General features: G+C 70.8%; 63 protein-coding genes, 1 other RNA gene and 1 pseudogene (2 of these 65 cut by a window edge). 31 read left to right on the top strand and 34 right to left on the bottom strand.

Annotation, left to right across the window (positions count from 1 at the left end):
* The 4 genes in view from ACFYPC_RS09750 to ACFYPC_RS09735 are tightly spaced (each overlapping or abutting the next) and all read left to right on the top strand, a layout consistent with a single transcriptional unit that may run on beyond the window.
* Positions 1-899 carry the 3' portion of an amino acid ABC transporter substrate-binding protein gene (locus ACFYPC_RS09750; RefSeq protein ID WP_388673153.1) on the top strand. Its footprint begins 295 nt before the window's first position, so 899 of the gene's 1,194 nt are visible here — the last part of the coding sequence; its start codon lies off the left edge, out of view; the stop codon is at positions 897-899.
* On the top strand, positions 896-1,780 hold the full coding sequence (locus ACFYPC_RS09745; protein WP_388673151.1) for a branched-chain amino acid ABC transporter permease: 885 nt from the start codon (positions 896-898) through the stop codon (positions 1,778-1,780). The genes ACFYPC_RS09750 and ACFYPC_RS09745 overlap by 4 nt, the downstream gene beginning before the upstream one ends.
* On the top strand, positions 1,777-3,621 hold the full coding sequence (locus ACFYPC_RS09740; RefSeq protein WP_388673149.1) for an ATP-binding cassette domain-containing protein: 1,845 nt from the start codon (positions 1,777-1,779) through the stop codon (positions 3,619-3,621). Before ACFYPC_RS09745 ends, ACFYPC_RS09740 begins: the two co-directional genes overlap by 4 nt.
* Positions 3,621-4,382 carry an ABC transporter ATP-binding protein gene (locus tag ACFYPC_RS09735; protein ID WP_388673147.1) on the top strand — a complete coding sequence of 254 codons (762 nt, stop codon included), beginning with the start codon at positions 3,621-3,623 and terminating at the stop codon, positions 4,380-4,382. The genes ACFYPC_RS09740 and ACFYPC_RS09735 overlap by 1 nt, the downstream gene beginning before the upstream one ends.
* A gap of 354 nt (positions 4,383-4,736) precedes the next feature.
* On the opposite strand, the gene ACFYPC_RS09730 is transcribed toward ACFYPC_RS09735, so the two are convergent.
* Together ACFYPC_RS09730 and ACFYPC_RS09725 are read right to left on the bottom strand one after the other, a co-directional pair.
* Complete coding sequence (locus ACFYPC_RS09730) at positions 4,737-6,866, bottom strand: tetratricopeptide repeat protein (RefSeq protein WP_388673145.1); 2,130 nt, start codon at positions 6,864-6,866, stop codon at positions 4,737-4,739.
* Entirely contained in the window at positions 6,863-7,273 is a 411-nt protein-coding gene (locus tag ACFYPC_RS09725) for a hypothetical protein (RefSeq protein WP_388673143.1), read from the bottom strand. Before ACFYPC_RS09725 ends, ACFYPC_RS09730 begins: the two co-directional genes overlap by 4 nt.
* A gap of 227 nt (positions 7,274-7,500) precedes the next feature.
* Between ACFYPC_RS09725 and ACFYPC_RS09720 the strand changes: the two genes are divergently transcribed.
* Together ACFYPC_RS09720 and ACFYPC_RS09715 are read left to right on the top strand one after the other, a co-directional pair.
* Complete coding sequence (locus ACFYPC_RS09720; RefSeq protein WP_388673141.1) at positions 7,501-7,770, top strand: hypothetical protein; 270 nt, start codon at positions 7,501-7,503, stop codon at positions 7,768-7,770.
* Positions 7,763-8,401 (top strand): DUF6879 family protein, encoded by a 639-nt coding sequence (locus ACFYPC_RS09715; protein WP_388673139.1) that lies wholly within the window; start codon positions 7,763-7,765, stop codon positions 8,399-8,401. Before ACFYPC_RS09720 ends, ACFYPC_RS09715 begins: the two co-directional genes overlap by 8 nt.
* A gap of 172 nt (positions 8,402-8,573) precedes the next feature.
* Here the strand turns inward: ACFYPC_RS09715 and ACFYPC_RS09710 are convergent, their stop codons facing one another.
* A complete protein-coding gene (locus ACFYPC_RS09710; RefSeq protein WP_388673137.1) occupies positions 8,574-9,449 on the bottom strand; it encodes a hypothetical protein in 876 nt (291 codons plus the stop codon).
* Positions 9,450-9,748: 299 nt separating this feature from the next.
* Between ACFYPC_RS09710 and ACFYPC_RS09705 the strand changes: the two are divergent.
* Positions 9,749-9,912 (top strand): annotated as a pseudogene (locus tag ACFYPC_RS09705) (ATP-binding protein); the annotation flags it as partial.
* A gap of 266 nt (positions 9,913-10,178) precedes the next feature.
* Positions 10,179-10,307, top strand: a complete 129-nt coding sequence (locus ACFYPC_RS09700) for a DUF6408 family protein (RefSeq protein WP_388673135.1) — start codon at positions 10,179-10,181, stop codon at positions 10,305-10,307.
* A 52-nt stretch (positions 10,308-10,359) separates the two neighbouring features.
* On the opposite strand, the gene ACFYPC_RS09695 is transcribed toward ACFYPC_RS09700, so the two are convergent.
* From ACFYPC_RS09695 to ACFYPC_RS09680, 4 genes are all read right to left on the bottom strand, one after another.
* Positions 10,360-12,477 carry a DNA/RNA helicase domain-containing protein gene (locus ACFYPC_RS09695; RefSeq protein ID WP_388673412.1) on the bottom strand — a complete coding sequence of 706 codons (2,118 nt, stop codon included), beginning with the start codon at positions 12,475-12,477 and terminating at the stop codon, positions 10,360-10,362.
* A 177-nt stretch (positions 12,478-12,654) separates the two neighbouring features.
* Positions 12,655-14,565 (bottom strand): DNA/RNA helicase domain-containing protein, encoded by a 1,911-nt coding sequence (locus ACFYPC_RS09690; RefSeq protein WP_388673133.1) that lies wholly within the window; start codon positions 14,563-14,565, stop codon positions 12,655-12,657.
* A gap of 548 nt (positions 14,566-15,113) precedes the next feature.
* Positions 15,114-16,481, bottom strand: coding sequence for a hypothetical protein (locus tag ACFYPC_RS09685; protein WP_388673131.1), 1,368 nt, complete (start codon positions 16,479-16,481; stop codon positions 15,114-15,116).
* A gap of 36 nt (positions 16,482-16,517) precedes the next feature.
* Entirely contained in the window at positions 16,518-16,769 is a 252-nt protein-coding gene (locus ACFYPC_RS09680; protein WP_388673129.1) for a helix-turn-helix transcriptional regulator, read from the bottom strand.
* A gap of 484 nt (positions 16,770-17,253) precedes the next feature.
* Here ACFYPC_RS09680 and ACFYPC_RS09675 point away from each other — a divergent pair, with 484 nt between their 5' ends.
* From ACFYPC_RS09675 to ACFYPC_RS09640, 8 genes are all read left to right on the top strand, one after another.
* On the top strand, positions 17,254-17,493 hold the full coding sequence (locus ACFYPC_RS09675) for a hypothetical protein (protein WP_388673127.1): 240 nt from the start codon (positions 17,254-17,256) through the stop codon (positions 17,491-17,493).
* Positions 17,494-17,858: 365 nt separating this feature from the next.
* Positions 17,859-18,227 carry a hypothetical protein gene (locus tag ACFYPC_RS09670; protein WP_388673125.1) on the top strand — a complete coding sequence of 123 codons (369 nt, stop codon included), beginning with the start codon at positions 17,859-17,861 and terminating at the stop codon, positions 18,225-18,227.
* Positions 18,227-18,424, top strand: a complete 198-nt coding sequence (locus ACFYPC_RS09665) for a hypothetical protein (RefSeq protein ID WP_388673123.1) — start codon at positions 18,227-18,229, stop codon at positions 18,422-18,424. The genes ACFYPC_RS09670 and ACFYPC_RS09665 overlap by 1 nt, the downstream gene beginning before the upstream one ends.
* A 54-nt stretch (positions 18,425-18,478) precedes the next feature.
* Positions 18,479-18,832, top strand: coding sequence for a hypothetical protein (locus ACFYPC_RS09660; protein WP_388673121.1), 354 nt, complete (start codon positions 18,479-18,481; stop codon positions 18,830-18,832).
* A 290-nt stretch (positions 18,833-19,122) separates the two neighbouring features.
* Positions 19,123-20,085, top strand: coding sequence for a hypothetical protein (locus tag ACFYPC_RS09655; RefSeq protein ID WP_388673119.1), 963 nt, complete (start codon positions 19,123-19,125; stop codon positions 20,083-20,085).
* 37 nt (positions 20,086-20,122) lie between these two features.
* The gene (locus tag ACFYPC_RS09650; protein WP_388673117.1) at positions 20,123-20,788 is read left to right on the top strand and encodes a hypothetical protein; all 666 of its coding nucleotides are present in this window, start codon (positions 20,123-20,125) and stop codon (positions 20,786-20,788) included.
* Positions 20,785-21,051: a hypothetical protein gene (locus ACFYPC_RS09645; protein ID WP_388673115.1), complete on the top strand. Its 267-nt coding sequence runs from the start codon at positions 20,785-20,787 to the stop codon at positions 21,049-21,051. The genes ACFYPC_RS09650 and ACFYPC_RS09645 overlap by 4 nt, the downstream gene beginning before the upstream one ends.
* A gap of 131 nt (positions 21,052-21,182) precedes the next feature.
* The gene (locus tag ACFYPC_RS09640; RefSeq protein WP_388673113.1) at positions 21,183-21,839 is read left to right on the top strand and encodes a hypothetical protein; all 657 of its coding nucleotides are present in this window, start codon (positions 21,183-21,185) and stop codon (positions 21,837-21,839) included.
* Positions 21,840-21,870: 31 nt separating this feature from the next.
* On the opposite strand, the gene ACFYPC_RS09635 is transcribed toward ACFYPC_RS09640, so the two are convergent.
* The 4 genes from ACFYPC_RS09635 to ACFYPC_RS09620 form a co-directional block, all read right to left on the bottom strand.
* Complete coding sequence (locus tag ACFYPC_RS09635; protein WP_388673111.1) at positions 21,871-22,269, bottom strand: hypothetical protein; 399 nt, start codon at positions 22,267-22,269, stop codon at positions 21,871-21,873.
* A 53-nt stretch (positions 22,270-22,322) separates the two neighbouring features.
* Complete coding sequence (locus tag ACFYPC_RS09630) at positions 22,323-22,598, bottom strand: hypothetical protein (protein WP_388673109.1); 276 nt, start codon at positions 22,596-22,598, stop codon at positions 22,323-22,325.
* 141 nt (positions 22,599-22,739) lie between these two features.
* Positions 22,740-23,366 (bottom strand): hypothetical protein, encoded by a 627-nt coding sequence (locus tag ACFYPC_RS09625; protein WP_388673107.1) that lies wholly within the window; start codon positions 23,364-23,366, stop codon positions 22,740-22,742.
* Positions 23,367-23,370: 4 nt separating this feature from the next.
* The gene (locus ACFYPC_RS09620) at positions 23,371-23,925 is read right to left on the bottom strand and encodes a GNAT family N-acetyltransferase (RefSeq protein WP_388673105.1); all 555 of its coding nucleotides are present in this window, start codon (positions 23,923-23,925) and stop codon (positions 23,371-23,373) included.
* A gap of 172 nt (positions 23,926-24,097) precedes the next feature.
* Here ACFYPC_RS09620 and ACFYPC_RS09615 point away from each other — a divergent pair, with 172 nt between their 5' ends.
* The gene (locus tag ACFYPC_RS09615) at positions 24,098-24,505 is read left to right on the top strand and encodes a hypothetical protein (RefSeq protein ID WP_388673103.1); all 408 of its coding nucleotides are present in this window, start codon (positions 24,098-24,100) and stop codon (positions 24,503-24,505) included.
* Between the two features lie 83 nt (positions 24,506-24,588).
* On the opposite strand, the gene ACFYPC_RS09610 is transcribed toward ACFYPC_RS09615, so the two are convergent.
* Positions 24,589-25,503 carry a recombinase family protein gene (locus tag ACFYPC_RS09610; protein WP_388673101.1) on the bottom strand — a complete coding sequence of 305 codons (915 nt, stop codon included), beginning with the start codon at positions 25,501-25,503 and terminating at the stop codon, positions 24,589-24,591.
* Between the two features lie 211 nt (positions 25,504-25,714).
* On the opposite strand from ACFYPC_RS09610, the gene ACFYPC_RS09605 reads away from it, so the two are divergent.
* Complete coding sequence (locus ACFYPC_RS09605; protein ID WP_388673099.1) at positions 25,715-26,626, top strand: DUF5677 domain-containing protein; 912 nt, start codon at positions 25,715-25,717, stop codon at positions 26,624-26,626.
* 65 nt (positions 26,627-26,691) lie between these two features.
* Complete coding sequence (locus ACFYPC_RS09600; RefSeq protein WP_388673097.1) at positions 26,692-26,925, top strand: hypothetical protein; 234 nt, start codon at positions 26,692-26,694, stop codon at positions 26,923-26,925.
* Positions 26,926-26,986: 61 nt separating this feature from the next.
* Here the strand turns inward: ACFYPC_RS09600 and ACFYPC_RS09595 are convergent, their stop codons facing one another.
* Positions 26,987-27,538, bottom strand: coding sequence for a GNAT family N-acetyltransferase (locus tag ACFYPC_RS09595; RefSeq protein ID WP_355397937.1), 552 nt, complete (start codon positions 27,536-27,538; stop codon positions 26,987-26,989).
* A complete protein-coding gene (locus tag ACFYPC_RS09590) occupies positions 27,535-28,848 on the bottom strand; it encodes a Tat pathway signal protein (protein WP_388673094.1) in 1,314 nt (437 codons plus the stop codon). The genes ACFYPC_RS09595 and ACFYPC_RS09590 overlap by 4 nt, the downstream gene beginning before the upstream one ends.
* A gap of 161 nt (positions 28,849-29,009) precedes the next feature.
* Between ACFYPC_RS09590 and ACFYPC_RS09585 the strand changes: the two genes are divergently transcribed.
* The 4 genes from ACFYPC_RS09585 (at position 29,010) to ACFYPC_RS09570 (ending at position 33,062) form a co-directional block, all read left to right on the top strand.
* Positions 29,010-29,423 (top strand): ATP-binding protein, encoded by a 414-nt coding sequence (locus ACFYPC_RS09585; protein ID WP_388673092.1) that lies wholly within the window; start codon positions 29,010-29,012, stop codon positions 29,421-29,423.
* A 320-nt stretch (positions 29,424-29,743) separates the two neighbouring features.
* Positions 29,744-31,006: a hypothetical protein gene (locus ACFYPC_RS09580; RefSeq protein WP_388673090.1), complete on the top strand. Its 1,263-nt coding sequence runs from the start codon at positions 29,744-29,746 to the stop codon at positions 31,004-31,006.
* On the top strand, positions 31,003-31,938 hold the full coding sequence (locus tag ACFYPC_RS09575; RefSeq protein WP_388673088.1) for an NAD(P)-binding domain-containing protein: 936 nt from the start codon (positions 31,003-31,005) through the stop codon (positions 31,936-31,938). The genes ACFYPC_RS09580 and ACFYPC_RS09575 overlap by 4 nt, the downstream gene beginning before the upstream one ends.
* On the top strand, positions 31,935-33,062 hold the full coding sequence (locus ACFYPC_RS09570) for a hypothetical protein (protein WP_388673086.1): 1,128 nt from the start codon (positions 31,935-31,937) through the stop codon (positions 33,060-33,062). Before ACFYPC_RS09575 ends, ACFYPC_RS09570 begins: the two co-directional genes overlap by 4 nt.
* A gap of 102 nt (positions 33,063-33,164) precedes the next feature.
* Here ACFYPC_RS09570 and ACFYPC_RS09565 read toward each other — a convergent pair whose 3' ends face one another.
* Positions 33,165-33,779 carry a hypothetical protein gene (locus ACFYPC_RS09565; protein ID WP_388673084.1) on the bottom strand — a complete coding sequence of 205 codons (615 nt, stop codon included), beginning with the start codon at positions 33,777-33,779 and terminating at the stop codon, positions 33,165-33,167.
* 243 nt (positions 33,780-34,022) lie between these two features.
* Here ACFYPC_RS09565 and ACFYPC_RS09560 point away from each other — a divergent pair, with 243 nt between their 5' ends.
* From ACFYPC_RS09560 to ACFYPC_RS09550, 3 genes are all read left to right on the top strand, one after another.
* Positions 34,023-34,406, top strand: coding sequence for a hypothetical protein (locus ACFYPC_RS09560; RefSeq protein WP_388673082.1), 384 nt, complete (start codon positions 34,023-34,025; stop codon positions 34,404-34,406).
* A gap of 112 nt (positions 34,407-34,518) precedes the next feature.
* Positions 34,519-35,697 carry a hypothetical protein gene (locus tag ACFYPC_RS09555; RefSeq protein ID WP_388673080.1) on the top strand — a complete coding sequence of 393 codons (1,179 nt, stop codon included), beginning with the start codon at positions 34,519-34,521 and terminating at the stop codon, positions 35,695-35,697.
* Positions 35,694-36,245: a hypothetical protein gene (locus ACFYPC_RS09550; protein ID WP_388673078.1), complete on the top strand. Its 552-nt coding sequence runs from the start codon at positions 35,694-35,696 to the stop codon at positions 36,243-36,245. Before ACFYPC_RS09555 ends, ACFYPC_RS09550 begins: the two co-directional genes overlap by 4 nt.
* Positions 36,246-36,449: 204 nt before the next feature.
* Here ACFYPC_RS09550 and ACFYPC_RS09545 read toward each other — a convergent pair whose 3' ends face one another.
* The 13 genes from ACFYPC_RS09545 to ACFYPC_RS09485 all read right to left on the bottom strand — a co-directional run bounded on the left by ACFYPC_RS09545 (position 36,450) and on the right by ACFYPC_RS09485 (position 43,465).
* The gene (locus tag ACFYPC_RS09545; RefSeq protein ID WP_388673076.1) at positions 36,450-36,698 is read right to left on the bottom strand and encodes a hypothetical protein; all 249 of its coding nucleotides are present in this window, start codon (positions 36,696-36,698) and stop codon (positions 36,450-36,452) included.
* Complete coding sequence (locus ACFYPC_RS09540; protein WP_388673074.1) at positions 36,695-37,300, bottom strand: hypothetical protein; 606 nt, start codon at positions 37,298-37,300, stop codon at positions 36,695-36,697. The genes ACFYPC_RS09545 and ACFYPC_RS09540 overlap by 4 nt, the downstream gene beginning before the upstream one ends.
* Positions 37,297-37,884: a hypothetical protein gene (locus tag ACFYPC_RS09535; RefSeq protein ID WP_388673072.1), complete on the bottom strand. Its 588-nt coding sequence runs from the start codon at positions 37,882-37,884 to the stop codon at positions 37,297-37,299. Before ACFYPC_RS09535 ends, ACFYPC_RS09540 begins: the two co-directional genes overlap by 4 nt.
* 14 nt (positions 37,885-37,898) lie before the next feature.
* Complete coding sequence (locus ACFYPC_RS09530; protein WP_388673070.1) at positions 37,899-38,138, bottom strand: hypothetical protein; 240 nt, start codon at positions 38,136-38,138, stop codon at positions 37,899-37,901.
* 186 nt (positions 38,139-38,324) lie between these two features.
* The gene (locus ACFYPC_RS09525) at positions 38,325-39,206 is read right to left on the bottom strand and encodes a hypothetical protein (protein WP_388673068.1); all 882 of its coding nucleotides are present in this window, start codon (positions 39,204-39,206) and stop codon (positions 38,325-38,327) included.
* Between the two features lie 30 nt (positions 39,207-39,236).
* Entirely contained in the window at positions 39,237-39,689 is a 453-nt protein-coding gene (locus ACFYPC_RS09520; protein ID WP_388673066.1) for a hypothetical protein, read from the bottom strand.
* A 10-nt stretch (positions 39,690-39,699) separates the two neighbouring features.
* Complete coding sequence (locus ACFYPC_RS09515) at positions 39,700-40,584, bottom strand: hypothetical protein (RefSeq protein WP_388673064.1); 885 nt, start codon at positions 40,582-40,584, stop codon at positions 39,700-39,702.
* Positions 40,581-40,829 (bottom strand): hypothetical protein, encoded by a 249-nt coding sequence (locus ACFYPC_RS09510; protein ID WP_388673062.1) that lies wholly within the window; start codon positions 40,827-40,829, stop codon positions 40,581-40,583. The genes ACFYPC_RS09515 and ACFYPC_RS09510 overlap by 4 nt, the downstream gene beginning before the upstream one ends.
* A 69-nt stretch (positions 40,830-40,898) precedes the next feature.
* Positions 40,899-42,563 carry a hypothetical protein gene (locus tag ACFYPC_RS09505; RefSeq protein WP_388673060.1) on the bottom strand — a complete coding sequence of 555 codons (1,665 nt, stop codon included), beginning with the start codon at positions 42,561-42,563 and terminating at the stop codon, positions 40,899-40,901.
* The gene (locus ACFYPC_RS09500) at positions 42,560-42,742 is read right to left on the bottom strand and encodes a hypothetical protein (protein WP_388673058.1); all 183 of its coding nucleotides are present in this window, start codon (positions 42,740-42,742) and stop codon (positions 42,560-42,562) included. The genes ACFYPC_RS09505 and ACFYPC_RS09500 overlap by 4 nt, the downstream gene beginning before the upstream one ends.
* The gene (locus ACFYPC_RS09495) at positions 42,742-43,005 is read right to left on the bottom strand and encodes a hypothetical protein (RefSeq protein ID WP_388673056.1); all 264 of its coding nucleotides are present in this window, start codon (positions 43,003-43,005) and stop codon (positions 42,742-42,744) included. The genes ACFYPC_RS09500 and ACFYPC_RS09495 overlap by 1 nt, the downstream gene beginning before the upstream one ends.
* The gene (locus ACFYPC_RS09490) at positions 43,005-43,262 is read right to left on the bottom strand and encodes a hypothetical protein (RefSeq protein WP_388673054.1); all 258 of its coding nucleotides are present in this window, start codon (positions 43,260-43,262) and stop codon (positions 43,005-43,007) included. The genes ACFYPC_RS09495 and ACFYPC_RS09490 overlap by 1 nt, the downstream gene beginning before the upstream one ends.
* Entirely contained in the window at positions 43,259-43,465 is a 207-nt protein-coding gene (locus ACFYPC_RS09485) for a hypothetical protein (RefSeq protein WP_388673052.1), read from the bottom strand. The genes ACFYPC_RS09490 and ACFYPC_RS09485 overlap by 4 nt, the downstream gene beginning before the upstream one ends.
* Positions 43,466-43,695: 230 nt before the next feature.
* Here ACFYPC_RS09485 and ACFYPC_RS09480 point away from each other — a divergent pair, with 230 nt between their 5' ends.
* A complete protein-coding gene (locus tag ACFYPC_RS09480) occupies positions 43,696-43,977 on the top strand; it encodes a hypothetical protein (RefSeq protein ID WP_388673050.1) in 282 nt (93 codons plus the stop codon).
* Between the two features lie 156 nt (positions 43,978-44,133).
* On the opposite strand, the gene ACFYPC_RS09475 is transcribed toward ACFYPC_RS09480, so the two are convergent.
* The 4 genes from ACFYPC_RS09475 to ACFYPC_RS09460 all read right to left on the bottom strand — a co-directional run bounded on the left by ACFYPC_RS09475 (position 44,134) and on the right by ACFYPC_RS09460 (position 47,756).
* Positions 44,134-44,454 (bottom strand): WhiB family transcriptional regulator, encoded by a 321-nt coding sequence (locus ACFYPC_RS09475; RefSeq protein WP_388673048.1) that lies wholly within the window; start codon positions 44,452-44,454, stop codon positions 44,134-44,136.
* Positions 44,451-46,181 (bottom strand): hypothetical protein, encoded by a 1,731-nt coding sequence (locus ACFYPC_RS09470; RefSeq protein ID WP_388673046.1) that lies wholly within the window; start codon positions 46,179-46,181, stop codon positions 44,451-44,453. The genes ACFYPC_RS09475 and ACFYPC_RS09470 overlap by 4 nt, the downstream gene beginning before the upstream one ends.
* Positions 46,182-46,707: 526 nt before the next feature.
* Positions 46,708-47,114: RNase P RNA component class A (gene rnpB / locus ACFYPC_RS09465), an RNA gene on the bottom strand.
* Positions 47,115-47,186: 72 nt separating this feature from the next.
* Positions 47,187-47,756 (bottom strand): Uma2 family endonuclease, encoded by a 570-nt coding sequence (locus ACFYPC_RS09460; protein ID WP_388673410.1) that lies wholly within the window; start codon positions 47,754-47,756, stop codon positions 47,187-47,189.
* Between the two features lie 184 nt (positions 47,757-47,940).
* Here ACFYPC_RS09460 and ACFYPC_RS09455 point away from each other — a divergent pair, with 184 nt between their 5' ends.
* Together ACFYPC_RS09455 and ACFYPC_RS09450 are read left to right on the top strand one after the other, a co-directional pair.
* A complete protein-coding gene (locus ACFYPC_RS09455) occupies positions 47,941-48,741 on the top strand; it encodes a MerR family transcriptional regulator (protein WP_388673044.1) in 801 nt (266 codons plus the stop codon).
* Entirely contained in the window at positions 48,738-49,364 is a 627-nt protein-coding gene (locus tag ACFYPC_RS09450) for a hypothetical protein (protein ID WP_388673042.1), read from the top strand. The genes ACFYPC_RS09455 and ACFYPC_RS09450 overlap by 4 nt, the downstream gene beginning before the upstream one ends.
* Here the strand turns inward: ACFYPC_RS09450 and ACFYPC_RS09445 are convergent.
* Positions 49,315-50,745: an RNB domain-containing ribonuclease gene (locus ACFYPC_RS09445; protein ID WP_388673040.1), complete on the bottom strand. Its 1,431-nt coding sequence runs from the start codon at positions 50,743-50,745 to the stop codon at positions 49,315-49,317. The genes ACFYPC_RS09450 and ACFYPC_RS09445 overlap by 50 nt on opposite strands.
* A 325-nt stretch (positions 50,746-51,070) precedes the next feature.
* Here ACFYPC_RS09445 and yaaA point away from each other — a divergent pair, with 325 nt between their 5' ends.
* Positions 51,071-51,871, top strand: a complete 801-nt coding sequence (gene yaaA, locus ACFYPC_RS09440) for a peroxide stress protein YaaA (protein ID WP_388673038.1) — start codon at positions 51,071-51,073, stop codon at positions 51,869-51,871.
* A gap of 153 nt (positions 51,872-52,024) precedes the next feature.
* The gene (gene eda / locus ACFYPC_RS09435; protein WP_388673036.1) at positions 52,025-52,669 is read left to right on the top strand and encodes a bifunctional 4-hydroxy-2-oxoglutarate aldolase/2-dehydro-3-deoxy-phosphogluconate aldolase; all 645 of its coding nucleotides are present in this window, start codon (positions 52,025-52,027) and stop codon (positions 52,667-52,669) included.
* A 34-nt stretch (positions 52,670-52,703) separates the two neighbouring features.
* Here eda and ACFYPC_RS09430 read toward each other — a convergent pair whose 3' ends face one another.
* A protein-coding gene (locus ACFYPC_RS09430; protein WP_388673034.1) for a bifunctional RNase H/acid phosphatase crosses the window boundary here: on the bottom strand, positions 52,704-53,007 show its end. Its footprint extends 1,109 nt past the window's final position; only the last 304 of its 1,413 coding nucleotides appear in the window; its start codon lies off the right edge, out of view; the stop codon is at positions 52,704-52,706.

The following is a 53,007-nucleotide window of genomic DNA, read 5'->3' as shown; positions in this document are numbered from 1 at the left end:
GCACCTTCTCCTCGCTGCTGAACCTGCCCGCGTCCGCGGTCGCGGAGCGCAACCAGATGCTCTACGTCGAGCCGGCGGGCGGCTCCCCCGAGATGTTCAGCCGGGGCTTCAAGTACCTGTTCTTCAGCCAGCAGGCCACGGCCGACAAGCAGGGCGCGACCTTCGCCAACTGGATCGCGGGCCTCCCGGCGGACCAGCGGCCGAAGACCGCCGCCTACCCGGAGCTCGACGACCCGTTCGCGGCGCCGAACGCCGAGGGCGTCAGAAAGATCCTGGAGAAGGCCGGGATCAAGACGGTGTACCGCCAGACGTACGCGATCGACACCAAGAACTTCGACTCGATCGCCGGTGCGATGAAGTCGGCCGCGCCGGACCTGGTCGTCAACGGAGCGCAGTTCGAGGACGGCGTCGGCCTGGTCCGCTCGATGGCCAAGGCCGACTTCAAGCCGAAGTGGCTCTACCAGACGAGCGCCCCCTCGCTGGGCACGCAGTACTCCAAGGGGGTCGGCGAGGAGAACACCGAGGGCGTGATGTTCGCCATCAGCCACGCCGTCCAGGCCAAGACGCCCGGCAACGCGGAGTTCGTGGCCAAGTACCGCTCGATGTTCAAGGAGGACCCGCCCGAGGACGCGGCCGATGCCTACGCGGCCGCCCAGACGCTCCAGGCGGCCGTGGAAGCGGTCGGCAACACCTCCGACCAGGACAAGATGGCGGACTGGCTGCGTGGGAACGACGTAGAGACGATCCTCGGCAAACTCGGCTGGAACGAGGACGGCAGCCCCACCGGCTCGTTCCTGATCGGCCAGTGGCAGGACGGCAAGGTGCAGGTCGTGCTGCCCGAGGACGTGGCGACGACCCCGCAGATCGTCCAGGGCTGGAAGCCGGGAGGCACGGGATGACCGAGCTCCTCCAGAACCTGATCCTGGGGCTGCTCCTCAGTGGGGTGTACGCCCTGGCCGCCGCGGGACTGACGCTGATCTTCGGCGTGATGCGCGTGATCAACATCGCGCACGGCGCCTTCCTGATCCTCTCCGCGTACATCACCTACGCACTGTGGAACGGCCTGGGCATCGACCCGCTGCTCTCGATCCTCATCACCACACCGGTCGTCTTCGCCCTGGGCTGGCTCACCTACCGCTCGGTGGTCTCGCCGCTGCGCAACGCGCCGATGGCCTCCACGGTGCTGCTCACCTTCGGGCTGGCCCTGGTGCTCGAAGCGGCCATGGGAACCATCTGGGGCAACGACTCCACCACCATCCGCCCCGCCTACGCCGACCAGTCCTTCCTCGTCGGCAGTCTCTTCCTCCCCAAGTCCCAGGTCTACGGCGGGGCCGTCGCCGTCCTGGTACTGGTGTCCCTGTGGCTGGTGCTCACCAAGACCTGGCTCGGCCGCTCCATCCGGGCCGCGGCGGTCAACCCCTCGGGCGCGCAGCTCGTGGGCATCAAGGTCGCCTCGGTCGGCGCGCTCGTCTTCGCCCTCGGGATCGCGGCGGCCGGCGCGGGCGGTGCCATCGTCGGAGTCATGTACCCCTTCGTACCCGGAGCGCACTACCAGTGGATCGCCCGGCTGCTGGCGATCGTCGTGCTCGGCGGCATGGGAAGCATGGGCGGTGCCGTCCTCGGAGCCCTGATGTTCGGCGTGGCAGAGACCCTCACCTCCGCCTACGTCTCGCCGTCCTGGGCGACGGCCGTCCCCTACATCATCGTCTTCGCCGTCCTGCTCTTCCGGCCCCAGGGCCTCCTCGGCTCCCGACTGCGTGAGGATGCGGTGGCAGCGTGAACACGAATCTCCGTACCCTCACCCAGCCCTTGTGGATCGGGCGGATCATCGCCGCGATCGGGGCCGTGGCCCTCCTGGGATATCCGCTGGTCTCCCAGGACACCTACTACCAGAACATGATCATCCTGTCGCTGGTCTTCGCGGTCGGGGCCGGCGGGCTCAACATCATCACCGGTCTTGCCGGCTATGTCTCGCTCGGCCAGGGTGCCTTCATCGGCCTCGGCGGCTACACCATCGGGGTGCTGGCGACCCGCTTCGACGGCGTCTCGCCCTGGTTCTGGGTCCCGGCGGCAGGTGTCGTCACCGCGCTGGTGGCCGTCCTCCTCGGACTGGTCTCACTGCGCTCGCGCGGACCCTCCTTCGTCATCATCACCGTGGCGTTCCTCTTCCTCACCCAGGTCATCGCCATCAACTGGGTGGGCCTCACCAACGGCACCGCCGGACTGACACTCCCGCTGCCGTCGTGGGACCGCGACATCATCAACTGGCCCTTCTACTACGCCCTGGTGGCCGTACTCGCCCTGCAACTGCTGATGACGTGGTGGATCAGGCGGACGAAGTTCGGCATGGGTCTCGTCGCCATCCGTGAGGACGAGACCAAGGCGGCCACCATCGGGGTCGCGCTGCCCACCCACAAGATCCTGGCGTTCGTGGCCAGCAGTGTCTTCGTCGGCATGGCAGGCGCGGTGTACGGCTACTACCTCACCTTCATCGACCCGCGGGGCATGTTCAGCATCCTGATCAGCGTGCAGATCGTCCTGTCGCTCCTCATCGGCGGCAAGGCCACCCTGTGGGGTCCGGTGATCGGCGCGTTCGCCATCGAACCGCTCAACGAGTACGCGAACAACAGCCTCGGCGGGGGCAACACCCGGCTCTTCCTCTTCGGCGGACTGCTGATGGCCGTCGTGATCCTCCTCCCCCACGGCGTGCTCCCCGCGGTGGAGTCGTTCCTGTACCGGCGCCGCACCACCGGCAAGGCCGGCCTGGTGGGAGCCCGGATCGGCACCGGCGGCTCCCTCGCCTCGCTGACCTCCTACGCGGAACGCGTCCCGCCCCCCGACCACGGGGCCACCCCGGCCCCCGCCCTGCTCGAAGTCTCCGGTCTGCGCAAGAGCTTCGGCGGGTTGAAGGCGGTCGACGGCTGCTCGTTCACCGTGCCCGAGGGGTCCATCACCGGTCTGATCGGACCCAACGGCTCCGGAAAGACCACCGTGTTCAACCTGATCGACAACACCATCGCGCCGGACGCGGGCGTGATCACGCTGGCCGGCCGGCGGATCGACACCCTCCCCTCCTGGGAACGGGCCCACCTCGGCCTCGGCCGTACCTTCCAGATCACCCGGCTGTTCGGTGAGATGACCGTCCTGGAGAACGTCGTCGCCGCGCAGCGGAGTTTCTCCTGGCGACAGCTCGGCCGGATCGCGGTCAGCGGCCCGGAGGCGGCGGCCGCGGACGAGCTGCTGGAGTTCGTCGGCATGCGGGCGTTCCGCGACCAGAAGGCGCAGGCTCTCTCGTACGGTCAGCGCAAGCTCGTCGAGCTCGCACAGATCCTCATGCTCGACCCCAAGATCATCCTGCTCGACGAACCGGCCGGCGGCATCAACCCGGTCCTCATCGAGCGGATGGGCGAGATGATTCGCGAGCTCAACTCGTACGGCAAGACGTTCCTGATCGTCGAGCACAACATGCCCTTCCTCCTCGATCTGTGCGACCCGATCCATGTGCTCGCCCGCGGATCGGTCATGGCCTCCGGCACCCCCGAGGACATCAAGACCGATCCCCATGTCATCGACGCCTATCTGGGCGACGACTTCCAACTGGAGCAGGAGGCGGTGCAGTGATGTTGGAGATCCGCGGCCTGGTCGCCGGCTACGGCGGGGGCGACGTCCTCCAAGGCGTCGACATCGACGTCGACAAGGGTGCTCTCGCGTGCATCGTGGGGCCGAACGGCGCCGGCAAGTCCACCGTGCTCAAGGCGGTCAGCGGCCTGCTCACACCGCGCCTGGGAGAGATCAAGCTGGCCGGGCAGCGCATCGACCAGTGCTCGCCGGCGGAGATCCTGCACCGCGGGATCTCCCAGGTGCCCCAGACAGGCGCCCTGTTCCCCAACCTCACCGTCCGGGAGAACGTGCTGCTCGGCGCGTACATCATCCGCCGGGACCGCAAGCTGGTCCGCAAGCGGTACGACCAGGTCGCCGAACTCTTCCCCCTGGTCGCGACGCGGGCCGACGACAGCGCGGGCAATCTCTCCGGCGGCCAGCGCCGCATGGTGGAGTTCGCCCGGTCCCTGATGCTGGACCCCACCCTCCTGCTGCTCGACGAGCCCTCCGTCGGCCTGGACCCCAAGGCGCTGCAAGCGCTGTACACCTCGGTGATGGTCCTGCGCGACCTCGGCAAGACGATCCTCATCGTCGAACAGAACGTGCGCTTCGGCATGCGGATGGCCACCGACGGCGTGGTGATGGAGAGCGGCCGGGTGGTCACGCAGCGCCCCGCAGAGGCCATCCTCTCCGACCCGGACCTCGCCCAGATGTACTTCGGCGGCACGACCGGCCACGCGCCATCGGCAGAGAAAGGGGAGCCCAAGTCGGCGGCACGGTAAGTGCATTGCTCATGAGCGTTGAGCGTTGTTGACACTCGGTAGGTCTTGAACACGACGAAGGACTGCGGCTGGGCGGGAGGTGTGACGCTGTACCTGGGCCAGACCAGGGTCGTTGCAGAGGGTCGGTGACTGACTGGAGGGCGGCTGCCAGGGTGGCGTTGGCACGCTAACCGGCCCAGGTCCACCACCGGACGTCGGAGCCGACACGCGTGATCAACGGGCCACCCGGGTGGACGGTGTCAGGGGCGTCGGTTTCACGCTGTCCCGCCAGGCATGCGAGAAGGAAGTCAAGATCCTCAAGGCCCGCTACCACTACTGAGGCCACCCCTCGCCGCTGTGGCACACGCCGTCACGTCATCGGCTCGACCGGTAGGTGTCCAGGAGCTGCCGACCCGCGGCCGTGAAGGGGTGCTCGGGGCCCAGGCCGCGTTCCCGTCGTGCGACGACGTCGGTCATCAGCTCGATCGCCTCGTCCACTTGGCCGAGCGCGGCCCGGGTCCGGGAGAACAGTTGCCGGGCAGCGAGCACGATCGGGTACTCCGGCCCGAAGCGCCGCACATACGCTTCGGTGATCAGCCGGATCTCGCTGTCGGCCTCCTCGAACCGGCCCAGGAGGTACAGCGCCCACGCGTGGTTGTGTCCTGCGCCCAGGGTCACCGTGTGATCGGAGCCCAGAAGCCGGTCGCACTCCGAAGGCAACGAAAGCAGTGCACCGTCTTCCTCGGTGACCACCTCGGTTGCGGGCAGCATCTCCAGCAGGCTGGCACGGGCGCGCAGGGTCAGCGGATGCGCGGGTCCGAGCGCCGAGCGCCGGCCGGCAACAGTGGCACTGAGCAACGCGACCGACTCGTCTCGTCTCCCTAGGTTCGCCAGCACGAGCTGAAGGCCGTAGGAAGTGTCCAGGGTGTCGGGGTCCTCGGCCCCGAACAGGCCCTCCTGAGTGGTACGGACACCGCGGAGCAACGACTCGGCCTCCGCGAACCTGCCCAGCCGGAACAGCGCCCGCCCGGCCCTCGAACGGGCGGCCAGGACCATACGGTCGTCCGCGCCGAGCAGTCGCTGCGCGAGGTCCGCGGCGGTTCGGGAGGTTTCCCAGGCCGAGAGGTAGTCCCCGGTCCGGTGCAGAGCGACCGACAGCCGCGTCGCCACGGCCAGGGCGTCGGCAACGGCCGACGGCTCGCCGATACGCCGCAGCAAGGCCAGCGCATGAGGTACCAGCAGGCGCAGTCGCGGCTCGTGTGGCCCGGCGTCGGGTACGCCGGGTACGGCCGCGTCGAGCAGTCGGACGGCCGCCGCGTCGAGAGTGGGCATCAGTTCGGCGGGGGTCGCCGCGGAGACGCTGTCGAGCAGGACGCCATGGCTCTGCACGCAGCGCATGCCGACGACGTCGACCAGCTCGGACAGTGACTGGTCGAGCAGGGCCCTCAGAGCTGTCTCGGTACGGGCCCGGGGAAGGACACTGCCGATGTCCTCGTGGTTGAGCAGTGCCAGCGGCAGCGGTTCGGCCGCGAACCGGGCCAGCAGTCTGAGCAGGGCCGCCGCTTCGGGCAGCCCGCGCGCCTCGAACGTGTCGAGGGTCAGCTGCCAGGTCAGGCCGACCAGATGCCGAGGGTCCGCTTCGGACAGCGCCTCGGCTCCGCGGTCGATCAACTGAACCCGTTCGTCTCCGTCGAGATGATGTCCGTAGGCATCCATCGTCCAGGGATCGAGCACCTGGTGGGAGAGGAAGCCTCCTGCCAGGGTGAGGGCGAGCGGCAGCCTCCCGAGCCGGTCCGCGATCCGCGCCGCCTGCTCCGTAGTACCGCTGTGCGGGGCAAGGTCGCGCAGCACGAGCGCAGCGTCCTCCCGTGGCAGTACGCCGATGTGCTGGAGCTCGGCTCCCGGCCACCAGCGAGCCGCCGCTCGGCGTGTGGTCACCACGACGATGCCGCGCGGGCTGGTACGGAGCCAACTGCCGTCCCGCAGGATCTCCGGCTCATCGGCGTTGTCGAGGACCAGCAGCCAGGGCTCGGCGGAGCGGTCGAGATGCTGCCACACCAGATCCGCCGCGGGACGGAGGCCGTTGCGGGCAGCCAGCAGTTCGCCGTCGCCCGCCCCTCGGTCGGCTGCCACGGCCAGCATGCCGCCGCGCAGGCTCCCGCGGTCGGCGACGTTGACCCACAGCGCTACCCGGCCCTGTTCGCCCGCGACCTCCTGGAAGAGGGTGCACGCTACCGCCGTCTTGCCCGAACCGCCCATGCCATACAGCACGTAGACCTCGCCGCCGCGCCCCGCCTCGACGCTCGCCCGCAGGCGTTCCATCACCTCGCTGCGGTCACGCAGTACGACAGGAGGCCGCCCCACGGCCGGTCGGCGCACCGAGTCCGGGCCACTGGGCTCGGGGCCGTCACCGCCGTAGTGATGGTGCTCGTTGATGTGCTGGTCGCCGGATGTCTGGAAAACCCGTCCACGGTCCTCGGCGTGACCGTCCATCCCACCCGTCATCGCTCTGCGATGTGCTGGTCTCGTCCCGCTTGGTAGACCCGGGCCTGGCCGGAAGCAGTGGCGTGCTGGCTGACCTGTCGGGCCACCGAGCCGCCGGGATCGAGTTCGTCCAGCAGCCGGCGCAGTTCTTCGGCGGCAACGGGCCGGGCGATGATCAGACGCCGTACGAACCCTTGCCATTGCAGGCGCAGTTCGTCCAGAGTCTCCTGGTCGTGCGCCGCCATGGCAGCCAGCACATCCTCGCGGCCCGCCTCCAACTCAGCGGCTACGGTCTCGGCCCGTTCGGGTTGCATCCGACGCCAGAGCTGCGTGAACCCGTCACGCGTGTGCTGCCAGGCATCTGCTGCCATCAACGTGACCAAGGTGGTTCCCGCGCTCTGTGCGAGCGAGGCCACTTCCGGGTCCACAGCCACCCCTCCATTCACCCGATTTGCCGACAGCTCAGCAGAAAAAACGTGCCTTCCAGGCGTTGGCATGATTTTCTTTCCAATCAACATCATTCCACCCGGAGCAACATGAGACAAGGAGGAACCATTCTTCGCCATTACCCTGGTGGACCGGGTCTAACACATGGCCAGGCAAGCCAGTTGCACGCTACAGTGAAGCCACCCGACCGATCGAGGGGGCAACGATAATGGTCAGGCCTTGGGAAGCGGATCCGGACACGACTTTCAAACAGCGTTTGGGAAAGACCCCCCAAGAACTCGGAAATACAACCGGAACTGCTGACTGCCCCGACATCTGGGAACTCGCCAACGGGGACATCGCCATCATCGGCCGTGACCTCACCCAGTCACTCGCCAAGAACCTGCCCGACGGGGTCTCGATCGGCTCGGACGAACGCCTCGTGGTCATCCCCAGGAACATGCTCATCGCGGCGAAACCGGACATCCCCAATGTTTGATTCCTTCCCCGGTGGCGCCTCCGAACGCCTGGACCGCCCCAGGTACCACGCGGACTTGGGCCGGGTCTACAGCAGCGGGATCGGCTTCCTCAACAAGCTTGAGCGCGGCCAGCACTTCAAGGAGCGCGGCTTCCCGAGCTGGGAGGCCTTCGCCGACGGCGACTGGGACAGGGCTCTGTCCCTGGCCGAGGAGAGGCGCGAGGACTACGCCGAGGAACTACGCCAAGCGTCACGCCTGGGCGTCACGCACCGCCGCCTTCGCGTCGTGGAATTCCCGATCACGCCGTATGTGCAATGGGAGTTGTTCGCTCTACGCGTACGCGTGGACCTCGGCGATGAAATCAGGGTTCTCGACGCTCGCAATATTTCGAGTATGGAGCGGACTCGCCCGGTTCCTGAAGTAGTTATTCTCGGCGATGTAGCCATGTACGAGGTCGTTTACGACGAGGACGGAAACGCGGCCGGAGCCAACCGCTACACCGACCGCTCACTGATCCGGGAGACGAACGCCGGATTCGATGCGCTTTATGGGCGTGGCGAGAGATTCCACGATTTCTTCGACCGGGAGATCGTCACCCTGGAGCCGCCCCAAGTGTCGGGTGCTCCGACGGGTTCTCGGGGTTCGCGGTGATCAGTAAGGCGGGATGACGAGCGAGTCCTCATGCCGACAGATCACCGCGCCACCACCACGACCGCCACAGCCGCCACTGCCACTGCCACTGCCACTGCCACTGCCACCGACGATGACGGAAGCGCCCGCCGCCTCGGCCACCCCTTCGGCGTTCAGTCGAGGCGCTCGCCTCTCAGGATTGGGGTTCCTCCAGCTTGACGGCAGAGGCGTCTGCGCCGTGCTGTTCAGCGTGCGCTGCGGCGAAAGGCCCGTGGTCCTCGACGACTTCACCGTCCACGACTTCCCCCTCCATCACTCGGTGCGACGGTTCCGCCAGCGGCAGGCTGGAGAGGTGCTTCTTGAGCCTCTTGGCCATCGGAAGGAAGGTCGCAAAAGTGAGCCCGCCAGAGACAACGGCCCCCACGAGAGGGATGGCCTTCGAGACGGTCTTCGCGAAGGACTGCTTTGTCATCTCGACGCCGAGATAAGCCGCGACCTTTTTCACTATCGGGTAGATGACACCCTGGGTGAGTGCCTTCTGGGGCAGCTTCTTGGCGACCTGCTCGGACATCATCCCCGCGACCTTCCCGACAGCGGTGTTCGCCGACTGGGTGCCGAACATCACGCCGAAGAACAGCGTGAGCACCCCCATGGTCGCGTCATCGACGTCGTCGCCCTCGTCGGAGAACAGATCGGGCCAGCTGTAGAGGTAGGCGAGTTTCTGCGCGATACGCAGCATGTGGCCGAAGTACTGGGCCATGTCGGCGGGCACAGTGGCGGGAAGGGCGATGATGCCGGGGATCCCGGCAGCGGCGGAGAGAGCACTGACCTTGCCGGTTTCGTAGCGGATGGAGTCGTTGGCCACTTTGTCGAGAACCTCGACAGTGATGCCGGCCGCAGCGGGGGTCTCTTCTATCGCTCTGCGAATGTCGTCCTCGGAGCAGTGGCGAGCCAGCGCACTTCGGAGGTACGCCCCCCTGTTGATACGCACACCCGGAAGCTTCGCTGCGCCCACCAGCACCGCGGAGAAGCGCGACTCGGGATTCTCGATCCCTTTGCCCTGTTTCATAGCAGGAACCTACAGTAACTCCGCGTTCCAAGGGCCGGACTGTGGCAGCCCAGTTGAGGCCTCACTGTGTGCGTGACGGAGGCGTGTGGGCTGGGTCCATCAGGATGTCGATCGCGCCCGGGAAGGCGACACCGTCGCGAACCAACGGTCTCTGGGCAGACGTTGATCGCCGAGGCAGCCAGCGCCGGCGCGGCACCCGGCGAGCACGGCGCGAGGGCGGCTGACGGTGCCACGGAGACGGACATGCGCAGGACCCTCGGCACACGCCACAGAGCCCCGCACCCGAACGCGAGTTCACCATGCGCTTCACCTCAACCCCACGCGGTGACCGCCTCGCCCGCCGACTCGTCTCGCACCGCCTGAACGACTGGGGCCACACCCCTACACGACCCCGGTCAACGAGACGCTCACCCTCATCACGGCTGAACTCGGCGCCCACGCCGTACGCGACGGCCGCGTCCCGGCCGCCGGCCATCCTCCGATGCCAACGCGTCTGGCGCGTGGACGGGGACACCGCGGCGTCCGAAATCGATCTGCGTCAACTGGCCCATGCACTAACGTGGTTACCCGCTGCGCACCTTCCCGGAGGGTACGTCGGCGGTGCTCCAGGTGCCGGTCCTCGGCGATGAGCGACGAATGGTCTCCACCGCGTGCTACACGCGGTGTGACTGCGGATGCCCGGTAGGGCGATCCCTGCCATTCCCAGCTCACGCTCAGGAGTGGAAACCGATGAACCCCGTTGAGTACAAGCTTGCGCGTCGTGACCGGATTCGTCAGATTCTGGTCGACGTCACCGTGGGAGTCATCACCAATCTGCTGGTGACGGTTCTCGCCGTGGTAGCACGCCTGGTCTTCTGACCGGCAGGTGGCGGGCCCGGGAGCCCGCCACTCCACCTACTCGTCCACCGTTTCAGAAAAGGCGCATCTCTCCTGGCGGAGTGTCCTTCTTCTGACGCTTCCTACGGCGGCGCCCTCCTCGGCCGGGACGAGGCAGATGAGGCTGTCGCGCCTGCTCCGGCAGGTTCTCCCAGGTGGGTCGCAGACCGTGGATCTGGACGTCGCCGACGAGCCCCTTCAGGTAGTCCCGGGTTTCCTCGTCCGTGGAGTAGAGCACGGTCGCCCGGCTCGCCCGGGTCATCAGCACGTGGTACGCGTGCCGGACGAGCCGGGCGAACTCGTCGTCGTCCACGCTCTTCGGCTTCACCTTGGGATCGAACGACCCGGGAACGGCAACCCGCTTGACGCCCGCCTCCTTGTCCGCCCTCTCCTTGCCCCGGCGGAACACCCAGCGGTCACCCCGGCGCACCATGTCCTCGCCCATGATCACGCCGCACCAGTCCCACTCCAGGCCCTGCGCGGTGTACACACAGCCGATCTGCCCGAGACCGTTCTCGTGCACGGACCAGATCTTGGAAGGCGGGACCGTCTTGTTCTCGCAGAAGGATTCGCTGTCCGCGTTCCACGGCCGATGCCAGTCGCCGATCCGGACGTCGGGTTCGAGCCGCTTCTCCTTGCCCAGGGGTTTCGTCCAGGGCCAGCAGTAACCGGCGACCATGCGCGCGGACGCACCCGCCCGCGCCTCGGAATGAATGATCCGCTCGAGTTCCTCCGGGCTGTCCACGACCTCGACATGCATCAGTCCGTCCGGGGTCCACAACTCCGGCTCCACGTCGGACACTCCCAGCGCGCCGCGCACCCAGCGGATGTAGGCGTCGCTGCCGCCGCACCGGAACTGTTCGTGCAGACAGCTACGGACCAGCTGGGCGCCGTAGCGCCGTGCCGCGTCCTCCACGAGAGCGGCGGTGCCGACCTCCTGCGGTCGCACGGACTGCCCGTCGTCGAGGAAGAACACCGTCAACCGGGAGGCGTCGAGGAGTTCGTCCACCTGAGGCTTGGTGCCCCAGTCCTCGGGTTTCCAGAAGCGGTTGGTGGAGCGGTCGCGCAGGCGGTGAGCCTCGTCGCAGATCAGCACGTCCAGCGGCGGGTCGGGCGGGGTGACGAAGTTGCTGAAGTAGGTGAAGGTCTCCTTGAACTCCTTGTCACCGTAACCGACATGCTCCTGGAGGGCTCCGTTGAACGCCCGGCTGCCGCTCGCGTACTTGACCGTGCGGCCATCGGCCTCCAGTTCAGCCTTGAGCTGGAGGCCGATGGCGCTTTTGCCGGTACCTGCACCGCCCGTGATCAGGAACACCACCCGTCGCTCGTCGGGGAGGAGCGCGGGCCGCCGGGGATCGGGAAGCACCTTGGCGGCTGTATCGAGGATCTGATCCGCGACCTTCTTCTGACGGCCGCGCAGGGTGAAGACGGTGTCCTCGCCGCTGGAGCGGATCATGGCGTCCAGCAGCGGGGTATTGCGCAGACCCATGCTCCGTAACAGGATTTCGGCCGCCGAGTCGGCACCGTCGGGGGCGAAGCTGTTCCGCAGGTCCGACAGCAGTTGGGCGCGGCGGTCGTTCGTGTAGACACGGGCGTAGGAACCGGTCGGCGCGTCCACGCCGACTAACGGGAGCACCGAGGCGTCGGTGGCGTTGTGCAGATAGGCGAAGCCGCCACACTCGAAGTCCAGTCCGTGCAGCGGCCCTCTGACACTCGTGAACGCCTCGTAATATTCGCGCAGTTGCAGCGCGGGATGCTTCTTCTCCCCCATTCCGGGGACATGCACCAGCTCCGCGGTGGCTCGCTCCACCCGCGTCACCGTCGACCACCGCTTCAGCTCGACGAGTTGGACCGACAACCCGTTCTCTTCGGGATGATGGCCCACGAGGACGACGTCAATGAGGCGCGGGTCCCCGGCACGGTCGGCCTCGTCGAGTGTGGCCGCGCACTCTACGACCATCTCGACGTTCCCCCGGTCGGCGGCAACCAGATCCTCGGCGAGATGCACTAGGCTCTCCGCCCAGGCGGAACGTTCGGTCAACGAAGCGTCGGTGCTGAGGAAGTGCTTCCACCTCGCGGCGAGGTGGGGCACCATACGGCGTCTTGAGTTCAGGTTCAGCAGGTCCCGCGCTGCCAGTTTCAGCAGGAGCATAGACACGAGGTGGATCCCCCAGGGCACGAGTGACTCGTGCGGATGGGGGCATGTCCACGCGGGGAAGCCCGTCGGGCCGCAATGACGTCTGGATCTTAGGGAGGTGACGTCCCGTCCCGACGCATATGACAAGACGCTCGGCTGGAAGCACCGCCATCATGGCCGGATATCGCACGCTCACCGCCGCAGAAGGGGCTCCTCGATCGCGGCAGGCCGTGGCTTCGTTCGGCCGGATACCAGTTCCCGTAGCTTCTCTCGGGTCTCCGGATCAGTCGAGTACACGATCGTGCCGACCATGCCCCGCGTCAGCAGCACCTTGTAGGTGTTCCGAATGAGACGGTCCACATCAGTGCCCGGTGTGGACTTTTTGAAGACCGGGTCCTTTGAGGCGCTCCGGTCGGTGACCCAACGGTCGCCCCGCCAAATTAGGTCCGGGCCGATGATGACTCCGGACCAGTCGTACTCGAACCCCTGGGCGGTGTAGACGCAGCCGATCTGCCCGAAGCCCGCAGGGTCGGTGGCCCACAGTGCGGAGGGGGGAGCGCCGGAGACCGACCGGTCCCCGCGCAGGTTCCAAGGCCGGGCCCAGCCCCCGATGACGACGTCGGGAGGCAGTGGATCGCCAGGCTTGGGCTCAGGAGACCACCGCCAGCAGTAGCCCGCAGACATCCGGGCACCGTATTTCTCGGCGCGACGGGCATCGAGGAACGCCTCCAGTTCCTCAGGACTGTCTGCGACCAACAACTGCATGCGGTCGTCGGGCTCCCACACGACCGGCCCGCCGGGCTCGAGGCCGAGGAGCCGGACCACCCAGCGCAGGTAGGCGTCGCTGCCTCCGCAGCGGAACTGGCTGTCCAGGGGGACGACATGGCATTCGATGCCCCGTCTGGACGCGGCCTCACGGATTTCGTCCACGGTGCCCATCTCGCCGGGACGCACCACTTGGTGCTCGTCGAGGAAGAAGACCGGTACGTGGGCGACGTCGATGAGTTCGTCGATCTGTGCCCTGCCGGTCCGCAGTGCCGCGCGGGTGTAGCGGTTGGCGGAGGTCTCCCGGATGCGGTGCGCCTCGTCACAGATCAGGGCACCCAGGCTGTTCTTCTCCGTGGTCATGAAGCTGTTGAAGTACTTGAAGAGGTCCTGGACTTCCCGTTTCCGGGAGCCGGCCACCTTGCGCATCGTCTTGGTGAACGACTGCGAGCCGGTGGCGTGGACCGCCGCCACGCCCCTCCGGTAGAGCTCGCCCAGCAGTTGGAGCGCGATCACGCTCTTTCCGGTACCGGGGCCGCCGGTGACGATGACGACTTCCTTGTGGTCGGCGCGCTTCGCCCTCTCCACCGCGTTGAGCACCATGCGGTAAGCGACCTGCTGCTCGTCGAGGAGGACGAACTGCTGTCGCTCCCGCACTTCCTGCGCTGCCACGGACATCAACTGCTTGGACGGCGCGGTAGCGCCCGCGAGCAGTTCGTCCGCCGCAAGAGCCCCGGGGTGCTTGTCGCTCAGCTTCGACCGGAGGTGGTCCAGGAACGCACCGCGTCGCTCCCCCGTAAAAAGCCGTTCCTGTCCGTCACGCTCGATCTCCCGCAGCCCCGCCACCCCGAACTCGGTGGCGTTGTGCAGGAAGGCCACGCCATGGATCCGCTCACGGTGCTCGGCCACCGCGCCATTGAAGTTGACCAGGTAGTCGCAGTACCGCCGCACCTGCTCGATCGGGTTGAGCACGGGATGCGCATAGGCGTCGACATGGCACAGCGTGGGGTCGTCCTCGTGCGGAGCCGCCTGGCTCCACTGCTTCAGCTCCACCACAACGTAGGACGGCTCCTGCGTGTCCGGGTGCAAGCCGGCGAGGACGACGTCGGCACGCTTGCTGTTCAGCGGTAGCGCGTACTCCAGCATGACCTCGACGTCGCCCAGGCCGACATCGTTGAGCGCGGCGGTCAGAAGAGGGATGCTGCGCTCCCAGGAACGCAGCTCCGAGGCTCCTGGCCCGTAACCATGCATGTGGACGAACTGCTCAGTCAGGTGCAGGAACAGCGAACCGTCGAGTGCCATGACGGCGACCGTTTTCGCGGACGCGCGGAACAGCAAGGACTTCCCCCAGGCAGCACGAAGAGACTCGTGCGGGTGGGGGCATGTCCTTCGAGACTCCACCGGAGTGGAGCGGAAGCCCGTCGGGCCGCGTTGACGATGTGGTCGAGGGTACCTGGCGGTTCTGGCACTTGTACCGGTGATCGCAGTGGCGGCAGCAGACGCCGCGCCGGGCCGCCTGCCCTGCCGACGCCGAGCGCCCTCGTCAGCGGTCAGCGGTCAGCGGTCAGCGATCAGCGGTGCGCTTGTGTCAGCCCCTGGCTAGCCCACCGTTCCGAGGCATCCGGGCACTTCGTGGCATCCCAGGAGGTGCGGTCCCTGACCGTGGCATGCGAAGCGGCAGACGAGTCGGGCTGTACGCCGGGGAATGTCTCCCGGTAAGTCTTTGTAGCCGCTGACCTGCGGAGCAGCGCCGCGCCACCCTGCCCGGTGCACAACGGGTGCACATCGGCCGGAGCCGTGTGTACCCGCGCGCCGAGGCGGGCGGGGCGCTGATCAACCGTGGTCATGGCGGACACCTTACGCCGTGTGGTGGGTGGGTCACATGGTCATCGCTGCGCGGCGGCGGGCGCAACGCCCCCCGCCGGAGCCTGGAACAGGAGGCCAGCACGAGCCAGCTCCCGCTCCGCCTGCGTCACCAGGGCGGCCTCCGGCACAACGGACGGCGCCGGGAAGCCGTACAGCTCCTCGAACGAGGCGGGCGCGTTCTCCCAGTCCACTTCCATACCCACCCCGTACGTGTCCTCGGTCTCGTGCTGCGTGCCGTGCCGCATCCGTTTCTGAACGTCGCGCACCACCACACCGGAGGCGAACAGCACCGAGTTCATGAAGTGGCGCAGGTCCCGGAAGGTGGCAGCCTCCGGAACCATGACCCCCTTGGCCCGAGCCTTCTCCTTCGCCAGGTTGAACGCCCGGCACAGCCCGTTCTCATGCACTGGGGTCCAGTAGCGGGACAGGGTGACGAGGTGGGCGTACTCCGGGTTGATGGGCGTCAGCCCCCGGCGCTCCCGCTTGCGCAGCGCGGCGGCCGACAGCGGACCCCGCCAACGGGCCATGTGCGCCAGGTACTTGTCCACGAGGAACGACCCGACGGGCAAGACGGCGTAGCTGTGCTTGGTCTTGAGCGGCGCGGCCCGGCCGTCCTGGCGCTGCTCCTCCACCTCCATCACCCCCAGGCGGCACCGCATGTCGCCCGTGCGCACCCCGGCGGCCTCCATGCTCCGCAGACCCTGGAGCGAGCCATACCAGATCAGCATTTCGTACCGGGGGTCGATCTCCTCGGCCAGCGCCACGACGTGCGCCCAGTACAAGCGGACCTTCTGCCTGCGCCCCTGCGGCAGGGGAATGTCCCTCACCTGGTTCCCGGGCATCAGGTGACCGAAGTCGGGATCGTCCAGCGCGGCCGACAGCATCGCCGACAGGGCCTTCTTCACGCTGCTGCGGGTCGAGTCCGGCACCCCGTCAGCCTTCAGCATGACGAAGTACCGCTTGTAGTCGGGCCGCAGCGGCTCCGTGATCGGCCGGTGCCCCAGGTACGGGACCACGTGCCCGCGCAGCCGGTACCCGTAGGTCTCGATCGTGGAGGCGCGCGCCTCGTGCTCCGTCAGGAAGGTCTCCACGTACTCGGTGATGGTCGGCACCGCCAATTTGGCCTTCCGGCCCGCGTACAGGAGCGGCGTGCGCCCCTCCTCCACGGCCGCCTTCATGCTGCGCTGGAACTTGAGGGCGGCTGTCTTCCGACCGTCCGGGAAGCTCTCGCTCTCCTGCTTGCCCTGTTCGTTCCGCCAGCGGGCCAGCCACCGCTTCCCGCGCCCGTGCTCGTCGCTTGCGAACAGGCCGGGGTGGTCGGGGCACTCGTCTTGCCCCGGCTTTGGCCGCTTCAAATGCCAGCGGTCGTAGGGTTCTTCCTTGGCCATCAGTTGGTCCTCCGTACCGTGTTGTGACCCTGGGGGTCAGCGGCTGTTCCCGTCCAAGGCGTCCCGGATCATCTGGAACACCTCGCTCTGCCGGTAGCGGATGCCGCCCCGGTTGGGGAACAGGCGAATGGGCTTCGGCCCTCGCGGCTCGACGTCCCAGGTAGACGCCCAATTCTGGAGGGTCTTCAGCGCGAGGCCGAGGCGTTCCGCTGTTTCCTTCGCGGTCAGCAACGGCTCCGGCGCCTCTTGGGCAGGGCGGACTTTGGGTGTGCGTGGGGTGCGCGGCACCGGTGTTCTCCATGGTGGACATGGCGCCCTGGGCAGGCGGCGCGATCTCTCGCGCTCGTCCGATCAGCCACGGCGCACAGCGGCGCCCGGCCCACGGCCTCGGCGCCTCCAACCCCCGGCCCACTAGCCAAGACAGGGTGAACGTCGCGCCCGGCCAACTTGCCAGCAGCGCCACGGCGCCCGGTGAAGCGCAGCGGACGCGGGCGAGAGCATGGCATACCGGGAAGCCCAGGGAGCTCCCGGGAACCCAGGGTTCCCCCAGGAGAAGCAGCCGGAGGCGGCCATTCGGGCTAGCAGCGCGCACAACAGTGCGTAACCAGCATGACCAATCCGGCTACCCAGTGTGAGACCATCGATACGGCGTCCCCGGGGGCTACGGGGCCGGTCACGGCAGCCCGTTCCGGGACCCGCACGCGGGGCGGGCTGCTCCCCGTCACAGCAGTACGCCGCCACTCCCCAACGTCCCCGACGACGAGGGGCCATCGTGACCGACGACGACCGCACCGACGCGGAGCACCCTGCGCTTGAAGTCGCCCGCCAGTACCGGCGCCAGCGCGAGGAAGCCGCCCGCCAGCAGCCGGTGACACCGTCCGCCCGCCCCGACCCCACACCCATCCTCCAGCGGCTCCGCGCCGCCGTCTCCGCCGGACGCTGGCCCCACCTGGTCGGCAAACTCCCGGACACGGAACGTCACGAAGAGGCGCAAGACCCTAACTCCGAGTGAGATCATGGAGCGTGGGAGGAGCGCCCCGGCGGTGGGGGCGCACCTGCGGTCAGCCCGCCCCGGCCTCTCCTTGCCGGGGCGGGCTGTGGCGTCTCCGGGGTGACGCCAGGCCACCCCGCCTCGCGCTCGACAGGCCCGCCTTTCGCCAGCCTCGACTCCGCACCGTCATACCCTCCGCACGCCTACTGACCAGCCGTGATATAGCCGGAACTCGATATGCAAACTCTGTTTGCAACATGGGTTGAGAACGGCGCTCTGGACTGTGAGGGTGGACCCGTAAACGAGAACGGCGGCCAGGAGCTTAGGACCTCCTGACCGCCACGGGTTCTCCGTCCGCCAGCAGTGACCAACGGAGGTCAGCCAGTATGACGTACTCGCCGCGCCCGCGCCGCTTCCGCAAGATCGCCCAGTATCGCGCCAAGACCCTCGGCCTGATCACCGCCCGCCAGTTCCTCACGAACCAGGGCGTACCCGCCGCCGTGGCCGACCGGTTCGCCGGGGCCTTCTCCCGGGTCGTGAAGAAGCTCGGTGCCGCGCCCACCTCGGCCACGTGGACCAAGCGCAACGGTCGCGCCCGCAAGACCCTGGCCTACAACCCGGCCACCGACCTGGGCGCCCTGCTCGGCGCGTTCCTCACCTACGCCCCCGGTGGGAAGACCAAGGCCGCCCGTGCCGCCGCCCGCGCCGAGTGGGACGGCTACCGGTACGGCCGCCGCACCCTGGCCACCGTCTGATGACCGCCGCGAGCCGCCCGGCCACCCGGGCGGCCTCGTGCGACTGCGGCGCCTGCTGCGAACAGTGCGGCCATGACCCCGGCTGCATGTCGCTGCTGATCACCGCCGCCGAGCACGACGCCGACGACTTCGACGCCGCATTCGCGGACTACCGGCTGGCGCGCGGCCTGGGCCGCCGCTCCGGCCTGGCCATCTGACCCACCCCTTGACCAGCCCCGGCCCGCACAGGCCGGGGCCACGGAGTCACGCCTATGACCGTCATGACCCAACCGCCGCCCGTCCGGCCGGAGCCCCGGACGCAGCAGGCGGCCACCACCGAGTGCACCATCCCTACGCCCATCGTGCTGTGGCTGCTGGCCCGGGAGCCCATGCCGCGCCCCGTGCTGACCGCCCTGTGGAACTCGCCCCAATCCGTGGACAACACCACCACCGTCACCGCCTCGGTGGAGGTGCTGGACTGGCTCAACCTGTACGCCTGCGCGCTCACCGAAGAACACATCTGCGACCGGACCGCAGCCGAGGCCCGGTACGGCTTCTCGGTCTACGCCGTGGACGTACTCCGGGAGGAAACCCACTGGGCGCGGGTCGAGTTGATCGGCCCCTGACCCTTCGGCGGCTCCGCTCGGTTACGCCGGCCGTTACCGAGCGGAGCCGCCGCGGCCGTCTCTTGGCCGTGCGACCATCACCGTGGCGCGCTTGTCCGGTCCCTGCGACGGCACCGGGTGCGCCACCCCGGCGGTGGGACCAACGGCAAGCCGCCGGGGCCGCACCCCCGTAGCTGCCTGGCGCGGCGCGGCCCCCCACCGGGCCGCAGGCGACCCCGGGGCCGCGTCCACGGCCCTGACGCCGGGCGGCGCGTCAATGTCCTTATCAAGGCACTGTCTAGCCTGCCGTTATGGCACGTACGGACCGCTGCCGCTCACTGGCTGAACTCGGCGCCCTGACGGACAGGTTGGCCCCCGGGGCGAGCCCGTCTGTGGTGACGGCCGACCGGTGGGTCTTCGGTGAACTCTCCCGCGCCGTGCGGCATGACCTGCTCGGCAAGGACTGCTGCCGCTCCCTGCCGGACGGACTGCTGAGCCGGGCGAACGTCGCCGCCTACCTGGCCGCCGCCGAACAGGACGACCTCCGGGCACGTCCCCGGCGTGCGACCGTAGCCCACCCGGAGAACTCCACCAACGTCCGCCGCCGCGTGCTGCGCCGCTTCGCGAAGGCCCTGGGAACCGAGCTGGAGCTACCGTCCCCGCCCCCGGTCCGGGTCATCGCCCCGGTGACCGCCCGCCAACAGGCACGCCTCCAGTCCCACGTCTCCGGCTGGGCATCCTTGCTGCCGCCCCAGTACGCGCGCCGCGCCGTGTACGTCCGCCTGGCGGCCATCGTCGGCATCGTCGTGGACACCGGCGCCCGCTCCGGGGAACTCGTCGCCATGACCGTCGGCGACCTCGCCCCCGACCTCACGACCGCCACCATCACCCGCCGCCCGCAAGGCGGTTGGCCCGGGGAGGTGGAGGAGCTATCCCTGTCGGGGAGCACCAGGAAGACCGTGGCCGCCTGGCTGGAGCTGCGCGGTCAGTTGGTCGGCTCCCTGTCCGGGGCACCGCCGCGCGCCCTCTGGGTCTCTGTGCGCAACGGAGGACGAGGTGGCCTTGCCGGACTGCCCATTGGCGCCAAGACGCTGCGCTGGCAGTACGCCAGCGCCGTGGCTCAGCTCAACGCCGACATGAAGGCCCAGGGGGTCGTGGGCTGGGTCGATCTCCCGCGCACCCTGGAGCGTCTCCGGCATGTCGATAAGGGCTTTCGCGCACCGGAGGTGCCCCGGGTAGGGCAACCGCCCAGCTCCGCAGCGACGGCCGCATAGCCACCCCCTCAGACCGTCCCGGAAAGGACCCCAGACGGTGGCGAAGATCAAGCCCTTCCCCGCGCATCACGACTTCGGTACGCACCCCTGGAAACGCCAACCAGGGGAATCCGAGAGCCAACACACGTGGTTCCGCCGCTACCTGTCCATGCCGCTCCCGCGCTCCATCCGGCGCCTGGCCGAACAGCACCAGGTCAGCGAAGACCACCTGTACGCCGTCTCGTCCGCGCGTCACTGGGCAGACCGCGCCTGGGCCTGGGACATGTCCGAACAGACCCAGTGGGACCGGGAGGTGCTGCTACGGCAGCGCCGCCGCCACGCCGATCTCACCGAGGCCGCTACCCACCTGACCGCGCGGTGCCTCGCCCGCGCCCACACGGTGGTGGACCAGCTCGAACCGGACAAGGCCGTAGCCCGAGCGTTCGACGGCGCGCGCACCGTGCACGCCATGACCAGCCCGAGAGGCCCGGCCGTCCAGATCACCAACCAGGCCACGGCGACAGCCAATGCGGCAGCCGCCACCCTCGTGCTGCCCGTACCCGCCACCGAGCAGGAACGCGCCGAGCAGTTCAACGCCCTCACCGTCGAACTCTTCCGCCGCGCCGGTATCACCCAGGCCGACGCCGAGAACGCCGCCCGCCACGTAGGCGCGGAGGACGTCCTAGACCTCCCCGAATTCCCCACCGGCTTGGAGACGCCGTGACCCCCACCTCATGCCTGGCCGCCGTCGAACTGGTCCGCGCACAAGCCCGCGCCCTGACCGCCCTGGAAGGAGGCGACCCCTACCCGTGCGCCGAGATCGCGGACCACATCGCCGAACTGGCCCGCCACCCGGACCAGGTGGTGGAGATGGCCACGGCCTTGTCCACCCTCGTCGTATCGGTGCTCCACGCCTGCACCACCGACGCCGACGCCCGGGAGGCGCTGCTGGACCAGTGGGCGCTCCACCTCATGACCACCCCGTAGAACCGCGAGCAGCAGGCAACCGCGGCGGCTCCTGTACGTAGCCGCCGGCCTTCCGCTCCGTAGCTGAGGAAGGAACCCGTACCCCCATGCTCACCTGGCCCCCGCCGGGGAAGTGGTTCACTGACCCCCGTTTGTCCAGCCCCACGTCTGTCACGGTGGACACCGCCGGGCGCGTCGCCGGGCACTTGGCCGTCTTCGGCCGCTGCCACCACGGCCTGCGCCACGGCGCGGAAGACCTCTGCCTGATGGCGCCCCGCTCCCCGCACGGCTTCCCCTACTTCAACGCCCGCCAGGTCATCACCACCGGCGGCATGGTGCGGGCCGGGGTCATCACCCTGGACACCAGCGAGAACCCCGACCCCGCCCAGGCTCTGGCGCGCATGGTCTCCCACTGGGACAACACCAACACCCAGGCCGCCGCCGTCTGTGCCGGGCAGGACGAACACGGCGTGTGGGTGGCCGGTGCGCTCCTGCCGGACCTGGACCGCGACCGGTGCGCACGCATGGAGCTGGCGCGCTTCGCGGGCATCTGGCAGCAGCATGACGGCCGCATGGAGCTGGCGGGGGCCATGGCGCTGGACGGCCGCGCCACGGTGGCCGCCCGGCTGGTGAACCCCCTGAACCTTTCCCGAACCCTGGTGGCCGCCGGGGCGCTGCCTGCTCCGGCCGCTACGGGCCGTGTGCTGAGCGCGGCGGCCCTGGCCCTGCGAACCCGCCAGGCGCGCGCACACGCCCGGGTGGAGCGCGCCCGCGCCCGCGTCAAGGCCGCAACCCCAACCGCCCGGTGACGGCCGCCCTGCGGGCGCCAGGGCAGCCCGGTTACAGCTCCGCGTGCGTCAGGAAGAGTTCAAGTTCGGCGTCCTTCACGAGACGCACCCCCTGCGGGTGCTGGTTGGCCAGGGCCGCAAGCGGAACTGGGGCGCGGTACAGAGCCCGCGTTGCCTCCAGGTTGAGCACGGCCGGGAACCTCCACGGGTACTCAGCGTCCCCCGTCACCTCGTAGGGCACGCCCTCGACCTCGGCAACGGCGGCCACTTCCTTCACGGGGGTGGCGAAGTAGATCCAGATGCGATCCCCCGGGGCCATGTGGCGTCGCCGTGCCAGCCACCACTCCCTGCGGGGAGCGGTCTTGGCCAGCTCCAGCACCCGGTCCTTGCTGGAGTGGTCACCGTCCATGGTCGTGTCCGTGGGGTCCACGATGAACAGCCAGTCGCGCATGTGCGCCTTCCCTCCCGGTCAACCTTGCCCGCGCGGAGACGGCCGCCGCACGGTCACGCCGTCTCGCTTGCGACCGGAGGGAGTCCGGCCACGCAGCCGGGGCACCATCCGCCACTCTCCCGCCACAGGCGTTCCTCGTTCTGCGTGGACAGCGCCTTGGCGTGCCGGTGCAGCGTGCACGCCAGGGCGTAGGTGCTCTCTTCCCTGCGGATGACCTGGGCGTTGTCCTCGGGGTGGTCGTAGACGAGATCCCATCCCGGGATCACGGACGGGCCGATGGCATCGACGCGGCGGCGTCCGTCGCTGCTGACGTGGGTGGTGCGCTCCATGCGGTTGGTCTCCTCCGTGGTGTCCCTCCCCGGCTTCCGGCGTCGCCTGGCGCCCCGGGGCGAACGGCGTGCGTCGGAAGGGTGAATGTACCCCTGGGCCGTAATCGCCAACTGCCGCCCGCTGGCGGGCACACCACCCGGCTACGAGTGTCCGCCCTGGGTCTGGGCGCGTTGCTCCCGGCGGTACTCGGCCTCGGCCTGGGCGGTGGCCTCGTGCTCCTCCCGCTTCAACTCCAGGGACTCCACGGCGTCGCTGTAGGCGTCGTTCGGCTCCGGCATCGGCTCCTCCCGCTGCCACGCGCCGACGCATGCCACGGCGTGGGCGAGGACGCCCCGCAGCACCCAGGCCCGGGATCGGGCGCCGCCCCGGTAGGCGTACTCCAAGCCGGACTGCCAGCCGTCCAGCAGGTCCAGGGTCTGGTACAGGCGTGCACGTAGGGCCTCGTCACGGATGACGCCAACGGCGACGCGCGCCGGGGCGGTGAGGTCTTCCAGCTCCTGGTCCCACGTCTCCCGGGCGGCGGTGAACGCGGCGGACTCCTCGGCGTCCAGCCCGCGCTCACGGGCGCCGGGCACGTCGCGGACGTGCCGCTGGAGCTTGCCGAAGGTGTCCGCCAGCGTCGCCACGGCGGTGTCCTGCTTGGCCTCTAGCCGGGCCTGGCGGGCGTCCTCCAGCGCCTTCACCTGAGCCCGGTGGGTGCCGAAGTACGACAGGCCCGCACCCACCAGGGCGCCGACGAGTCCGGAAACGGGAGAGAGCCAGTCCACAGCGTCAACCCTTCTTGATCTGCTTGTAGAAGAAGAAGGCGGGCTGTTCGGCGGTCGGGAGCACCCACGACCTGCCCAGCAAGTCGGGCAGCGGCTGGCCGTCCGGGAGAACGGTGAAACCGTGCCGGGTGTAGAACTCGCGGAGCCGGGTGGTCTCCAGGTCCCGGGTGGCGTTGCCGAACCAGATGCGTACGCCCCGCCCCCTCAGCCGGTCCTCCATCGCGCGGACCAGCTCGCCCCCGATACCCCGCCCCCGGAAGGCTGGGGCCACGGCCATCAGGTCCAGTTCGCTGTGCCGGTCCATGACGGGCGCGTACTCCGGTCGCCTCATCATCGTCATGGAGATGGCCACCTGTGACCGGCATGTGAGGGTGGCGCCCGCGAGTTGGCCGGTCTCGGGGTCGTGGTAGCGCAGCACCAGTGGCGCGTACAGGTGGTCGTGCTCCACCTTCGGAATGGCGTTCGGGGCGATGTCGTGGAACGCCCCCTCGAACAGCGCCTGCACCTCTGCCCGTTGGGCGTCAGTCGTTGCCTCGGAAATGCCCATTTCGGTCCTCATGCGGCCAACCGTAGGACACGCGGCCTTGCCAACGGCGGTACTCGGTCCCGTGATACGCGCCTGGGGTCGGGTCGTCCGGTTCCGGTGCGTAGTGCCGGCCGTTCCGCTCGGTAGCCGCGAGCCGGGCGGATCCGTAATGGACAGCTCAGGGAAGCCCAGTAGCCTTGAACGGGTGCATGTTGCCTCTGGTTTGTATCGGCGGTTCTGCCGCCTTCCCTCCGCGCTCCAGGGACTCCTCTGGGCTGTCCTCTTCCTGACCCTCCTCAGCTCGGGGTGGGCGCTGTGGAACGGAGGCACAAGCGGTCAGACGGGTGCGTCAGACGGAAAGGGCTCACCGAGCGTCTACGACCACGGTTACTCGATCACGAAGACCGTGCTGGCCAACAACCAGATCACCCTTCAGATTCCGGGCTTGGGACCCGGGACTGTCCAGGACACCCTTCTCAAGAACTGCCAGAGCATCGCGCAGCGGATCATGGCGGGGGGAAAGGCGCCCACAGGCTTCCACTCGTCGCCCGAGGAGTGGTACCACGGCTGCACCGATTACCTGGCCGAGTGGTTCGCCAAGCGGGACCAGTAGCAGCCAGCCCGGGGAGGGGGAGAGGCCCACTCTGCCGGAGGAAGAGGTGGGCTGCTCCATGTGGCACCTACGCGGTCAGGGGCTTACTCAGTAGGCGACCCGGCCTCTGCCTCGGCGTCTCCCCTGGGACGGAGCACGGGGGCCAGCGCGCGGTACACCGTTGCCCGGGAAGGGTGCTGCCCGGCCCGCTTACCGGTGGGGATGATCAGCTTGCGTCGGATGTCGTCTACGGGGACGTGCCGCGCGTACAGGTCCCGCGCCATGGCCACGAGGTCGGCGTCCAGGGCCTCCGGTCGCCCGCCGTGCCGTCCGCGCTCACGGGCGGACGCCTGGCCCTCCAGGGTCTTGTCCCGGATGTAGTCGCGCTCCGACTCGGCCATGCCCGCGAAGAACGCGAACAGGGCCGCGCCGTGGCCGCTCGGGTCGTGGACGCCCTGGAGAGGGCCGGACAGCAACTCCAGGTAAATGTCCTGCTGGCGCAACTGCTCTGCGGTGTTGACCAGTTCGAGAGTTCCGCGCCCAAGTCGCTTGAGCTCGTGTACGACGAAGTGGACCCGCACCTGGGGAGTGGTCCGCTTGACCATCGCGGCCAGGTCCAGCGCCCTGGTGAACTCCGGCCGGACCTTGATACGGGTACTGATCTTCTCCTCAAAGATCGGGTCGCACCCGGCGTCGCTGAGCGCGTCGAGCTGGGACTGTAGTTCCTGGGTTGCGGTGGAGCACCGGGCGTAGCCGATGCGCGCGATGCCCTCCGTGACGACCTCGGCCACGGAGACGGGGGCCACGGCCGGACCGGGCGCCCAGGCGCGTCCGGGGCTGCGGTCTGCCGGGGTCTTCACCTTCAACTCCGCGCGGAGCTGTGGGACGGCCATGTGGCGCGGTGAGTGGTACTGCGGGGAGACCTTCCCGCCACGCGTGCGGCAGGGGCTTCCCGGCGGGGCCTGGCAGGTCGGGCACTCGTGCCGCTCGACCAGGGCGGCCGGATCGCTAACTGTCATGTCTCATAAGCTAAATGGGCGGGGTGTTTCGACACAACCTTTTGAGACGGTGAATTGAGACAGGGAACGTGCGGCCAAACCGGACACCCCACCCTCACCTTCCGCGCGTCTCAGAACTGGTCATTTCTGAGACACCCTCCGGCTGACCCCCTGCTGAAACGAGCTCGGAAAACCGGCTGCCCCTCGCCCCGTAGGCCATTAGGGTGCGGCAATGGCTACCAGCGAGGAGCATGACGCGGTGCGTGGCGCCGCCCGAGGTGGCACCCCTGAGTGGGCAAAGATCACGCCGGACATCAGGATGCAGCCGCTGTTCGACGTGGTAAGCCAGGTCATCACTGCCGCAGGTCAAGCTGTGGGGACGATGGCCGAGACCAAGGATCATCTTGTCCGCAGCGATGGATACATCCTCACGCGCGGCATCAAGAGCTTGAAGGCAGCCCGACTCTTGGTCAGTGCAGGCCACTGGGAACATGCCACCGCAGTAGCACGCCAACTGTTCGAGCTCCTCGTGAACATCGAGCACTTCGGGGCGTTCGCCACCCGCGAAGAAGCTCAGCAGCTCTACAACGGGTTCGGCTTGTTGCAGTTCTTTCTTGGGGAGCTTCGAAGAATCGAGTTTGAAAAGGAGAAGGGGCGCGCTGCGGACACCCGGTGGGAGCTGAGCGTCAGGGACTACCTGGACAACCACTGCGCAGAGTTCAAGCTTCCACCGCGCGCCGATGGCGCGACGCGATGGCGGACAAGCTGGAGCGGGAAGACCACTCGTGCACTGGCAGAGTCATCTCCCAACGCCATGCGGGTGACGCAGTACGAGCTGTTGTTCTCGGCATGGTCGGAGCAGACGCATGCAACGCCCGGAGTATTCGCAAGTGACCTCTTCCTCCAGTACGAAGAAGAAGTGATCGCTGAGGCGTTCGCGGAAATCGACGGAGTATCGCTTGAGCTGCTTCCTCCGATCTCCGGTGTGGCTCGCCGGGAGGCGCACACGCTGAGCATGGCGATCGCACTCTTTATGCAGTTGTGGGAGCAGCTTCCTCATGTGCCCCAGCCAGATCCGGAACACGTCAGGAAGTGGCTTGACGGCATAAAGGCGTTCGCCGGAGACAGAGGTCTTCCGATGTAGGCGCTATCGACTGCCCGGAACGAATCCGAGGCACTGAGGCCCAGTTCCCCGGCATCCTGGGCTTCATGACCGTGACGTACCCGCGCCGCACCTGTCCCGTGTGCCAGCGGCCCATAGCCATCCCGAACGGCAAGTTCGCCCGTCATGACCCCGAGTGGCGCGCACCGGGCTGGCCGCTGGTCTCCTGCACCGGCTCGATGCGCCTGGCCCCGCTGGGCGGGGAACAGCCGGTGCTGTTCGACCCCGAGGACCAGGCCGCGCCCGTCGTCGCACAGCTCGGCTTGTTCGGGGACGGCTGACCCGCGCAGCAACTCCGCTCCGTTCCGCCGGCCGTTACCGAGCGGAGCCGCCGCGGGTTGCTTAGGTCAGGGTGCGCACCATCGTGGCGTAGACCGGGGCGTCGGGGAACGGCTGCTGATCCCCGACGTTGCGGTAACCCCAGCTCTCATACAGCGCCTTGACCTTCGGGTGGGTCGGCTCCACCAGGAGCGTCACCCGCTCCTCGGAGCGCCCGGCCAGCAACTCCTCATGGATGCGCCGGGACAAGCCGGTGCCGCGCCAGGGCTGGCGCACCATCAGCTCGAACAAGGCCAGGGTGCGGTTCCCGTCCTCCACCGCCTCCTCCTCCGGCAGCGGCTGAAGCATGCCCGCCCACCAGGCCGAGCCCTTGGGAAGCGTGGAGGCGAAGGCGTACCCGGCGGCCTCGCCCCCGTCGTACGCCACAACGGCTTCCCACCCGGACCGGGAGGCGTAGCCCTCCAGCCGTTGGTCAAACCGTTCCACGGAGAAGAACGGGTCAGAGAGCTGGTCGGCGTACACCTCGGCGTAAAGCGAGACCAGGGTGGGCCTGATGTCGGGGAACTGGTCGTGGCTGTACCGGATGAGTTCCACGGTGTCGGCTGGCGCGGTCACTGGGTGTCTCCTTCGGATGGTTGGGTCAAGCGGGCTCGGGCGCGTTCGTTCCATTCGCGGGTGATCGCGGCGCCTGGCGCCTTCATGTTCAAGGCGGAGGTGAAGGTGCCCAGGAGGCGGGGGACGCGACCGGTGGGCACAGTGCCGGACGGCGGCATCACAGCGGCGGCGGTTATGGTCGCCTGCTCCAAATCGCCCTGCTTTAGCTGCGCTAGGGCGGCCTGGGCGGTGTAGTAGGCCCGGTTTCGGTGCTGGTCGTCGCGGAGGGCGGCCAGGCACTGGTGGGCGTAGTACTCGGCATCGGCGGCGCGGCCCAGCCGGTAGTGGGTGATGCCGGTCAGTCCGTGGAGTTCCCCGAGGGTGTAGAAGCCCATCGAGGCGGGCCGGAGCTGGGCGAGGTCGGCGCGGCCGAAGGTGGAGGCGGCTCGGTCCAGGGCTCGCAGGGCTCTCGTACGGTCGCCCGCGCTGGCGGTCGCCAGTGCCAGGCGGGCGCTGCTGAGCGACGCGTACAGGGGGTCTCTGCGGTGTGCGGCTGTGACCATGGCGGCCTCGGCTGCGGCGATGGCGTCCGCGTGACGGCCGCGCTGGTCGGCGAGCATGGCCGCATACCGCCATGTCTGGTGCTGGACTTGGCCGTCTCCGGAGAGCCCGGCGAGGGTGACGGCCTGCTCCATGTAGCGCTGGGCGTCATCGAGGCGGCCGGAGTCGACGGCGGCCCACATGGCGGTGGCGGTGAAGGTGGCGGCCAGGGCGTACAGGCGGCCTCTCACACGACCTGTGGCGCTCCCGTTCTGCTGGAGTCCCAGCGTGCGCCGTACCTCCTCGTTGGCCTGCTCCTCCAGGTCGGGGCCACCGCCGTTCTGGTCGTCCTGCTCGTACAGCCCGGCGAGCCTGTCTCGCAGGCGCTGCACGTCGGCGAGGCCCACGGTAGGGCGCGCGGTGGTTCGCGGCGTGGCGGCGGCGTTGGGTGCAGTGACCGCCAGGGCGGTACCGGTGGTGGCGGTTATGAAGGCGCGGCGGCGCACAGGGTCCTCCGGTGGTGCTGGGGTGGGCGCCGGTTGACGTCCTCGGGGGACGAATCCCAGTCGGGTGGCAGACAGCCCAGTGACGTTCTCCAGGGCCAGGCGCTGACGGTCCTGGGGCCATCGGTTCTCACCTGATAACCAGCGGAACACGGTGCGTTCGGAGACATTCCCTCGTCTCCCCGTGAGCTGGTCCATGGCGTCGTTGACCAGCTCGGCCAGTTCAACGGCCGTCACCTGCTGATGGTCCATCCAGTCCGCGAGGTCCTGGTTTTTGCTCCGCGCCATGGGATCACGGTAGGGGTGGCGCGCACACCCCAGAAAGTAAAGGGGTGGTCAATTCGTCAGGGTCAGTGCGAGCACGCGGGCGGTGTTCGTCATGCACGCGGCCCCCTGGTGGCCGGTTAGTTGGTGCACACGGAACGCGAGCACCCCCGAGGGACGCGACGATGACCATGACGGCTGCATCCGTAGGACCACAGCGCTACCAGGAGCGTTACCCGGCACGGCCGGAGGCCGCGACCCAGGCGCGCCGGGACATAGCGCTGGCCCTGGAAACCTGGGGCCTTCCGCACCTGTCCTTCGCTGCTGAGCAGATCGTCACTGAGTTGGTCGCCAACGCCGTGGAGCACACCGACGCCGCCACGGTCGGCGCTTCCATCACCCGCACCGGTGAGGGGTCCGCGCGGATCGTCGTCACGGACACCTCCCGCACGAGACCCACCCCGGTCGTTCCGCCCGCCGATGCCGAGCACGGGCGTGGCCTCCTCCTCGTCGACGCGCTCGCCGACGACTGGGGCAGCGAGTTGGTGCACGGCGGGAAACGGATGTGGGCTGAGCTGCGCACGGACGCGAAGCCATGAGCGGGCAGCCGGTGGGGAGCCTGCCGGACGTGGCCCGGCTCCGACCCCGGCAGCAGATGGCCATGGACTGCGCCCGCTGCGGCCATCCCCTGGGAGCGGGCGGCCAGGTCTGGGGCGACACGCGACACCGGGGCCACCTGTTCCGCCTGTGGGTGTGCGCGCCCAACTGCCAGCCCCGCCCACCCAGTAGCGCGCCCTGAGCTGCCGCCCCGGCCCCGGTGACTGGACAGCCCGCAGCCGGGGCGGCCTGGGCCGCCTCCCTCCCCGCGTCCCCCGTCGGGGAGGGAGGCACCCCGCCCTCCGCTCCCGGAGCGCGCACCGTGTACGGACAGCAAGCCAAGCCCGAGGAGGCGTTCGTGACCATCGCCGTTCCTACCGCTCCACCCCTGCGCGAGCTGCTGACCCGGCCCAGCGTCGGGGAGGTCTTCGTGCACACCGCCGCCCAGATCCACCGGGCCGCCGCCGACCTGTGGCCCGGCGTGCCGGTGTGCCTGGAGCAGCACGTGCCCAGCGTCACCAGCTACGTGCACCGCGCCCGGGTCGGGGAGCGCACCCTGTACGCGAAGGTGTCCGTCCTGGGCGTCTCCCTGGTGTCCCTGCTGCGCGGCGCGTGCGGCAACTGGCCCAACGTCGCCCAGGCGCAACGCGAGTACGAGCAGCGCGCGGACGGCTTGGTGGAACGGGAGGCCGTCCAGCTCCGGCTCCTGGCCGGCATGGAGCAGCCCCGGGTGTGCGCGCTGGCCGGGACGAGCCGGGGCGTCCTGTTCACTGAGCCGGTGACCGGCCCGACCCTGGGGGAGCTGCTGCTGGCGCACCCCGGGGACACGGCCGAGCTGCTGGCGGTGCCGCTCGCGGAGCTGCGCCCGCTGCACCGCCCGGAGCTGGTGCGCCGCCTGGAGCCCGGCGGGGTGATCGGGGAACGCAGCATCGCGGGCACGTTCCTGCGGAAGTTCAACGGCCTGTCCGGGACGGTGTACGTGGACCGCCTGGGCGCCGAGCGCTGCACCCCAGGCCAGCGCCAGGAGGTGGTGGAGCTGCTGCGCAGCGCCGTGGCGCGGCTGCACCGGCTGCGTATGCGCCTGGCCCCGGTCACGCGCACCACGCTGGCGTACGGGGACCTCAAGCCGGAGCACGTGGTGTTCCCGGACGGCCCCGAGGCGCGGCCGGTGCTGCTGGACCCCGGGCTGTTACGGGCCGGGCCGACCGTGGACGCGGCCAAGCTGCTCAGCCGGACCGTGCTGTTCCTGGCCGCACGGCAGCCGGACGCGGCCACCGCCCGCCAGGTGGTGGAGGGGCTGGGCGTGTTCGGGCAGGCGCGGGCGCTGCGGCTGTCCCGCCAGGCGCGGCGGGTGTGGCTGCGGGAGCTGTTGACGCTGTGGCTGATGGACACCATCAACATCCTGACCACGTACCTGTCCGCGCCCTCCGCGCTGCCGCTGCCCGCCCAGGGGCTGGCCCTGGTGGAGCGCGCCGTGGCGGTGTGCACGCTGGTGGAGGCGGTGAGTGCCGACCTGGCGACCGGCGCGGACGTACGCGGCGTGTGGGACCGCGCGCTGGACCACGCCCTGGCGGTGGCCTCATGACCTCGCCCGCGCCCCCGGTGTCGGCGGTCGGCGTCATCGGGGCCGGAGCGGTCGGGCAGGCCGTGGCCGGGGCGCTGGTGGCCTCCGGGCTGTGCGCCCGGCTGCTGGTCGCCTCTCGTACGCCCGAGCAGACGGCCGCCCTGGTGGCCGACCTGGACGACATGCGGGCGTCGGTCGGCTCCCCGGTGCGCCCGGTCGTCGCGTCCGTGGCCGAGCTGGTGGACTGCCGGGCTGTGGTGGTGGCGGTGCGCGCCCGGTTCACCAACTCCCACGCCACGGACGTGCGTATGGGCGGCGCGCAGGCCAACGCGCCCGTGGTCCAGGCCCTGGGCGCGGTGCTGCGCGGCTACTCCGGCACGGTGCTGATGGTCACCAACCCGGTGGACGTGATGGCCCGGCTGTTCGCTGACGCTTCGGGCTGCGCCCGGGTGTTCGGCGTCGGCTCCAACCTGGACAGCGCCCGGTACCGCCTCACGCTGGCCCGCCTGCTGGACGTGCCGCTGGGCGCGGTGGACGGCCATGTGATCGGGGAGCACGGGGACGCCGCCGTGGTGTGCGCCTCGGCCACCCGCGTCAACGGCCATCCCCTGCCCGTCCCCCTCCAGCAGGTACGCGACGAGCTGACCAGCCGCCCCGGACGGATCAACGCCGGGATAGGCCGCACCCGCTCCGGACCGGCCGGAGCGGTCGTCACCGCGCTGCGCCTGGCGCTCGGCGTGGAGGACGGGCTGGTGGAGTTGTCCGCGCCGTACCGGGACGGGTGGCTGGGAATTCCGTTGCGGTTCACCGCCGGGCGTCCCCTACCGTGCCTGCCTGCCCTGGACGACTCCGAGGCCCGCCAGCTCGACGCCGCCCACACCAAACTCCGCGCCGCCTACCGGGCGTTGCGCGGCACCCCATCCAGTCCGCTTTCGACAGTGAGGACCCCGTGACCACCTACGCCACCCGTCTGGAGGCCGCCGACGCGGCCGTCTCCGTGCTCTCCTCCACCCAGGCCGTCACCGATTGGTCCCGCCGCTACTTCGGGCCGTGGTGGAACGCCACCGACACAGCCCCGGAGAGCGTGTGTGCGGCCCCGCTGGTCGTGGCCGACGTGGACGCCCCGCAGTACGCGGACGCCGCCCTGGCCGTGACCCAGGCCCCGCACACGAGCACCACCTACGCCAAGGCCCACACCCTGGTGGCCCGGGACGACGCGGAGGGCATCATCACGGCCGTCTCCCCGGAGGAGGGCCTGGCGTACCGCTCGGAGACCGCCACCGGGCGGCTGACCATCGTGGGGTGCGACACCGAGCCGGTGGCCACCGCCGCCGCCCGCCTGGCGCGGGAGGCCATGCGCGGCGTGCTGCTGCGCTCCGGCTGGTCCGTGCTGCACGCCTCCGCCGTCGCCCTGGACGGCCGGGTGATCCTCACGTTCGGGTCCAAGGGGGCGGGCAAGACCACCAGCGCCGTGGCGCTGGCCGCCCGCCACGGGTGGGAGCTGCTGGCCAACGACCGCGTGTTCGTTCGCGTCAACGACGCCGGGGGCGTGGACGTGCTGCCGTGGCCCTCGGCCGCCGCCCTGGGCCTGGGGCTGCTGGACGCCCTGGGCTGGTTCGACGTGGCCCGGGAGCGGCTGGAGGCCGGGGAGTCCCTGCACCCCACCCAGCACCAGCGGGTGACGGACGCGCTGCTGGTCGGGCAGCGCGAACCGCTGTGGGACGGGAAGCGGGAGCTGAAAGCGCAGGTGTTCCCCGACCAGTTCCCCGGCTGGTTCGGGTTGGACCTGGCGACCGGCGGGCAGGCCGCCGCGCTGCTGTTCCCCCGGATCGAGCCGGGCGCAACCCCGGCCGTGGCCGAGGGCGGGCGGCAGCTCGATGACGGGGACTTCATGAGCGGGGAGACCGAGGACCGGTACCCCGACGTGTTCGAGCTGGCCCGCGTGGACGGTGGCGGCACCGCCGACGCGCGCCAGGCGGTTGCGGAGCTCCTGGCCGAACTGCCCCACCACTCGGTGGTCCTGGGCCACGACCTGGCCGCGAACGCGGACTTCCTGATGAAGGTCGCCGCCGGATAGCCCGGGGAGCCCGAACCGCGGCGGCTCCTGTGCGTAGCCGCCGGCCTAACGGAGCGGAACCACGGCCCACCCCCACCACCGGGAGGGGTGGGGGTGGTGTTCTCAGCGGCCGGTCAGTTCCTCGGCCGCGCGCTGCCCGGCGGCGGTGATGAACTCCCGGGCCGCGCGCTTCCATGCCTTCTGCCGGTCGTTCGCGGTCACACCCTCCATGGCCTTGGACTCGGCCTTGGCGGTGGCCACCACGGTCACCAGCTCGGCCTCCGTGGCGGCCAGCCACTGGCGCACGGTGCGCTCCCAGGCGGCCGGTCCGGTGGTCGTGACGGTGAAGGCGTCGTTCCCGGTCTTGTGGCGGTTCTTCACCGACGTGGTCATGTACTCGCCGCCCAGGGCCTGGATGATCCCGATGACCGCTTCCCGGCGCTGCTTGCCGAACTGGTCGCGGTTGCCCACCGTCACGGAGAAGTCCACGGCCTCGTCCTTCTCCTCGGCCGGTGCGGCGGGCTCGGCGGCCACCGGCTCCTCCGGCGTCTCGGTGACGGTGGAGGTCTTGCAGAAGGTGGTGGCGTACCCGTGCTCGGCCGCGTACGCCTGGGCCTGGTCCACGGTGGTCACGTCGGCAATCACCTTGCCGTTGACGCGGGAGCAGGCGCACCCGGTGTGGATGTAGACCTTGGTGCCGGTGGAGGTCTTGCGGGCGGCAGCGCGGGTGCTGGTCATGGGGTGGTCTCCCTCGTGTGTGGTGCGGGGCCGTGCTCCCCGCTGACACCACGACAGTCACAGAGCCGAACCCGCCCGCGCTCCGCCCGAGCCACGATGCGAGACCCACGGCAAAGCGCGGGAGCCACGACGGGCGCCAGCGTGCCGCACCCCAGGTCACCGGCTTGTCCTGATATGCGACAATGGGCGTCGGTGCCGCTCCGTAGGGGAGCAACGGGCACCTTCACCTTGTAGGGAGGACACATGGCGCTCAGCCGTATCGCCGCGCAATTCGCGGCGGAGATCAATCAGCACGACTGGTCCGATGCCCCGTACCGGGCTGACCGGGCAGGGCACGCTCGGGCGATCGACCGCACCAACAGCCCTCAGCTGGAGCCCCGGGAGATCGAGGTTCTCAAGATGAACGTTGCCTGGGTGACCGGGCAGGTGTTGGCGTTCAACGATCCGAACTTCAACGAGCACGAATTCTTCGAAGCGTGCGGCCTCAACCCCCGCACCACCCGTGGCGAGCTCAGCGGCTGGGTGACAAACGGGCTGCGGTTCGAGCACGCGCCGGACGGCTCGCGCCGGTACCAGATCCCTGGGACCTACGAGCACGAGGGCACCGTGCCGACGACCAGTTCCTGACGCACAGTAAGTGCCCCCGGTCCCCGGTACGCCCGGAGCCGGGGGCACGCCCGTGATCACAGGTGCACACAATCCGTAACATGCGACTACGGACAGTGTCAGACTGATGGTTATGAGGAACCAGGCCCGCACCGGACAGACCGACCCGCTTCCGGCCCACGCGGTGGCGTGCGGCGGCTGCGGCGGTCCGGCCCACACCGGCGACCGCATCCGCCCCGGCCACGGCCCGGCGTTCCTGCGGTGGCGGATCTGCGCCCAGTGCTCCACGGTCAGCACGCGCGGCCGGGCGCTGCTGGCCGCCGTACGCCAGCACGCAGGCCATCGGGCAGCGTCGGCCGTGGAGCAGGCCGGAGTGGAGGAGGTGGCCCGGCTCGTCCGGCTGGCCACCGTGTACTACCTGGACGGCACCAACGCCCGCCCGACCGACCACCCGCGCCCGCCCTGGTCCCACCTGGCGGGTGCTGCCGCCTCCGCGCAGGTCGCCGCCGCCCGGCTGCGGGTGGACCGGCTCCGGCAGTCCCTGGGCGTACCCCATCCCTCCGGGCTGCCGTGCCGGGTGTGCGGCACCGTGCGCGACCAGCCGCAGCCGCTGGCAAAGCCGGTGGAGCGCGGGGACGGTTGGGGCCGCCTGGTGGAGGCCCGCCGCGATCCGACCACCGCCGAGCTGGTGGCCGCGCACGAGCGGCAGCACGCCGCCGACGCGGCCCCGGTCGTCGGGTGGACCGAGGCCGGGTTCCCGTCCCTGCCGGTGTGTGGGCCGTGCGCCACGGTGGAACGGGCCGCGCGCCGCGCTGACCTGCTGTTCGGCATCACCAACTACCGGGAGCAGGTGGCGGCGTTCCACTGCTGGGCGGCGTACGGGCACGAGGGCGACAAGCCCCGGGCGGGCATGGTCCGGCTAACCGGCTGGCACCCGGCGGCCGACCACGAGGGCTACCGCAGCGGCCCCGGCTGGAGCGGACCGTGGGCGCACCTGGGCAGCGAGCAAGAGCGCGAGGAGGCCCGCCGGGTCATCCGCGCGTACACAGGCCGGGACACGGACGAGGAGGCCCGCCAGCGGACCGTGGACGCCTACCTGGCCCGCCGGGACGCCGACGACGCAGCGGCCCGCCTGGAGGCCACCAGGACGCGCCAGGACGCCGCACAGCGCGTCGCAGCCACCCGAGCCGCCGAACGCATCCGGCGCCTGGAGGACGGCCTGGAGCGCGAACGGCACGACCGCGCGGCCGGGGACGGGGAACTGGTCGGCCTGGTCAGTGACATGACGCGGATGGCCGGGGCGCGGCGGTGAACCGGCGGCCCCTGCTCGCCGTACCCTCGGCCGCCGAGATGACGCAGGTGATCCAGGAGGCCGGGGAGTACCGCACCAGGGCGGAGACGGCGGAGCGCGAAGTGGGCCGCCTACAAAGGGAGCTGGAGGCCGCCCAGGGACGCCTACGGGAGCGGGAGCGCGTGCTGGCCGTGGACCGGGAGGCGCTGCGCCGGGCAACCGAGGAGGCCGCCGCGCTGCGCCAGGACGTGGAACAGCGGTGCACGCAGACCGCCGAGGAGGAACGCCGGAGCCTGGCCGAGGAACTGGAGGGCTGGGCGCGGCGGTACGAGGCCGACACCGGGGAGCTGCGCCAGGAGCTGGCCGCCGCCCGGGAGGAGGTGCGCGCGGCCGTGGAGCTGGCGGCGACCGAGGAGGCCGCGCGGATCGCGGCGGAGACCACCACGGCCACGGCCCAGGAGACGGCGCGCAGGTGCGAGGAGGAGCGCCTGGCGCTCGTGACGGCCGACGCGGCGGCGGAGCTGGGCGTGGGTCCTGCGGTGCTGCGACGCCACCAGCGCCGCCACTGACCGGAGATGGGAAGGGCCGCCCTGTCCGAGAACGGGACGGCCCCAGCACTAGCCAGGTGCTTCCTGGTCCAGCGTATCGAGCGGATGGCTACGGAGCGGAAGGCCGGCGGCTCCACTGTGTAGCCGCCGCGGTTCCCCTTGGACCAGACGGCGGCGCCCCGCCCCCGGGTGGTCCGGATGGCGGGGCGCTGCGGCGGCTCGGGGTCAGCTCGGGTCCGGTGGCACGGCCACGGTGAGGTAGGCCCGGATGCCGTCCCCGTCGCGGCAGGGCCGGTAGCGGACGGGACCGGCGGCCGTACCGGCGGCGTCCTGGAGCGCGGCCACCAGGCGGCGAACCGTGGCGTCATGCCCGATCAGCCGTACCTCCACCGGGCCGCCCGTATCGCCCTGGGGTGCGGGGGCGGGCTGGCGCGCGGGGGTCTGGCCGCGCCGCCGGGGCTGGGGGCGGGTCACCGGGCGCTCACCGCCTCGCCCTGCACCGTGGCGACCATCGGCCCGGCGTGCGCGTTGATCTGCTCCACCAGCAGGCGGACGGCCTGCTTCGCGTCCTCGACCAGGCCCCGGCCGCGCGTGTCCATCGGCGTGTACAGCCGACCGGCCAGCGGGGCGGACACCTCGGCCGTGATGAGCACGGCCGGGCGGTCGCTGTCGGGCGCGGCCAGCCCGTCGTACCGCTCGTCATGTTCGAGGTGGTAGCGGTACGGCTCCCAGTCCCGCCAGGCAAAGGGCAGTCGGGACTTCAGGGCGCTGTGGTGCAGCAGGACGCCGACGCGGGCGACGAGGCCCGGACCGTCGTCTGCGGGCGCCAGGCGGACGTGGCCGAGGTCGGGGCGGGTGCGGACGTAGCCGGGGCTCATCACGGGCGCGGTGGCCACGTCCCACACGGCCATGGCGAACTCCTCCGCCGACAGTGGGGTGTCCGGCTCGTCGTACTCGTGGAAGCGGTCCAGGTGCTGGTCCAGGTAGGCGGCCAGCCGGGAGTGGCCGTCCGAGGCGCGGGCGCGGTCGTACGGGTCATCGGTGCGCACCAGGGTGCTGGGGGTCCAGGTGTTCATGCGTCGGCTCCCGGCATGGTGGCGGTCCAGCGGGGCAGCGGGCTCAACTGCCCGCGCAGGTGGCCTTGGGCGGCCTCGCACGCGGCGCGGGGGCCGACCAGCACCACCTCCACGGTGCGGCCGTGGTCCCAGCGGAGGGCGTCCTGGGCGGCGTGCCAGGGACACGCGGGGTCGTGCTCGTCGCACCAGGGGTCGTAGACGACGACGCGGAGGCGCAGGGTGGGCGAGTCGCAGGCGTCGGGGCCGCCGTGACGGCAGCCGCCGCGCTCGGCCTGGCGGGCGGTGCGCACCAGGGCGTTGGCCCGGTCCCCGAGCGGGTGGGCGTACTGGGTGGAGCGCAGCAGCTCCAGGTGGGTGGCGGCGGCCTCGGCGTCGGAGACGGCCGGGGTCTTGGTGCCGGTCATCCGGTCCAGGGCGGCGCGGAGTTCGGCCAGCAGCTCCCGGGCCTGGTCGCTGTCGTGGTCGGCAGGCTCGGGGAGCCGGTGCGCGAGGTGGGAGGCCAGGGCGCGGACTTCCCGGTGGGTGGGGTCGTCCGGCCAGGTGGTCAGTACGTAGGTGTCCGGGTTCGGGCTGGTGCGGGGCACTCGTTTCTCCGATTTCAGGTGATGGTGTCCCAGACCCAGTAGAGAAATGCCAGGGCGAACAGCACGCCGACGAAGAGGAGTTGCCGGGGATTGCTGGCGACTCGTTCCGCATTGTTGGAGGTGAAACGCTCCCGGGCGGGTGCGCCTCCGTTGTGTGCGTTGTCGTGGTGCTGGAAGCGGGCGGTTTCTGCGTCGGCGCGTTCGGTCCACGTGGTGCGGTGGTCGCAGTCGTCGCATTCGTAGCGCCAGGCCATCCGGCCCTCCCCGGTGAGCTGTCGAGTTCCCGGGGGTGACGGTAGCCGTGGGGTGGTCACCCCGAGCAGCAGGCGCCCGCTTTGTCCTGGTAGGTCTGGTAGGTAGGAGGTAGCTGGTAGGGGGACGGGGGGTGTCCCGGGGCGGGGGAGGGGAGCGGGCGGTGCCGCTCCCCTGCGCGCAGCCGGTCAGGCCACCCCCGCCCGCCCCTCGTCCGGGGGGTGGTTCTTGACCAGAGAGAGGGTGGGCGAGAGGGGTTGAGTGGGGGTCAGATCCGGCACCAAATGGGCGGGCAATCGGGGTGCTCTGCCGAGGGAATTGGAGAGGTCTTCCAGGTGGACCCCGGGCTGGTTTTTCTTCTCCCCGTCGACCTTGAAATACATCTGGTCGCGGACCGGAATTCCGATGCTGCGGAGCATGTCCCGGAACCGCTTTTCGTCCCAGTCATCCAGTGCTCCCCCGGACTGGAATTCCGCGAGGAGATCCACCGTGCGGACACCCCGGGCTGCTGCCTGGTACCAGGCGGCGGCCACGGCGTGCTCCACCCGTTCCCAGATCAGGGCGACCCGGCGGGCGCGCTCGGTCTCCAGGTCGCCGGGGCCGGGCTCGTCCTCGCCCTCCTCCCCCGACGTTTCATGATCGTTTTCGAGGGTGTCGTCCTCGTCCGGCTCCCCCTCCTCGGCCGTGGACCACCGGGCCAGGAAGCGCCGCCAGCGCCCGGCGCCCTGGGCGTCCTCGTCGTCGGCCTCCTGCGCCTGGCGCTCGGCGGGCAGGTCCCCCCGGCGCGCGGCCAGCACCACGCACCCGAGGAACCACACCCCGCCGTACACGCACCACAGCCAGGAGCGCCCGCTGGTCAGGTACACCAGGACGTACCCGAGGACGCACAGGGCGAGCAGTCGGGCGGACAGCTCACCGCCGCTCTCCTCGGCCTGCTGGCCGTCCTTGCCCTTCTTGGCCGCCGCCTTCTGTCGCCGCCGCTCCGCGTGGAGCCACGACGACAGGGCGGCGGTCATCACCCGGGTGGAGCGCCACAACATGCCCGGCACCTGGCCCACTCCGGCGAACACCGCGCCAACTTCCCGCCACACGCCCATGGGTCATGCCCCCAGCAGGCCGAACGGGATGGTCAGGATGGACACGATGGCGTGCCAGATCGACCCGTCGGCCGCGTCGAACGCGCCGCCGAGCATGAGCCCCAGCAGCGCCCCGGAGACGGGCACGATGCGCGCGAACAGGGACAGCACGATCAGCAGCAGGCACACCGCCCCCAGGCCCGGGGCGCCGAGCCCCGGGGTCTCCGCGATGCCCTGGGGGATGGACTGAAAGGCGGTGCCGATGTCGTGGAACGGGGCGCCGGAGCGCAGGAACGCCAGCTCGGTCAACATGCCCACGAGCTGCGCGGGTCCGGAAGCCAGCTTCTTCTTCCCCTTGCCGACGACGCCCAGGACCAGCATGGTCCCGGTCAGCAGGGCCAGGCCGGTGGCAGAGATGGGGCCGACCGCTTGGGACAGGTCTCCGGCGGCCAGGGTGACGGCGGTGGTGTGTGACATGGAAAGTTCCCTATGAGGTGTAGAGGCAGACGGCGATGACGGCGGAGGCGACGGGGACCCGGACCAGGCACCAGTGAGTGATCCGGCAGAGCGTGGGGACGGCCTGGACGAAGCGCAGGACGATCCCGGCCGCCATGCCGCCGCCGACAGCGGCGCCCACGACGGCCAGGCCGCCGAGGACCAGCGGCGTGGAGGAGCTGGTGCTGGAGGTGGCGGCGTCGTGCATCCAGGAGAGGACCAGTTGCGGCAGGCCCAGGTCCCAGCGGTAGCTCAGGAGCCCGGGGCCGTAGGCGCCGCAGGCTGCCGCTGCGCCGTTGGTCAGGACGAACCGCTGGCGCGCGTCGCGTCGCGCCCACCAGTCGAACAGGGCTTCGCGGGACGGCTGCTGACGCGGCCGGGGGACGTTCCGGGCCGGGCTGGTCCGGGGTGCGGTGGGCCGCTCCCTCTCCTCGGCGTCCGGCTCTCCGTCCGCCTGGGCGTCCTCGTCGGCGGCGGTCTCGTCCGTGTCGTCCTTGGAGAGGGCGCGGCGCAGGCGCGCGAGCCGTGACGGCGGTTCCGCCTCCTCCTGCGGGCCGTCCTCCTCGTCCTCCGCGTCGTCCTGGTCGGCCGGGCGGTCCTCGTCGTCAGCGGCGCTCCCGGCGGTGACGCCCTTGGCCACCAGGTCCCGCAGCTTGCCCAGGCGAGACGGGGCCTCCGGCGCCTCCTCCCCCTCGGGTGCGGCGTCCTGGCCGTCCGTGTCCGGCTCGGGGAGTTCACGGCCGTGCTCCGGCGGGTCGGACGGCGTGCGCCACCAGTCCCGGCGCAGCACGCGGGTGCGGGTGTGCACGTCGGGCGCGTAGTCCGGGGGCGGCGAGGTGTCGGCCGGGAGCTGCGGCTGGCTGTCGGTGTTGCTCACGCGGGGCACCCCCCGGTGGGCTCACCGAGCAGGGCCAGGAGCTGGGCGTGGGCGTCCTGCTCGTCCTGGTCCAGGCCGCCGGCCTGCTCCGCTGCGGAGCGGGACGGCTCCGCGCTGTCGGTGGGCGGTTGGGAGAGGTTGGCCCGGGTGGGCAGTATCACCACGCATTCGGTGGTGGCGGCGCGAGCACGGCGGCGTGGCCACCAGTGCAGACACGCCCAGGTAAGGCGGTGCAGCAAGTCCATGACGGACGGCTCTCCTTGAGGGGCGCGGCGGCGTGGGAGGCCGCCGCGCGTCGAACGGTGGTCGGGCGGTCAGTGCTGGTCGGCCAGGTCGTCCACGGTCATCTGGCCTTCGGGCACTTCGGGGGTGGTCTCGCGCAGCGCGGTGCGCAGCCGGTTGGCGGTGGTGCCGTGCCGGGCGGCGAAGTCCTCTTTGGTCAGCTCGGGTTCGGCGGTGTGGGCCTGGCGCCAGGCGTCGGCCAGCTCGGCGCGGGCCTGGCGGGCGGCCTCGGCGCGGGAGCGGTTGGCCTCGGCCAGGGGGTCCGCCGCGCCCGTCGTACGGGCCGTGTCGTCGCTCTCGGCCCGTTCGGTGCTGGCCTGGGTGTTTGCCGTCTGCTGGTCACGGCCTGTGTAGTCGGCTTGTTCGGCCGGTGCCTCGCCCGTCGTGTCGGCCTGCTCGGGCACCTTGACGGTGACCCGCTGGGCCGGGCGGGCGGCCTGCGCGGCGGCCACGGTCTGGCCGCGCTCGGCCAGCACGGCGGCCAGGCCCCGGGGCGGCTCCTCGGCGTCGTCGGCCGGGTCCGGTTCGCCGCTCTGGTCGCTGGGGGTGGCGGCCCGTTCGGTGGTGCCGGTGATGACCTGGGCGGCGTCCGCGAAGTGCTCATCGACCGACCGGGCGTGCTCCACCTCCTCGGTGAGGGGCTGCACGTCCGCGAACAGGACACCGCCGGACGGCAGGGCGGGCAGCGGCTCACCGGGGTACGACTCGGCCAGGCGACGCCTTATGGCGTCAGTGGCGGAGGGCATGGTGCGCGCGGTGTCCACCACGTGCCGCTCCGCGCGGGTGGCCTCGGCGGGCTCCCACGGGGACGGGGTGGCCACGTGCGCCAGGTCCAGGGCGTGGCGGGAGGCCGCGATGTCCGCGAGCAGGTACCGGCGGTCACCAGCGTTGTGGGCGGCGCGGGAGGTGCGCAGGGCCTTGCGCAGGCGCCGCAGGGTCCAGCGCTGACGGCGGGTCAGGGCGTTCTCGTCGGCGCCGCGCAGCTTCTCCGACAGGCGGGAGGCGCGGGCGGCGGCACGGCGGCGGCTGATCTCGTCGGCGTCGGCGTCCCCGGCCCAGGACAGCAGGTTGGTGCGCAGGCGCTTGATGTAGGTGGCCACGATGCCCAGGCGGGTCTCTCCCCTGGCGGCGCGGCGTTCGGGGGCCAGGCCGCGCTCCCAGAGCCAGCCCGCCACCACGGGGGCGGCCAGGCGCACCAGGACGGTCACGAACGTCTCCCCGGCGGGGGTACCGGCCGGGGCTGCCACGGCGGCCTCCGTGGCGGAGATCAGGGACGAGGCACCGACCGCGACCCACAGGCCCAGGCCGTCCACGCCGGTGTCCCCGGACTCCAGGACGTTGGCGCGGGCGCGGATGCCGCACACCACGATGGTGCCTTCCAGCAGCCCCAGCACGGTCAGGGCCACCGGGGTGGTCAGGGCCTCGGGGATGCCCGCCGCGATGACGGCGGCTCGGGTGACCGGCCACATGCCGACCAGGGAGGCGGCGGTGGCGATGGAGGCGATGACGTACGTGACGCCGTTGGCCCGGGAGCGGGCGCGGTCGATGCGGGTCTGTCGCTGCTGCTCCTCGGTGACCGGCGCGGCGGTGTGCCTGCGGCGCCGGACGGCCACCAGCACCACCAGGAGGAGCAGCAGGAGGGCGCCCGCCCCGGCCGCATAGGCGGCCGGAGCGGACACGGGGAACAGGGCGGTCACTGCGGGTCTCCGTTCTGCCCGGCGCCGTTGGCGTCGAGCTGGGCACGCGCGGCCTCGGAGGCGCGGGCGCGGATATCGCGGTCAAGGTCGGCGCGGGTACGGGCGGCCTGGTCGGCTCCGGCGGCGGCCTGGTGGGCGGAGGCCATCCGGCGCTCCCAGGTGCGGGGCTGGCGGGTCATCAGATCCCCTTCCGCCGGTCGCGCCAGGAGGAGCCGCGCCCGGCCTCGCGGTCGCGCTCCACGCGCCGCCCGGCGTCCACGGCCTCCCAGCCCTTGCGGTCGGTGGCGGTGGCGCTGCGCTTGGAGGCGCGGGCGCGCTGCACGGACTTCTCCCGGGCCTTGCGCGCGGCCTTGTCGCTGGCGGACTCCTGTCCGCTGTAGGTGGTGGAGGCCAGGCCGGAGTCATCGCCTCCGCCGAGCCATCCGGGCAGGGAGAGCGCCATCACCGACCACCCGCCCGGCGGCCGGAGGCCACGATGCGGAAACCGCAGGTGGTGGACAGGGGGCAGCCCTTGCAGATGTCGGCGGCGGTCAGACGGTCGCGGTAGGAGGTGCGGCCGTCCGCCAGCTCCACGCGGTCGAACAGGTCGCGGCTGCCCGTGCAGGCGGCGCGGCCCTGGTCGGTGGTGGCCACGGTGGTCACGGCCTTGCGGGACCGGCGGGCGGCGGCCGTCAGGCGGGTGCTCTTGGTGTCGCTCACCGGGCACCCCCGGCCATGGCCACGGTGTCGGCCAGCTCGGAGCACTCGGTGCAGGTGACCGCCGCGCGGTCGCTGGTGGAGGACAGGGCCGGGTCGTCGGACCACAGGCCGCAGGCGGTCAGGATGTGGTCTCCGGTGTCGGCGGTGACCAGGTGGGTGTCTCCGTTTCCCGGAGACGGCGCGTGCCCCGTAGGGTGTGCCATGGCTCGCTCCTCAGTGAAGTTGAGGCTTGCGGGTTAGGCCCCTGACCAGCGTTGACGGCGCAGGTTGGGGGCCGTTCTGCGTTTCGGGGGAAGGCTTCTCCCGTTATGCAATCCGTGATTGCATGTACGTTATGCAAACACAGTCATCAAAGAGTCCGCAAGAGGGGCCGCGCCTGTTCAGGCAGACGGCGTATGCATGGGGCGGATGCAACCGCTGGCACGATGTGCGCATGACCGCCGAGGAACCGACGCCCGAGCAGCAGGCCGCCATGGACGAGCTGGACCAGCTCTCCACCGAGTACGCCGCCGCCATGGACGCCCTGGAGAAAGCCCGGGAGAAGCTGTCCGAGGCGGCCATCCGGCACCTACGGGACCGCAGGCTGCGCCCGAAGGAGGTGGACGCGCATGTGCCCTGGGATCGCAACTACGTGGCGAAGATCGCCCGGGAGGCCGGGGTGCCCCCGCTGCGGGAGCCGACCGTGCGCAGCCGCCGCCGCTCCCGCAGCACCTGAACCCCGAACGTCCGCCGCTCCGTCCAGGCCCCTGCCGTATGCCCCCGGCGGGGGCCTCCGCGTCCCCGGGCTCGGGCGGGTTCGGCTCCGCTCCGCTCCGCCGGCCGTTACCGAGCGGAGCCGCCGCGGCGGTCTCGGGGGAGACCTGGCGCCCCGTCATGACGCACGCTCCTGGCCGTTGTTGCGGGACAGGTAGTAGGTCGGCCGTCCACCCCGGCGCTGCCACTCCCGGCTCCCGGCCCGGACCCCGCCCCACATGCCGTAGGGCTGACGGGAGGCCAGCGCCCAGGCCAGGCAGCGGTCCGCCACGGGGCACATGGCGCAGACCCGGGCTGCCCGCTGGTTCGTGTCGCGGTCGGCGGCGTCCGCGAACCACAGCTCGGGGTCCTCGTACCGGCACGCGGCGGCCCACCGCCAGCCCAGCCCCGGCCAGTCCCCGCCCGGCTCCACGCCCTGCACGGCGCCCGGCGCGGTCACGCGCTCGCCCTGAGCTGCTGGCGGCGAGCCCGCTTGTCGGCGCGGGCGCGGACCAAGGCGGCGGCCTCGGCGGCGGTGCGCTCCTCGCCCTCCTGGCGGGCGGCAATCATCCGGGCACGGACTGCGGCGGCCCGCTCCTGCACCCACGGGGCGCCCGTGTCCGTCTCCGTGGTCGTCTCGCTGGCCTTGCCTTGGGCTTCCCAGGTGGCCAGCAGCCGGGCGCACGCTTCGGCCGGGTCCACCTCGTGCTCCTCGGCCGCGAGCGCGGCCCGCCGCTCGGTGCACAGGGTGCACACCCGGCTGGTGCTGGTCGGGGCGCCGGGCACCGTGCAGCCGCAGGACCCGCACACGGTCACCTGCGGGAGCTGGGAGACCAGCCACCGGAAGGGGTCGCGGATGTACCCGCGCCCGGCCTCCCGGTCGGTCAGCGTCATGCCCGCGAACCGGGCGGCCAGGTGGTTGGCCAGCGCCTGGGGGGCCATGCGGGTGCGCAGCACGGTGCGGACCGCGCGCCCGGCCTCCCAGCGGCGGCCGGGGCTGTCGATGGCCTCCACGACCTGGCACACGGGCGCCAGGGCCTCGGTCACGGCCTTGGGGAACTGCCTGCGGTTCACGGGGGAGTTCGAGGGGTTGTTCTCCTCCGCGCGCAGCGCGCCGCCCGGTGCGTCCACGGCGGCCGGTCGCCCGGCGTCGGTCAGCGGGGTCTCCCCCTCGCGCGTCTGCGCGGAACCCTCCGTCGTGGGTTCCCCAACGCCTGCGGCGGAGTGTCCGCCGGAGGCGGACGAAGAACCAGAGTCAACCTTGGGAGAACCACCAGCAGTAACCCCAGAAGCGTGTACTGCGTGTAGGTCTGTCGTTGCTGCGCGGCCCGGAATCTCGGGCTTCTCAGCCATCGGCACCCCGCCCACCTGGGGCGCAGTGTCGCCGCCGGGGGTGTTTTCACTGACTGTCGTTCCTGCGCGGCCCGGAATCTCGGGGTCGGCGGTCTCGACGGGGGCCAGGCGGCCGGTGGCTTCGGGGGCCGTGGCGGCGGCCGGGAACCGCACCACCGTGTGGCTGCCCATGCCGGTGGTGGCGGTCGTCTGGGTCTTGGTCAGCAGGCCGAGCGCCAGGAGCTTGTCCAGGACGCGGGCGCCGGTGCTGGGGGTCCGGCCGATCAGGCGGCCCACCGTCAGGGCGGCGCGGCCACGGTCGGCGGGGGCGCGGCCTCCGGCCAGGCGCAGGCGGCCGTCCGCGCGGGTGTCCAGGGAGATCCGGAGCAGCGCCAGGCGCAGCGTGGCCGCGCCCCGGCCGGTGCAGTCGGCCAGCAGCCCCGGCGGGGTCTCGGGTCCGTCGGCGGGCGCCCACCCGGGGCCGAACAGTGCTTCGCAGGTGCGCAGCAGGGTGGCCAACTCCGGCTTGCCCAGGACCGCCAGCGGATGACCGGCGGTCCAGTCCGGCACCAGCACCCGGGCCTCCAGGCCGACCACTTCCCCCTCCTCGTTGCGTCGCTCCCGCGTCTCCACCGCCCCGGCCTGGCGCAGCTCGGCCAGCGCCTTGTTCACCGCGCTGACCGAGACGCCCAGCCAGTCGGCCAGCCCCGGCACGGACGTGCGGGCAATGCCTCGGCGCTCCCAATTGGCCTTAGCCAGCAGGACCACCAGGACGACCAGCGCCGGGTGCGAACAGCCCCGCGCTGGTCCCTGCTCGGTGGCCCACACGACCGCCGACCGCAGGACACGCCGCATGTGACGGCCGAGGACCGGCAGCCGCCCCGGCTCCGGCGGCTCGGCGGCAGCCGCGTACGCCAGGCGGGGGCGGGGCAGACGGGGGCCGCAGGCTGTTCCCTGGGCTTCCCCGGGGTTCCCTGGGCTTCCCGGCGCATCTGGCCGGTGGACCTGCTGAGGGTCCGGGGAATGTGCAAGACTGGGCACTGCTTGAACCGCCTCAGTGACGTTGGGCGGTACGCATCCCGGAAGTTTGCCGACCGAGGGGACGCGCACCGTAGGTCTCTGAGTGGCGGGGCTGGAGCCCCCAGGTGGCCGGTACACGGCGACGACCTGGGGGCTTCATTCGTTTCCGGGCACGCCGGAACACCCCGCCGGAAAGATCACGGCGGGGCGCGGCTGATCATGTGGGCGGGCGGGCGCAGCGGTGCACAACGGGTGCACATTCGCGCGGGAAGCCCAGGGAATCCCAGGGAAAACAGGGAACTGGAAGAAGCACGGCCCGGGGGCCTGACCAGGACGTAAGCCCTGGTCAGGCCCCCGGCGAGAGACGAGTCGGGCTGTACGCCGGGTTCTGTCGCCCGGTCGCCTCGCGGCGGCCGGGGAGACGGCCATCCATCTAGGGCCGGCGTTGCCGCCGGCCTCGTGCGGTCTACCCGCGGACTCGGGCGGGCAGCCCTCGAACGTCCGCGCAGAGCGCGCCTTGCGGCGGCGCTCCTTTTGACCTTGCTCCGGGTGGGGTTTACCTAGCCGCCTGAGTCGCCTCAGGCGCTGGTGGTCTCTTACACCACCGTTTCACCCTTACCGGGGACCGAGGTCCCCGGCGGTCTGTTTTCTGTGGCACTGTCCCGCGGGTCACCCCGGGTGGCCGTTAGCCATCACCCTGCCCTGTGGAGCCCGGACGTTCCTCGGGGAGATCCACAAGAACCTCCACGCGGCCGTCCGCCCGGCTCGTCTGCCGTGTCGACCATGGTACCGGGCTGTGGTCTCCCTGCGTCCCGCCGCCTCAGAGAAGGAGCGAGGCGCTCAGAGGAAGTCCGTCGTGTCCAGTTCGAACGCGAACGGTTCCGGGAGGGTGAGCGGCTTGCCGAAGGGGAGCGTGCAGTGCTGCCGGTAGTCGTCCCGTTCCGGGTCGCTGAACAGGGTCACCGAGGAGGCCTCGCGATCGACGAGCAGGTAGAGCGGGATGCCGCCGCGGGCGTAGCAGCGGCGCTTGGCCTCGCGGTCAGCCCCCGGCTTGGTGGCTGTGACCTCGACGACCATGGCTACGCCGTCACAGGGCATCCAAGAGTCGGCGCCCCGGTAGAGACGCAGTTCCCTGGGGGCGAATGTGCCGTCCGGGATCGCGTGGTTCTTCGGGCAGGCGCCGCCGCTCTTCAGTTTCAGGCCCTTGTTCCCGGAGAACTGCATGTCGGTCCGAGAGCGCCTGTACACCTGGCTCACGATCAGCTCGATGTAGTCCTCGTGGTCCCCGTCCGGCGGCGGCGTCACGACAATCTCCCCCTCGATCAGTTCCGCCCGGAAACCCTCCGGGGTTTCCAGGGCCAGAAAGCCCTCCAGCAGGACCTCCGCCTGCGTGAGCGGCTCATGTGCCATGGCAGTCATGTCACGCCCCTCCTTCGGTCGCTCGCCAGACTGGGACATCGAGTGATCACCCGTCCATGAGATCGGGAACTGTTCCCTCGATCGTGGCACAGGACCACCACCCTCGTCAGGCCTCGCCCGCCCGGCGCGCGGCGTCGCTTGACCCTGCCGCAGCGTCAACGTTTCTACTGATGGCATGCGGATCGGAGAACTCGCCTCGGCCGTCGGTGTCACTACGCGGACCGTGCGGCATTACCACCACCTCGGGCTGCTGCCCGAGCCCGAGCGGCGCCCCAACGGGTACCGCGAATACGGACTGCGGCACGCCGTCGTCCTCGCGCGGATCCGGCGGCTGACCGAGCTGGGGCTCGGGCTCGCCGAGGTGCGGGACGTACTCGCGGACGACGCCGGGCGTGAGCTTGCCGAGGTGCTCGCGGAGCTGGACGAGGATCTGGCGCGGCAGGAGGAGGCGATCCGGGAGCGGCGGGAGCGGTTGGCTGCGCTGATGCGCGACGGGGTGTCCGCCGAGGGGCCTCTCTCCCCTGAACTGGCCTCGCTGTTCCGGGAGATGGCCGGCGGACCCGAGTCGCCCATGGCCGCGAAGGACCGCGAGATGCTGGCGCTCATCGAGACCGCGGCATCCCCGGAGGAGCGGCAACGACTGCTGGCCGGGCTGCGCGGCGCGTTCGCGGCGCCGGGTGCGGTGGAGCGGGCGCACGAGGTGTACGCCCTGCTCGACGCCCTCGCGGACGCGGATCCGGCCGACCCGCGCGTGGAGGACGCCGCGCGGGCCATCGCCGACTGTCTGCCGGACGCCCTGCTGCCCGGGGGCGAGGTGGACGACGACAGCAGTTTCCTGCGCGCCTTCTACGCCGACTTCGCACCGGCCCAGGCGGAGGCGCTGCGCCGCACCATGCGGATGGTCGGGGAGCGACAGAAAAAGCAACAGCAACAGCCGCGGCAACACCAACAACCACAGCAAAGGAGTGCGCCATGAAAGCCACGTACGGACTCCTGCGACTACTGCGGCGGCTCCTCGCTCACGAGTTGCGGCTGCTCGCGAGTCTCGGGCGGTGGGTGGCCCGGCGGCCACCCCACGGGGTGGGTGAGGGGCGCGGATTCGGGTATGCGCGCGGGCAGGCCGCAATGATGTTCGGGCTCGCGTTCGTGTGTGTCGTCGAGACCGTCGGCATGTCCGTGCTGCTGCGTGACTGGCCCCTCGTGGAGCGGGCCGTTCTCGTCCTCGACGTCTACACGGTGGTCTTCCTGATCGGGCTGTACGCGGCCTGCGTGACCCGTCCGCACGTGCTGGACTCCAGCGTCCTGCGGGTACGCAACGGCGCCCATGTCGACCTGCGCATTCCGCTGGAGGACATCACCTCCGTACGCCGTGAGGTGCGCTTCACTCACGAGCCGGCCGACGGCGAACTGAATCTCCCCGTGGGCGCGCAGACCGAAGTGACCATCGAACTCGCCGTGCCCATACGACACTTCACCTTCCTGGGCCGGGAAAGGGCCGTCCATCTCGTACGTCTGCACGCGGACGACCCCGACGAACTGGTCCGGAGCCTCACGCGGGCGCGAACCGTACCTTCGCCGTTCCCGGGTCGGCCTGTGTGAGTCGCACCCGCAGGCGTTCCCCCAGCGGCAGCGGCGCGGGCCCGCCCACCAGCCGGGCGAACACCGCCGGGGACTCCAACTGCACGGTCCCGACGGTGGGTTCACGTTCCTGTACGTCCACCACGCAGCCGTCGAAGACCTCGCCGATCCGGTCCTTGAGCAGCGCGGCCTCGACGATGTCGACGCACTCGCGCTCGACGGTGCCCTGGCGCCGGGTGCCGTCGGCCATCTCCTTGGGGAGTTCGCCGAGGGCGGCCAACACCCAGTGGGGGGGCGCCTGTTCGGCGACGGCAGCGAGGCAGATCTCGGAGGCGTAGCGGTCGGCGAGGCGGCGTAGGGGGGCGGTGCAGTGGGCGTAGGGCGCGGCGACCGCGGCGTGCGAGGTGACCTCGGGGAGCACGCCGTCGCGGAAGACCGTGTAACCCGCGCCGCGCAGCAGCGTCGTGCACTCCTGGAGGAAGGCCGCGTGGTGCGGCTGGTGGGGGTCGAGGGAGCGGATGAGCTGCGCGTACGAGACGTGGTGCGGCCAGTCGATGTGCAGGGCTTTGGCGGTACGGCGGAGCCGGCCGACGGCGCCGTCCGGTGCGGCGGGGAGGGTGCGCAGGACGCCGGTGCCGTGGGCGAGCATGAGTTCGGCCGCCGCCATCCCGGTGAGCAGGGAGATCTGCGCGTTCCAGCCGTCGGCGGGGAGCGGGGCGCGGTAGGCGAGTTCGTACGTCCCGTCCTTCTCGACGATCTCCTGCTCGGGCACGTTGAGCGAGATGCCTCCGCGTTCCACCTCGAGGCCCTCGCGCAGTAACCCGATGTCCTTCAGCAGCGCGAGCGGCTCCTCGGCCGTCCCTTCGTCGATCTGCTTCTGTACGTGCGCGTAGTCGAGCTTGGCGCGGCTGCGTACGAGGGCTCGGCGTACGTCGGTCGTCTCGGTGCGGCCGTCCGCGTCGAGGTCGAGCGTCCACAGCACGGCCGGGCAGGTCTGGTCAGGGAGCAGGCTGGCGGGGCCCTCGGAGAGCTCGGCCGGGTGGAGCGGGACCTTCTCGTCCGGGAAGTACAGGGTCGTCACGCGGCGGTGGGCCTCGGCATCCAGGGCGCCGCCGGGCACGACGAACGCGGCGACGTCGGCGATGGCGTACCGGACGCGGAAGCCGCCCGGGCGGCGTGACAGGTGCATCGCCTGGTCGAGGTCCCTGGACGTCGGCGGGTCGATGGTGAAGAGCGGGATGTCCGTCTCGTCGTGGGAGGGGAGGCGGGGGGCCCGTGCGGCTTCCGCGAGTACGCCGGGCGCGAAGCTCTCGGGCACGTCGAGCTCGGTACGCAGTGCGCGCAGGGCGGCCCGCAAGGGGGCCTCGGCTGCGCCGGTGACACGGATGCGACGGCGAGGCATGGGTCGAGCGTAGGCCGCCCCGCAACGGCAGGCACCCCGGGCGACCGGAACACGGCGGAGCCGCGGGACGGGAGCCGGGTACGGGACCCCAGGCGGCCGGTCCGGCTGGGACGCGGCGGAGCCGCGGGACGGGAGCCGGGTACGGGACCCCGGGCGACCGGTCCGACCGAGAGCGGGGGCCTCGTCGACGAGAGCGCGGGCCGGTCCGAGCGAGAGCGGGGCCTCGTCGAGAAGAGCGCGGCCTGGCCGACGAGCACCGACCCGGTGCGCCATCGCGTACCCCTTAGGCTTGCCCGGGCCAGATCCACCGTAGGGAGATACCACCGTGCTCGTGCTGCTGCCGCCCTCCGAAGGCAAGGCCCCCTCCGGCCGGGGAACCGGGCTGAAGCTGGAGTCGCTGTCGCTGCCGGGGCTCACCGAGGCGCGGCAGGCGGTCCTCGACGAGTTGGTCGAGCTGTGCGTCGGCGACGAGGAGAAGGCCCGTGAGGTGCTCGGGCTGAGCGAGGGTCTGCGCGGCGAGATCGCGAAGAACACCGTGCTACGGACGGCGGGTGCGCGTCCGGCCGGGGAGATCTACACGGGGGTGCTGTACGACGCCCTGGACCTGGCCTCGCTCGATCCGGCGGCCAAGCGCCGCGCGGGTCGTTCGCTCCTCGTCTTCTCCGCGCTGTGGGGCGCGGTCCGGGTGACCGACCGGATCCCCTCGTACCGCTGCTCGATGGGTGTGAAGCTGCCCGCCCTGGGAGCGCTGGGAGCGTACTGGCGTACGCCGATGGCCGCCGCGCTCCCCGAGGCGGCCGGTGACGGGCTCGTCCTCGATCTGCGGTCCTCCGCGTACGCGGCCGCCTGGAAGCCGAAGGGCGAGGTCGCCGCGCGGACGGCCACCGTACGGGTGCTGCACTCGCAGCTCGTGAACGGCGTCGAGAAGCGGTCCGTCGTCAGCCACTTCAACAAGGCGACCAAGGGAAAGATCGTGCGCAGTCTGCTCACGGCGGGCGCGGCTCCCAAGGGTCCGGCGGAGCTGGTGGAGGCGTTGCAGGATCTCGGGTACGCGGTGGAGGTCGAGGCGCCGGGCAGGGCGGGCAGGTCGTGGGGGCTGGACGTGGTGGTGACGGAGATCCACTGAACCCCCGGTTAACCCCGGTTCAGTGGATCTCCTGCTTCGTCCCAGTTCACTCCCCGGTTCGGTTGAGTTCCCGCTTCACCCCAGTTCATCGATGTGTTGCAGCATGCGCAATGACCTTTGCGTATGCTGCGCACCCCGGGCAGGATGAGCGGCATGACTTCGCCGCTGCCCTCATCTCCGCATGCCTCCGTGCTGGACCTCGCGCCGGTCGTCCCCGTCGTCGTGATCGCTGACGCGGCCGACGCCGTGCCGCTCGCGCGGGCGCTGGTCGCGGGCGGGCTGCCGGTGATCGAGGTGACGCTGCGGACACCGGCGGCGCTCGACGCGATCCGGGCGGTGGCGGCGGAGGTGCCGGACGCGGTGGTGGGGGCGGGGACCGTGCTCTCGCCGGCCCAGGTGGCTCAGTCCGTGGACGCCGGGGCGCGCTTTCTCGTCAGCCCCGGCTGGACGGACGTACTGCTGGCCGCCATGGAGGGGTCCGGGGTGCCGTTCCTGCCGGGGGTGTCCACGACGTCGGAGGTCGTGGCGCTGCTGGAGCGGGGGGTGCGCGACATGAAGTTCTTCCCGGCGCAGGCGGCGGGCGGTACGGCGTATCTCAAGTCGCTGGCGGGGCCGCTGCCGCAGGCTCGGTTCTGCCCTACGGGCGGTATCGGTCCCGCCTCCGCACCGGAGTACCTTGCCCTGCCCAACGTCGGCTGCGTGGGCGGGAGTTGGATGCTTCCCGAGGATGCGATCGCGGCGCGGGACTGGGGGCGGATCGAGTCCCTGGCACGGGAGGCGGCGGCGCTGCGGCCCTAGTGAGGGCTTGCCGTGGCCCCGGCGACAGCCTCTCTCAGCGGAGGTGGGACGTGTCGTTGAAGACGCGCAGGCTCGCGTTGCCGTCCGCGTAGTACGCCACCGCCGAGAGGGAGGCCGCCGACAGCTCCATGCGGAACAGGGACTCCGGCGGGGCGCCGATCGCGAGACGTACGAGGGTCTTGATCGGGGTGACGTGGGTGACGAGCAGGACGGTTCGGCCCGCGTACGCGGCGATGAGTTTGTCGCGGGTGAGGGCGATTCGGCGGGCGGTGGCCTCGAAACTCTCGCCGCCGCCGGTGGGTTGGGCGTCCGGTGAGGCGAGCCAGGCGTTCAGGTCG

This window comes from Streptomyces sp. NPDC005808 (genome assembly GCF_042871385.1).
Taxonomy (GTDB): Bacteria; Actinomycetota; Actinomycetes; order Streptomycetales; family Streptomycetaceae; genus Streptomyces.
Note: the sequence above shows the minus strand (reverse complement) of the source record. Positions and strands in the feature narration are given on the sequence as shown.

What these genes read in the sequence shown, in the direction of transcription:
- ACFYPC_RS09745 (WP_388673151.1), top strand. Translation starts at nt 896, where the DNA reads ATGACCGAGCTCCTCCAGAACCTGATCCTGGGGCTGCTCCTCAGTGGG.
- ACFYPC_RS09735 (WP_388673147.1), top strand. Translation starts at nt 3,621, where the DNA reads ATGTTGGAGATCCGCGGCCTGGTCGCCGGCTACGGCGGGGGCGACGTC.
- ACFYPC_RS09730 (WP_388673145.1), bottom strand. Translation starts at nt 6,866, where the DNA reads ATGACGGGTGGGATGGACGGTCACGCCGAGGACCGTGGACGGGTTTTC.
- ACFYPC_RS09720 (WP_388673141.1), top strand. Translation starts at nt 7,501, where the DNA reads ATGGTCAGGCCTTGGGAAGCGGATCCGGACACGACTTTCAAACAGCGT.
- ACFYPC_RS09715 (WP_388673139.1), top strand. Translation starts at nt 7,763, where the DNA reads ATGTTTGATTCCTTCCCCGGTGGCGCCTCCGAACGCCTGGACCGCCCC.
- ACFYPC_RS09710 (WP_388673137.1), bottom strand. Translation starts at nt 9,449, where the DNA reads ATGAAACAGGGCAAAGGGATCGAGAATCCCGAGTCGCGCTTCTCCGCG.
- ACFYPC_RS09700 (WP_388673135.1), top strand. Translation starts at nt 10,179, where the DNA reads ATGAACCCCGTTGAGTACAAGCTTGCGCGTCGTGACCGGATTCGTCAG.
- ACFYPC_RS09695 (WP_388673412.1), bottom strand. Translation starts at nt 12,477, where the DNA reads ATGCTCCTGCTGAAACTGGCAGCGCGGGACCTGCTGAACCTGAACTCA.
- ACFYPC_RS09685 (WP_388673131.1), bottom strand. Translation starts at nt 16,481, where the DNA reads ATGGCCAAGGAAGAACCCTACGACCGCTGGCATTTGAAGCGGCCAAAG.
- ACFYPC_RS09670 (WP_388673125.1), top strand. Translation starts at nt 17,859, where the DNA reads ATGACGTACTCGCCGCGCCCGCGCCGCTTCCGCAAGATCGCCCAGTAT.
- ACFYPC_RS09665 (WP_388673123.1), top strand. Translation starts at nt 18,227, where the DNA reads ATGACCGCCGCGAGCCGCCCGGCCACCCGGGCGGCCTCGTGCGACTGC.
- ACFYPC_RS09660 (WP_388673121.1), top strand. Translation starts at nt 18,479, where the DNA reads ATGACCGTCATGACCCAACCGCCGCCCGTCCGGCCGGAGCCCCGGACG.
- ACFYPC_RS09655 (WP_388673119.1), top strand. Translation starts at nt 19,123, where the DNA reads ATGGCACGTACGGACCGCTGCCGCTCACTGGCTGAACTCGGCGCCCTG.
- ACFYPC_RS09635 (WP_388673111.1), bottom strand. Translation starts at nt 22,269, where the DNA reads ATGCGCGACTGGCTGTTCATCGTGGACCCCACGGACACGACCATGGAC.
- ACFYPC_RS09630 (WP_388673109.1), bottom strand. Translation starts at nt 22,598, where the DNA reads ATGGAGCGCACCACCCACGTCAGCAGCGACGGACGCCGCCGCGTCGAT.
- ACFYPC_RS09620 (WP_388673105.1), bottom strand. Translation starts at nt 23,925, where the DNA reads ATGAGGACCGAAATGGGCATTTCCGAGGCAACGACTGACGCCCAACGG.
- ACFYPC_RS09610 (WP_388673101.1), bottom strand. Translation starts at nt 25,503, where the DNA reads ATGACAGTTAGCGATCCGGCCGCCCTGGTCGAGCGGCACGAGTGCCCG.
- ACFYPC_RS09605 (WP_388673099.1), top strand. Translation starts at nt 25,715, where the DNA reads ATGGCTACCAGCGAGGAGCATGACGCGGTGCGTGGCGCCGCCCGAGGT.
- ACFYPC_RS09600 (WP_388673097.1), top strand. Translation starts at nt 26,692, where the DNA reads ATGACCGTGACGTACCCGCGCCGCACCTGTCCCGTGTGCCAGCGGCCC.
- ACFYPC_RS09590 (WP_388673094.1), bottom strand. Translation starts at nt 28,848, where the DNA reads ATGGCGCGGAGCAAAAACCAGGACCTCGCGGACTGGATGGACCATCAG.
- ACFYPC_RS09585 (WP_388673092.1), top strand. Translation starts at nt 29,010, where the DNA reads ATGACCATGACGGCTGCATCCGTAGGACCACAGCGCTACCAGGAGCGT.
- ACFYPC_RS09575 (WP_388673088.1), top strand. Translation starts at nt 31,003, where the DNA reads ATGACCTCGCCCGCGCCCCCGGTGTCGGCGGTCGGCGTCATCGGGGCC.
- ACFYPC_RS09565 (WP_388673084.1), bottom strand. Translation starts at nt 33,779, where the DNA reads ATGACCAGCACCCGCGCTGCCGCCCGCAAGACCTCCACCGGCACCAAG.
- ACFYPC_RS09560 (WP_388673082.1), top strand. Translation starts at nt 34,023, where the DNA reads ATGGCGCTCAGCCGTATCGCCGCGCAATTCGCGGCGGAGATCAATCAG.
- ACFYPC_RS09555 (WP_388673080.1), top strand. Translation starts at nt 34,519, where the DNA reads ATGAGGAACCAGGCCCGCACCGGACAGACCGACCCGCTTCCGGCCCAC.
- ACFYPC_RS09540 (WP_388673074.1), bottom strand. Translation starts at nt 37,300, where the DNA reads ATGAACACCTGGACCCCCAGCACCCTGGTGCGCACCGATGACCCGTAC.
- ACFYPC_RS09530 (WP_388673070.1), bottom strand. Translation starts at nt 38,138, where the DNA reads ATGGCCTGGCGCTACGAATGCGACGACTGCGACCACCGCACCACGTGG.
- ACFYPC_RS09520 (WP_388673066.1), bottom strand. Translation starts at nt 39,689, where the DNA reads ATGTCACACACCACCGCCGTCACCCTGGCCGCCGGAGACCTGTCCCAA.
- ACFYPC_RS09510 (WP_388673062.1), bottom strand. Translation starts at nt 40,829, where the DNA reads ATGGACTTGCTGCACCGCCTTACCTGGGCGTGTCTGCACTGGTGGCCA.
- ACFYPC_RS09500 (WP_388673058.1), bottom strand. Translation starts at nt 42,742, where the DNA reads ATGACCCGCCAGCCCCGCACCTGGGAGCGCCGGATGGCCTCCGCCCAC.
- ACFYPC_RS09495 (WP_388673056.1), bottom strand. Translation starts at nt 43,005, where the DNA reads ATGGCGCTCTCCCTGCCCGGATGGCTCGGCGGAGGCGATGACTCCGGC.
- ACFYPC_RS09485 (WP_388673052.1), bottom strand. Translation starts at nt 43,465, where the DNA reads ATGGCACACCCTACGGGGCACGCGCCGTCTCCGGGAAACGGAGACACC.
- ACFYPC_RS09480 (WP_388673050.1), top strand. Translation starts at nt 43,696, where the DNA reads ATGACCGCCGAGGAACCGACGCCCGAGCAGCAGGCCGCCATGGACGAG.
- ACFYPC_RS09470 (WP_388673046.1), bottom strand. Translation starts at nt 46,181, where the DNA reads ATGCGGCGTGTCCTGCGGTCGGCGGTCGTGTGGGCCACCGAGCAGGGA.
- ACFYPC_RS09460 (WP_388673410.1), bottom strand. Translation starts at nt 47,756, where the DNA reads ATGGCACATGAGCCGCTCACGCAGGCGGAGGTCCTGCTGGAGGGCTTT.
- ACFYPC_RS09455 (WP_388673044.1), top strand. Translation starts at nt 47,941, where the DNA reads ATGCGGATCGGAGAACTCGCCTCGGCCGTCGGTGTCACTACGCGGACC.
- ACFYPC_RS09450 (WP_388673042.1), top strand. Translation starts at nt 48,738, where the DNA reads ATGAAAGCCACGTACGGACTCCTGCGACTACTGCGGCGGCTCCTCGCT.
- ACFYPC_RS09445 (WP_388673040.1), bottom strand. Translation starts at nt 50,745, where the DNA reads ATGCCTCGCCGTCGCATCCGTGTCACCGGCGCAGCCGAGGCCCCCTTG.
- eda (WP_388673036.1), top strand. Translation starts at nt 52,025, where the DNA reads ATGACTTCGCCGCTGCCCTCATCTCCGCATGCCTCCGTGCTGGACCTC.